Here is a 57056-nt window from a genome sequence, read left to right on the forward strand (position 1 = left end):
AGTTCACGCCCAGCATGTAGGTGCGGCCCCACTCGATGTACTCCAGCGGGCGGTCCTTGCTGCCGGCGTAGGTGCGGTACGGCTCGTTGGTCAGGTTGCTGCCCTGCAGAAGCACGGTCAGGCCACGCAGGGCGCTGCTGTCGCTGAAGGTGTAGCTGACCTGCGCATCGGTCACGTTCTCGCCAACCACGTAGCGCAGGCTGCGGTTGCCGTTGAAGTTGCCGATCTCGCCGATGAAGTCCGACCGGCGGCGCTGGCTGACGCGTGCTTCAAAACCGCTGCGCTCGTAGTAGGCGGTGAAGTTGTACACGCGCTTGGACAGGCCCGGCAGGCTGATCGGGTCACTGCCCACGCTGGAGGCGCTCTCCGGATCCAGGATGGTGATGTCGCTCTTGTTGAAGGTCGCGCTGGCCTGCACGCCGAAGCCACGCAGGCTGTCGGTCAGCATCTCCAGCGGGAACGATGCGGTCAGCTCCAGGCCCTTCAGCGTGCCGCCCTTGCCGTTCTGCGGCGCGGAGAAGGTGCCGGTGGTCAGCACCGGCGCGGTCATGCCCGGCGGCGGCACGTAGCTGCCCAGCAGCGCGGTGAAGTCGTAGTTGTCCACCGACTGGGTATAGACGTAGCTCTTCAGGTCCTTGTAGAAGATCGCGGCCGCCACATAGGCCTTCTCGCCGAAGTACTTCTCATAGGACAGGTCCAGCGCGGTGGCGCGCCACGGATCCAGCAGCGGATTGCCGCCGCTGCCGCCGGGGCGGCCGGTGCCGGTGTCCACGCCGAACTCCAGGCCGGCGCGCATCTGGTCCACACGTGGGCGTGCGACCTGCTTGGCGACGGCGAAGCGCAGCGTCTGCTGGTGCGGGAACAGGAAGGCCAGGTTCAGGCTCGGCAGCCAATCGTTGTAGGTGCGGCCGTTCGAGTACGGCTGCACGTTGTTGCCGGCCGACTGCGAGCTGTCCCAGTAGCGCGAATCCGAACTCTGGTCGGTGTGCTGCATCTGCACGCCGATGTTGCCGCGCACGCCGACGTCGCCGATGTCGGCGTTGATGTTCAGGCGCGCCCAGGCGGTGGTGATCTTCTCCTGCACCGTCCACGACTTGGGAATCAGGTAGTCCAGGTTGTCGACCGGGTTGAAGGTCATGTAGCGGCCGACCGCGGCCGGGACGTTCCAGGCCGGGATGGTGCCGAGGCCGGCGAAGCCGAGGTTGACCGGGCGATACTGCAGGTCCGAGGCGATGTTGGCATCGCCCTGCGCACCCAGCAGGATGTTGCCTTCGGACTGGGTCTTCACCTTGCGGCGGTCGGCGTAGTTCACGCCGATGTCGATGTCCGGCGCCCACGACGCGATGGCATCGGGCAGCGCGATGGTGGCGGCCAGCTTGCCACCCTTCAGGCGGTCTTCCACCTGCGGCACCTTGCCGTAGCCGGAGCCGTAGATGGTGTTGGTCAGGAACAGCGCATCGGGATTGGAGTAGTTCAGGCCCGGGCTGATCTGCGAGAAGCCGTTCTGGCGGATCGACACGCCGACCGTATCCAGCTGTGGCATCGGGGTCAGCTGCAGGTTGTTTTCCAGGTTCAGCTCATCGCGCGTGGCCTTGGAGTAGTTCAGGTCGGCGACCAGCTTGACGCCGCTGAAGTTGAACTCGTTGTTCCAGCCGAACGCATCGATCTTGTCCTTGCGCTTGTTGTACATGCCGCGCACCAGCGGGTACACGCCGCTGGCGGTGCCGCCGGTGAACGAACCATTGGCGTTGACCTGCGGGTTGCTGACCAGCAGGCCCGGGGTGTAGTTGCCGTTGTAGTTGCTGAGGTTCAGCTCGAACTGGTTGGCGGTGTCGATCTGCTCGGCTTCGGTGTGGAATGCATCGAAGGTGCTGGTCCAGCTGTTGTTCGGCCGGAACTGGATAGTGGCCATCACGCCGTCGCGCTTGTTGTTGCCGGTGCGGCGCAGCGCCTTGATGCCATCGGAGAAATAGGTGCCTGCACCCACGCCCGGGCGGTCGCCCTTGTCGGTGTGCTCGGTGGTCCACGGCTCGTACAGGCCGACCTGGTTCTCCTGGATCGGCATGTCGCTGTGCGCATAGCCGATGGCGATGCCCAGGGTCTTGTCCAGGAACTGGTCGATGTAGCTGGCGCTGAAGCGGTTGCCGTATGGATCGACGTTGGCGGCGCGGCCCAGCGAGCTCTTCTGGTAGCGGCCACTGACCGCGATCACGCGCTCGCCGAAGCTGAGCGGGCGCGCGGTCTGCATGTCGATGGTGCCCGACAGGCCCTGGCCGACCAGCGCCGCATCCGGGGTCTTGTACACGGTCACGCCGTTGACCAGTTCGGACGGGTACTGGTCGAACTCGACGCCGCGGTTGTCGCCGGTGCTGACCACTTCGCGGCCATTGAGCAGGGTGGTGGCGAAATCCGGCGACAGGCCGCGCACGCTGATCACTTGCGCACGGCCCGCCACGCGCTGCGCGGCCAGGCCGGGCAGGCGCGAGATGGACTCGGCGATGCTGACGTCGGGCAGCTTGCCGATGTCTTCGGCGGAGATCGCTTCGACCACCGAGGTGGCGTCCTGCTTGACCGCGATCGCGCTCTCGATGCCGCGGCGGATGCCGGTGACCTGCACCGTATCGAGGTTGGTGGCGGCGGTGCCGGCCGGCGTGGTGGTGTTCTGCGTGGACTGTGCCGACGCCAGTGTCGGCGCCAGGACAACGGCCAGCGCGATGCTCAGCGCGCTGCGCTTGTGGTTCAACATTTTCCCCTCCCAGGCAATGTTGCAGATCGATTTGTGAGCGTTCCGGCGGGGCCGTGAACGTGCGACGCGGTGGCCGCTGTCGTCGCCGCTATGGTAGGCAGCGCATTCTTCGCGGGAATCACCCTGCATACGTATTCAATGGCGTTTGCAGGGATGTAATCGCTTTCAGACTCCCGCCACGGTAGCGCCGGGCCATGCCCGGCGAGCGTCACGCGGGGGCGTTCATCAATCCGATGGCGTGAAGCGAATGGCCTGCCCACCGCCCGGTGCCAGCACCAGCGTCAGTGCATCGGCACTGGTCACCTCGCGGGTTTCGCGTGCGAACGCGAATGGATTGCTGCGGAAATCCGCGCCCTCGCCATCGCGGTAGATCTCGGCGCGGTAGCGCACGCCAGGTTCCAGGAAGCCCAGCGATACCGGCAGCACGCGTCCGTGTTCATCCGTGATGCTGCCGAGGAACCAGTCGCGGCTGTTGCGGTCGCGGCGCACGATCGTCACGTAGTCGCCGACTTCGCCATCGAGCACGCGGCTCTGCTCCCAGTCCACCGCCACGTCCTCGATGAAACGGAACGCCTCGCGATGCTGCAGGTAGTGTTCGGGCAGGTCCGCGGCCATCTGGATCGGGCTGTACAGCACCACGTACAGGGCAAGCTGGCGGGCCAGCGTGCTGGGAATGGCCTGGCCGTGGCGGCCCTTCAGGCTGAGGATGCCGGGGGTGTAATCCATCGGCCCGGCCAGCATGCGGGTGAACACCAGATTGACCTCATGCTCCGGCGGGTTCGGCGGCTGGCCCCAAGCGTTGTACTCCATGCCGCGTGCGCCTTCGCGCGAGATCCAGTTGGGATAGGTGCGGCGCAGGCCGGTGTCCTTGATCGGCTCATGCGGGTTCACCGACAGGTGTCGGCGCGCGGCTTCCTCCACCACCTTCAGATGGTGGCGGGCCATGAACTGCCCGTCATGCCACTCGCGCCACAGTGGGCCCCCCGTCGAATTGCGGCGGTCGACCTGGCCGTCGTCACAGACGTAGCCGGTCTTGAACTGGTCTACGCCCAGCCGTGCATACAGGTCCAGCGCGGCGCCCAGCTGGTCCTCGTAGTGCTCGATGGCGCAGCCGGTTTCATGGTGGCCGATCAGGTGTACGCCCTTCTTCAGGCCATATGCCGACAGCGCTTCAATGTCGAAATCGGGCGTGGCCCGGGTGAAATCGAAGTCATAACCATTGCCCACCCACATGCCGTCCCAGCCCGGGTTCCAACCCTCCACCAGCACGCCACGGAAGCCGTGCGCAGCGGCAAAGTCGATCAACTTCTTCGTCTTTGCGGTGGTGGCCGCGTGCTTCGGCCCGGTCGCCCAGCTCTGGTTGTCCAGGTGCATCGACCACCACACGCCCAGGTACTTGGCTGGCTTCACCCAGCTCACATCGCCCAGCGCGTTGGGTTCGTTGAGGTTGAGGATCAGGTCCGATTCGACCAGGCCACCGGCACGGTCGGCGATCTGCAGCGTGCGCCACGGCGTGGCGAAGGGCAGGGCGCGGCGTACCTTCCAGCCTTCGGCCGAGGGCGAGAGCTGCGCGCGCAGGCGCTGGCCCTCGGTGCGGCGCAGCCACATGCCGGCGTAGTCCACCAGCGCCGCTTCGTGGATCGCCACGTGCAGGCCATCGCGGCTGCGCAGGGTCATCGGCGTATGCGCCAGCGGCATCTCGCGCAGCGGCGTGCGCTGGTAGAGGTATTCGTAGTGGATCGGTTCACCCGCGGGGATCCACCAGGCGGTGGATTCAGGCGCGATGGCGAACTCGGTCAGCTCGTCATCGATGATCGCCTCGCGCAGGTTCGGTTGCTCAGGGAACACATACCGGAAGCCAAGGCCATCATCGTAGACGCGGAACACCACATCCAGCCGCCGCCTGCTGCCGGTGGTTTCAGCCAGCTGCACGGTCAGCTCGTTGAAGTGGTTGCGGGTGAGCCGGCGCTCGCCCCACGGCTGCTCCCAGGTGTCATCGACGCTGCGCCGCTGCTGGCCAAGCAGGGCGAAATCGCGGTCCAGGCGACCGTCGCGCAGGGCAAAGCCGAGCTTCGAATCCTCCACCACGGGTTCGCCGAAACGCTCGACGCGGTAGCGGGCGGTGCCGCCGTCCAGCACGAGGCTGACCTTGAGCACCTTGCCGGGTGATTCGACGCTGGCCACCTGCGGCGCGGCCTGCGCCAGCGTGGCCACGCCCAACAGGGCCAGGCCGAACATGTGCGCGAACAGCGCGCGTACAACCGTGTGTGACATCGGCAATTCCCCTCCCAAGGCGCCGTTGGCAGACCCGGACCATAAGCCAGCGCAGCAGCCGCGCTACCGCGTGGTGCCATGAATACGTATGCAGCTGGACGCAGCCGACAGCCCCGCGTCTACCATGGGGCCAAGGCACCTTGAGGGAGGGGCCGCGCCCGCCCGCCGGCAACGACGGTGCGGACCTACAACGCGTGCAGAGAGGGAGGGAGGCCGACGGGCGCAAGCCGGTCCGCCGCTTCGATGCTGAAGATCATTTGCCTGACCGCTGCCCTGGGGGCAGCGCTGGGATCGACCGCGCAGGCGGCCGACCTGCAATTCGACGGCCGCCATGCGCGCGCCGAAGCCGCTGCCAAGGGTAGCTTCGTGCTGCATGCGCCGAAGGGCGCAGTGCAGATCGCAGCCGCACCGATGCGCAGCCAGACCGGCAGCGTGATGTTCGACGCGTTGTTCGCGCTGGCCCAGCAGGAGATGGACCAGGACCGCGTGGACGCGATCCGCGATCCCGCGTTCGACGAAGGCCGACCGGTGCCGTGCGAGTGCTTCCAGACCGGCGCGCGCTGGCCCTATGTGTGGACCCGCGATGTCAGCTTCGCCGCCGATCTGGCGCTGGCGCGGCTGGACCCGCAACGCACCCGGCAGTCGCTGCAGTTCAAGCTGTCGGCGGCGCGCGACGGGCACAGGCCCGGCCTGTTCGTGGCGCAGGACACCGGTTCCGGCGGCAGCTGGCCGATCAGCAGCGATCGCGTGGTGTGGTTCCTGGCCGCGCGCCACCTGCTGGATGATCCGGCGTTTGCCGACCAGGTCTGGCAGGCGCTGCAGGGCACGCTGGCGCAGGACCGCACGATGGTGTTCGACGCGCAGATGGGCCTGTACCGTGGCGAAACCTCGTTCCTGGACTGGCGCGAGCAGACCTATCCGGACTGGACCCGCGAGGACGTGCGCTTCATCGGCGATTCCTACGCACTGTCCACCAACGTGCTGCACTACCAGGCACTGCGCCTGGCCGAACGCCTGGCCGGCCAGCGCGGCGATGCCCGCGTGGCCGACTACAAGGCGTGGGCCGATGCGTTGGCACGGCAGATCGATGCGCGCTTCTGGCGCGAGGATATCGGCCAGTACATGAGCTACATCGGCGAAGCCGCGCACCCGGTGCCGTACGCCAAGGTCGATCTGCTTGGCCTGTCGCTGGGCATCCTCGCCGAGGTGCTGCCGCCCGAGCGCGCGCGGCGTGCGCTGGCGGCGTATCCGATGGGCCCGGCCGGCAGCCCGGTGGTGTGGCCGCAGGAGGCGCAGCAGCCGATCTACCACAACCGCGCGATCTGGCCGTTCGTCAGTGCCTATTCGCTGCGCGCGGCGCGCCAGCTGGACGATGCACCGCGCATCGCCGCCGAGATCCGCTCGCTGATGCAGGGCGCCGCGCTGGCCGGTTCCAACATGGAAAACTACGAGCTGGTCAGCCAGGCGGTGCATGTTGATGAGGGCGTGCTGAGCGGCCCGGTGGTCAACTCCGAACGCCAGCTGTGGTCGGTGGCCGGCTATCTGTCGATGGTGGTTGAAGGCGTATTCGGCGTGCAGGACGATGGCCGCGTGCAGCCCAAGCTGCCGGCCGTGCTGGTGCCCGAACTGTTCGGCAAGCAACGCCGCATCTCCCTGGAGGCCAACGGCAAGCGTTATGTGCTGGAGCGGCCGAAGCAGCTGGGCGATGGATTGCTGGTAGCGGGCAAGGTGACGACGCGTGGTGCCACCACCACCGTGCAGCTGGTCCCCGCCGCATCGGCACCGCGCAGCGTGGCGATGACGGCCGACGCCAATGCGCGCGCACCGGCCACGCCGGCCGCACCGCAGGCGCGGCGCAAGGGCAGGGGCTGGAACGTCGAGGTCGCTGCCGACCAGGTGCTGTGGCAGGACGGTCGCGCGCTCACCGCCAGCAATGGCCTGGCACGCATCGGTGACGATGGCCTGCAGCATTGCCTGAGCCTGACCCGACGCGATGGTGCATTGGAATCGCTGCACAGCCCGATGGTCTGCGTCGGTCCGCAGCAGCGACTGAAGGGTGCCGAGCGCTGGCAGTTCACCTCGGCCAGGGCCGGGCAGGTGCGCCTGCGCCTGCAGTACAGCAACCCGAATGGGCCGATCAACACCGGCGTTACCCCTGCGGTGAAGCAGCTCGTGCTGCAGTGCCCGGGCCAGCCGTTGCAGCGGCGTACGGTCACCTTGCCACACAGCGTGGCCGTTCAGGATTCGACCTCGGCCACGTTCGCCGTACCCAGGGGCCGCTGCACGGCCACGCTTGAAGACGGGTTCAACATGAGCGCGCTGCAGCACTTCGCGCACTACACCGGTAGCAAAGGCGGGCGCGAGGGCGTGCTGAACCAGGCCCAGGTGCAGGCACTAACGGTGGCGCCCGTTGCAGCCGCAGAGGTCGCACGATGAATCGCCCGGCCAAGCCGCAGCTGTCGTTCTGGCAGATCTGGAACATGTGTTTCGGCTTCCTCGGCATCCAGTTCGGATTCGCCCTGCAGAACGCCAATGCCAGCCGCATTTTCGAGACGCTGGGCGCGGATATCGACGCGGTGCCAGGGCTGTGGATTGCCGCGCCGCTGACCGGCCTGCTGGTGCAGCCGGTAATCGGCTACCTGTCCGACCGCACCTGGACGCGCTGGGGGCGCCGTCGTCCGTACTTCATGATCGGTGCGGTGTTGACCACGCTGGCGCTGCTGGTGATGCCGAACTCGCCGACGCTGTGGATCGCGGCCGGCACGCTGTGGGTACTGGATGCCTCGATCAACGTATCGATGGAGCCGTTCCGTGCCTTCGTCGGTGACCAGCTGGCGCCAAGCCAGCGTCCGGCCGGCTATGCCATGCAGAGCTTCTTCATCGGCGTGGGTGCCATCGTCGCCAGCTTCCTGCCGTTCATCCTGGCCCACTTCGGCGTTGCCAACACCGCGTCCGCCGGGGAAGTGCCCGACACTGTGCGCTATGCGTTCTATTTCGGCGCGGTGGTGCTGCTGGCGGCGATCACCTGGACGGTGGTCAGCACCCGCGAATATTCACCGGCGGAGCTGGCCGGGTTCGATGATGCCGAGCCACCGGAACATCACGCGGCGGCCGCGATCAACGGCCCGGCTTCATGGACGCGGGTGACCCTGTGGCTTGGGCTGGGTGTGTTGTTGGCGCTGCTGATCGCCTGGCGGCAAGGCGACCGGATGCTGTACGTGCTGGCCGGCCTGTGCGCCGGCTACGGCCTGCTGCTGGCGGCCGCGCGCGCGCTGCCGGCCACGCATATGCTGGCCGCCATCGTCGGCGACCTGCGCGCGATGCCGGTCACCATGCGCCGCCTGGCGTGGGTGCAGTTCTTCTCGTGGTTCGCGCTGTTCGCCATGTGGATCTACACCACCGCTGCGGTGGCCGGTACCCACTTCGGTTCGACCGTTCCACAGTCGGCCGCCTACAACGAAGGTGCCAACTGGGTGGGCGTACTGTTTGGCGCCTACAACGGCTTCGCTGCGGTGGCGGCGGTGCTGATTCCGCCGATGGTGCGTGCGATCGGCCTGCGCTGGAGCCACCTGGTCAACCTGTGGCTGGGCGGTGCCGGCCTGGTCTCGCTGATGTTCATCCGCGACCCGCACTGGCTGCTGCTGTCGATGGTGGGTGTGGGCTTTGCCTGGGCCTCGATCCTGTCGTTGCCGTATGCACTGCTGTCCGACAGCGTGCCGGCGTCGAAGATGGGTGTGTACATGGGCATCTTCAATTTCTTCATCGTGATCCCGCAGCTGGTCGCGGCCAGCGCGCTCGGCTTTGCGCTGCGCGCGTGGCTGGGCGGCCAGCCGATGCATGTGCTGGTACTGGGCGGCTGCAGCCTGTTCGTCGCCGGCCTGTGCGTGCTGCGGGTTCCGTCCCGTCCGGAGGTAGTGTGATGCGTGCTGCGTTGGCTGTTGCTGTTTCCCTTGCCCTGTTCGCCGGCCAGGCCGCGGCCGCGCCGCGCCCGGACTACGTCGGCACCACCGAGCCGTTCGCCAGCGATGCGGTGTATTTCGTGGTCACCGACCGCTTCGTCAACGGTGATCCGTCCAACGACCATCGCGACCAGGGCGGCACGCATCGCACCTTCGATATTCCGGTGCCGTGCCCGGACAAGGTGGACGGCAACATCGGCTACCTCGGTGGTGATTTCCGCGGTGTGCTCGACAACGCGCAGTACATCCGCAACCTCGGTTTCGGCGCGGTATGGATCACGCCGATCGTCGACAACCCGGACGAGGCCTTTACCGGCAGCAAGCCGATCAGCTGTACCAGCACGCTGACCGACCGCGGCAAGACCGGCTACCACGGGTACTGGGGCATCAACTTCTACAAACTTGATGAGCACCTGCCCAGCAACGACCTGGATTTCGCCGGGTTGACCAAGGGCCTGCACGGTGCTGGCTTGAAGGTGGTGCTGGACATCGTGGGCAACCACGGTTCGCCGGCCTGGACCATGCCGACGCGACAGCCGCAGTTCGGCCAGATCTTCGACAAGGACGGAAAACTGATCGCCGACCACCAGAACCTGCCGCCGCAGAAACTGGATCCGAAGCACAACCCGCTGCACGCGTTCTACAACAACATTGGACCGGTCGACAGCAAGGATGGCTCAATCTTCGACGGCAACCTGGCTGAGCTGTCCGACTTCAACCAGGACAATCCGGCGGTGATGGACTACCTGGTCGGTGCCTACCTGCAATGGACCGCGCAGGGCGTGGACGCGTTGCGCATCGACACCATCGGCTGGCTGCCGCACCCGTGGTGGCATGAATTCGTCAAGCGCATCCGCGCCGAGCATCCGGGCATGTTCATGTTCGGCGAAGCATTCGACTACGATGCCGCGCGCATCGCCGAGCACACCTGGCCCGCCAACGCGAACGTGAGCGTGCTCGATTTCCCGTTGCGCGGCGCGCTGGAGCAGACCTTCGGCACCGCCAACAAGGGCTTCGAGACCCTGGCTGAGCCGCTGCACCTGAGCGGCGGACCGTATGCCAATCCGTACGAGCTGATGAGCTTCTACGACAACCACGACATGCCGCGCCTGCAGGCCAGCGACAACGGCTTCATCGATGCGCACAACTGGCTGTTCACCGCGCGCGGCATTCCGGTGGTCTATTACGGTTCGGAAACCGGCTTCATGCGCGGCCGCGCCGAGCATGCCGGCAACCGGGCCTACTTTGGCCAAACGCGCGTGGACGCCGCGCCGCAGAGCCCGATCTTCGCGCCGCTGCAGCGCATTGCCAAGCTGCGCGAGGCCACCCCGGCCCTGCAGCGCGGCCTGCAGGTGAACGAACGCCTGCAGGGCGATGAGGCGGTGTTCTTCCGCGTGCTGCAGCATGGCGAGGTGGCACAGACCGCGCTGGTGCTGCTGAACAAGGGCGACCAGGCCAGGACGCTCACCGTGGCGCGTTACGTCCAGTCCGGCCGCTGGCGCGATGCACTGGACGGCGGTTCGTTGCAGGTGGATGCCTCCCTGAAAGCCGAAGTGCCCGCACACGGCGTGAAGGTGTATGTGCTGGATGCCGCCGTGCAGCAGCCGGCGCTGCAGGCCGAGCTGGACAAGGCGATGACCGACCAGAAGGCTCGGGACCAGCGTCTGGGACGGTGAGGGCGCCGCCGGGCATGGCCCGGCGCTACCGCTTTGGTGGGTGCCAACCTCGGTTGGCACGCTCTTCGAGCAGTCGAGCAGGCTCGACCCTACAATAGGCCCCCCCTCACGCCCTGCCGTACCGCCATGACCGACCTCGCCCCGCAGACCCCGATCGAAACCCTGCTGAAGGCGGCGATGGACGGGGCGGTGCCGATCCGCGCCTTCATGGAGGCCTTCGTCGCCTCCGAGGTGGTGCTGCTGACCGGCAGCCTGGTGACCCCCGATGGCAGCGGCTTCGACCCGCTGCTGTTCGACAAGCAGGGCACCCTGCACGTGGCCGTGTTCACCGATCCGTCGCGGGTGGGCATCTACAGCCAGCAGGCCGAACACCAGATCCGCTGGCGGATGCTGGACGTGCTGCGCCGCGTGCCAGGTGGCTACGGCGTGGTGATCAACCCGGGCACCCAGCTGGGTTTCGAGATCTCGCCCAGCGGCGTCGGCGAGATCCTCAAGGACTTCGCCCAGGGTTGATTGTCATGTAGAGCCGAGCCCATGCTCGGCTGCCGTTCGCGCAATGCCGGATCAGTCGAGCACGGCGCGACTCTACAGAAGGCTTCCCTTCGAGCGCCGTCCGTGATCCTCTTGGGCAATATCGGGATCAAGGCATTGCCATGCAATTCAGGGTATTACCCGCCGACGCACCGGAACGGCAGCAATTGGCCCAGTGGTACCACGCGGAATGGGGCCAGGACGCCGGCCTGACACTGGAAGAGGAACTGCAGCGGCTCAATCCGCCACAGGACGCCGAAGGTTTCCCGCACCTGATCGCCGTATTCGATGACGGTCAGGTGGTTGGCGCAGTCCAGCTCAAGCGGCGGGAAATGCAGGCGTTCCCACAGTACGAACATTGGCTGGGCAGCGTGTTCGTGGCCGACAGCCATCGCGGGCGTGGGCTGGCTGGCGCGTTGGTGGAGCAAGCAGCGACGCAGGCGGTGCGGATGGGGGTTTCCGATCTCTACCTGCAGACTGAGGCCCTGGACGGTGGGCTGTATGCGCGGCTGGGCTGGGCACCGCTGCAGGTAGCCGATAGCTGCAGCTATCGCGTGCTGGTGATGGTGCGTTCACTGTAAGAGACGTGCCCTGGAAGAGAAGTTTCCTGGTGCTCCGTCCAGTCAGTGAACCGGATGTGCACTTTGAAAGAGCGCGGGAGCGCAGGCTGGTGGCTGGCGACATCGGGCATCGGATGCTCAATCCGCAGCCAGGTTGCCTGCCACCAGGACAGCGTTGTGTCGTACATCGTCGCGCTCGACGTATCGCAGGAGGTCCTGGGCGAGAACGCGTTGGCTGATTGCTGCCAAACGCGCATTCTCCGCATCCGATTTACCCTGGGACTGGGCAGAGAGCAAAAGCATGTTGACGATGTGGGATGAAACTCTGGACTGCAGTTCAGCCTGGGATCGTTCTTGGCCATCCTCGTCGAACAGCAGGTGGATGGACAACGCGAGATCATCACTGTACTGGCGCTTCAGGCTGGGGAGACCAAGGGTGATGTGAAATGCCCCAAGAAGTGAGAAGGCGACGGCGACCAAGGAATGCGTTCCCAGTTGCAACCATATCTTCATGACGTATCTCCTAGCGGGGGCGGATCCATTCGCAGCGATCCAGCCTTCCGCTTACCGATCCGCATCGATAATAGCCGCCATTGAAGTTGTAGCGGATCTCGCGAGGCCAATCACCCTTGTCGACATCAATATCAATCTGTCCCCCATTCTTGATGGTGTCTGATTCAGGTAATGCCTGGCCGAAAATATCCTTGGCCGTACCTTTGATCAGTCGAGCCGCCCCTCTTGCCATTGGATTGATCTGCCAGCAAGCGGTGTCGCCGTTGTCCATCAGCAGGCAGCCGCCAACGCCTCTCCCGAAGAAATGCTCGAGTGATCGGAAAAGTGAGCCAAGGAGGTTTCCATTGATCTGCCCGTGTTGCCAGGCCGGATTGCTTGCCGTGTGCGCGATTCGGATCGCATCATCTACTGCTGGAATGAATTGGTTTGCGACATGCAGGCTGGAGAAGTACCCGCTGTCATTTGCAGGCTTTATGAACACCCATTCTTTCGACATGCGGACAACCGCTTCAAGCTGAAGTCGCTCGCCTTCTGCCAAATCTTGTGAACTGCTGTCGAAGTCGCCTTGCCCATCCCGGGTCTGCACCGGTTGGCTCGGTAGGCGCCAGCCTGGAACGTTGATGTCAGCAGCGATTCCCAATTCGCCCAGGGAAGGAGCTGGGTGGAGCCTTCTGGGAACCTCGCCAGGAGGAATGTAATTGACGGTGACGTAAAGCGCTTGGGCGGTGTGGGGGTTGACCACGAGGTAGACCTCCCAGCCACGACGGAATCCATGTGCCATTTCGCCAGCGGATTCGTATTGCCAGGATTGAGTGCAATTGCCACAGGTGACTACCTGGACTGCGTGCGCCTTGAACGTGGAAAGCGCGGAGCCTGCCAGAATCAAGCTAGCTGCAGAGATCATTTTCACAACGTGACTCCTTGGACGAACGGGTGCACCTGCTGCGGGTACACCTTCCTGATCCACGGCGTTCCCACTGATTCACCTTGCGCTTCGTGGCGATTGCCGCGTATCGGTATCCGCCGTGCGGTTCGTCGGAGATCCGAGGATCTTGATGTAGGGCATCCAATCTGGCCCCGATGGGACCATCTGCTGCATCCAAGGACCGTCGGCGTTATCCTGCAAGCGGGCTCCATGCTTCTGGTGGTTGATAACGTGACCATGGCCGCACCCTCCCATTCCCGCTCGGCGCTGATCTTCCTGATCGCGGCGATCGTTGCCGCGCTGGTGTCCATTCCGGTGCTGCGCGCGGTGGGCATGGTGCAGTGGCCGGTGTTCGTCATCGCCTGGCTGATCAACCTGGGCGCGGCTTGGCATCTGGCCCAGTGGGCGCGCCAGCAGGGGCGCTCGCGCCGGGCGTTCGGGGTACCGGCAGCGCTAGGTACGGTCGCCTCGATCGTGGTGTATGTGCTGCTGGCGTTGCTGGGGCCCAGGGCTGCGCTGCGCTGAGCGTTCGCGGCTTTCGTCGGCAGCGTGCCGAGCATGGCCCGGCACTACAGTGGAGCGGGGTAGTAGAGCAGGGCAGAGCCGGCTTCCAGCGCTTCCTCGTAGAAGGGAGCAAAGCCGCGGTAGGTATCGGTGTTGAGTACATCGACCTGCAGGCGGCCGCAGCGTAGATCCCGGATTTCATCGAAGCAGAAACGGAAGCACTCGGCCAACGCGAGGTCGAATGCATGGTGTTCACCGTCCTGCAGCAGGAACAGCATTGCCTGGTGGTGTGCACCGACGCTGGGCGCGTTCCACTCGAATTCGGCCTTGCCAGTGTATCGGCCAGTGAAACCGTAGATCATGACTGGCACGGCAGCTCTCCACAGAATCCATGTGCCCGCAGCAGCTCCGCCAGCGATGATGCCGGCCACGCTACCGGCACCACCACATACCTCATATCGTTACCTTGCGCCGGTTGTCATCGCTCACGCGGTCGATCAGCTTGTTGTACGGGTCGAAGCCCGCTTCATCCGGCTTTTCGTCCACCGTTATCGTGATCTTGGGCTCCGCACTGGTGATGTGGTGGCGCTGCAGGTACAGCACTCTCTGGTCGCGTTCCTTGCCTGAAGGCCCGTTGGCGAACACGCCGATCTCGATCCAGTCATCCATCTTCCCGTCGCTTTCCTGGCCCTTGCCATCGGCATACTGCTTGCTGGCATGCAGGTCCAGGGTCACGTCGTAACGACCGTCATCGCGCTTGCGGGCGCTGGCGGCCATCACGCGGTTGTCGTAGAAGCTGATCTTCTCGAACAGGTCAGTGACCAGCTGCTGGCGGTCGGCCGGGGTCTCGGCACGGATGTAGCTCAGCAGTTCGCGTGAGGTGGTGTACGGCGGCTGCTGGTAGCCCTTGTCCTGCAGGAAGCGCTTCAACGCGCGGTTCAGGGCCACTTCGCCGATCTCTTCACGCAGCCGGTAGAACACCAGCGAACCCTTCTGGTAGTGGATGTACTGCTGGTTTTCCACGCGCTCCAGCGGCTGTTCCTCGATGGCCTCGCCGCCGCGGCCGGACAGGTAACCGTCCAGTTCGCGCTTGAGGAACTGACGCATGTGCTGGCGGCCGTACTCCTGCTCCATCACCATCAGTGCCGAATACTGCGACAACGATTCGGACAGCACCGTGGCGCCCTGCACGTTGGCACCGATCACCTGGTGCGCCCACCATTGGTGTGCGATTTCGTGCGCGGTCACGTAGAACACGTAGTCCACCTTGTCCGGGTCACGCAGGTCGGCGATGAAACCGATGGCTTCGGAGTAGGGGATGGTGTTGGCGAACGACTGCGCGAAGCGGGCATAAGCCGGGAACTCGATGATGCGCACCTGGCGATGCTGGTACGGGGTGAAGATCGCCTCGTAGTAGGCCAGCGATTTCTGCACCGCTTCGATCATCCGCTCCACGTTGTAGCCGTGCGCCGGGTCGAAGTAGACCTCGATCGGTATGTCCTTGTACTTTGCCTTGCGCACCTCCCAGCGCGCCGACAGATAGGCGTAGAAGTTCAGCATCGGTCGATCCATGGCATAGTTGAAGCAGCGCCGGCCATTGACCGTGCTCTCATGCTGCAGATAGCCCGGGGCCAGCGCCACCTGGTCCGGTGCCGTGCAGATCGTGGTGCGGAAGTCGAGCCAGTCGGCATCGTTGGCTATGTACGTGTTGGCACGCGCGGCTTCGTCTTCCAGCTTGGGCATGCGCCGCGGCTCACCCAGGTCGCGCTTGCGCCGCTCGTTGCGGTCGGTGATCTCCGCGCCCTCGTTGTAGCCGAACGACGGCAACACGCGGCTGTTGAAGAACGTGCCGTTGTCCACGATGTTGCTCGGCGCCTGGCCGGCGGTGATGCCATTGGGCTTCTGCACCACCCGGAAATGGACACGGCGGCTTTCGCCCGGTTGCAGAGGCTTGTCCAGCCGATAGATGCGATACCCCAGGTCCTTGGCATGGAAGGCCATCGTCTGTCCGCCAAGATCGGCGGCTACCAGCTGTTTGTCATCGCCCATCGAGACATGCAGTTCCGGGATCGGCTGCGCGTGGAGATTGCGGATCGTCCAGTTCGCATCGATCACCATCGACTGCGATTCGGGGGACAGGTCCACGCGGTTGTCCACCGCCACGATGCGGGGCTGCGGCAGGTTGCGGTACTTCGACAGCTCGCGCTCGTAGCGGGCCTGCAGATCCAGCTGCTGGTCCGGAGAAAGGAACTCGTTGCGGATGTTGGTGCTCCAGTACAGCCAGCCCCCCACGCCGACGAACGCCAATGCGGCGACTCCGGCGAAGACCCCGGTCGGGCCGCGCAGGCGGCGGCCGGCCAGGGCCAGGCGCTGGCGCAGGCCCTGGCTGACACCCCGTACCCAGAAGGCCGACGCCAAGCACATCAGCGTCAGCAGGAACAACGCCCAGTAGCCCTGGAACGCCAGTTGCCCGGTCAGGAAGTGGCCGTAGCCGTTCATGTCCGAATAGGGCGCGTTGGGCCAGCTGCCGAAGTTGTACAGGTTCTGCGTGTAGTCGAGCAGGCCGAGCACGCCCTGGCCGATCATCACCACGATCAGCAATGCGTATCCGACGAACTTGTTGTTGGTGAGCACCTGCAGCACCAGCGCCAGGCCCCCCATCAGGATGTAGACCACCGAATCCAGCGCGAGGCTGCGCAGGTACAGCAGCGGCTCCAGATGCGTGTAGCCCTTGGCCAGCTGCACGCCCATCGCGGCCAGCGCGCCGGCGGCCTGGAAGCAGATGATCACGGCCAGCAGTGCGGTGAACTTGGCCAGCAGAGGCACCCAGTTCGGCACCGGCATGGCATCGGTCACTTCATTGATGCGCGCACTGCGTTCCTTCCAGACCAGCTCACCGGCGAAGAACAGCACGATGATCACCAGCAGCCAGCTGAAGGCCCCCTGCAGGCCCATGATCATCTGCGAGGTGACCGGCCAGATCGAGGTGCCGTACAGGGTCTGCCGGAACAGCGCGCTGGGCAGGAAGTTGGCCAGGCCCAGTACCAGCAGCACGATGAACGGCACGCTGCGCAGGACACCGCGTGTATCGAAGCGGACCTGGCGCAGGAACTGCTGCCACGCCGTGCTGGCAGTGAACGCCGGTATCACGCGCGGCAGTGTCGCGCGGGTGGTACGGACCACGCTGGCATCGGCAGCCGGTTGCGCCTGCCTGCGGCCCCAGCGCCGACGGCCACTGCCGCTGCGTTCGGTGCGGAACAGCGCGAAGGTGGCGGCAAACAGCGCGGCAGCCACGCCCAACCACAGGGCGCGATTGGCCAGCAGGTAGCCGGCCAGCTCGGGAACCCCGCTGTTGCGTTCGGCGGTAGACCAGTAGCGGATGGTACGGCCGAGTGCGCGCATGCCCAGCGGTTCGCTCAGCACCGCGATCCACGTATTGTCGATGTCGCGCAGCAGGGCCGCGCTGGCGCCGTACAGGACCAGGTAGGCCACCAGGCCGATGTAGACCCAGAGGATCGAGCGCGTCAGCGCTGCCAGCAGCGACAGCAGCGCGGTGGTGAACAACAGGTTCGGAATGACGATGACTGCGAACGTCCACGCATAGCCCTGCCAGCTGATCGGGCCCATGCGCTCGGGATCGACCCACGGCATGAACGGCGCCAGCCACAGGCCGAATGCGATCAGGATGTAGATCAGCAGCCCGGCCGCCAGGGCGGCAGCGATGCGCCCGGCCAGGTAATCGCGGCGCTTCACCGGGCTGGCGAAGATCAGTTCGGCAGTGCCGAGTTCGAAGTCACGCAACAGCGCGTTGCTGACGAACAGGGCGGTGACCAGCATGCCGAGCAGGGTGAAGATGCCCAGCATCTGTGCGATCACGGTGGGCGCGTTGCTGTGCACGTTGCCGGTGCCGCCACCGATCTGCACGGCGTCGCTGGACGCGGCGGCAAAGGCAAGCAGGGCGAACAGCCCGGCCAGCAGCCACAGCAGCGGGGATCGCAGCTGCTCGCGCAGCTCGAAGCGGAAGAAGTTGAGGATCATGGCGTGCTCCGCTCAGGCTGCGACGCGGCTACGGGCCTGAAGGCGCAGGCGCTGGAAGTACACGTCCTCGAGGTCGGGAGCCACGGCCGCGAAGCCGTCGCCAGGGTCGTTGGCGCTGTGCACGTGGATCACCGGGCGGCCACCGACCAGGCGGGTGGACAGCACCACGTAGCGTGCCTCATGGTCGGCCAGTTCCGAAGGATCAACCTGCTTGCGCCAGACCTGCTGCTGCAGGGCGTCGATGGCATCGGCCGGGCGCCCGGTCAGCAGCACCTGGCCTTTGTTCATGATCGCCATCGTCGGGCACAGATCGGTCACGTCCTCGACGATGTGGGTGGAGAGGATCACCGCCACGTTCTCGCCGATCGCCGCCAACAGGTTGAGGAAGCGGTTGCGCTCTTCCGGGTCGAGGCCGGCGGTGGGTTCATCGACGATCACCAACCGCGGGTCACCCAGCAGCGCCTGGGCAATGCCGAAGCGCTGGCGCATGCCGCCGGAGTAGGTGCCCAGCTTGCGCTTGCGCGCGTCCCACAGGTTCACCTGCTGCAGCAGCCCATCGACCACCTCGCGGCGCTGCGCGCGCTGCGTCAGGCCCTTGAGCACCGCGAAATGCTCCAGCAGGTCCAGCGCGCTGACTTTCGGGTACACGCCGAAATCCTGCGGCAGGTAACCCAGCCGGCGGCGCACCGCATCCTTGTCGCGCAGCACGTCGATCGGCGCCTCGCCTGGAATGCTGAGCGTCGCCGTGCCGCTGTCGGCTTCCTGCAGGGTGGACAGCGTGCGCATCAGCGACGACTTGCCGGCGCCGTTGGGGCCGAGCAGGCCGAACATGCCCCGCGGGATGTCCAGGTTGACGTTGTTGAGGGCATGCACGCCGTTGGCGTACGTCTTGGACAGCGAATCGATCTTCAGCATGCGACGTACACCTTTCCATGGGCGATGTCTGCGCGTTATCCGCGCATCCGCCGCCGTGCGCATCCGCCGTTGGTCATGGGGGAAGAATTCCGCCGTCGCACGTTGAGGCGTGGCGGAAGGCCTGGTGGCGCTTACCGGCGCAGCGACGATTCCCGCACCACCAGCTTCACCGGGATGCTCTGGCTCTGCACCGGCTGCCGGCCGATCAACGCCAGCAGGCGCTCCACCAGCAGCTGGCCGGCCTGCTTGGTGTCCTGCTGGACCGTGGTCAGCGCCGGGGACACCGAGGCCGCCAGCGGGATGTCGTCGAAGCCGGTCACCGCCACGTCCTGCGGCACCCGTAGCCCGGCCTCGCGCAGGGCGCGCATCGCACCGATGGCGATCAGGTCGCTGGCGGCGCAGATCGCATCGATCGGTTCACCGCGTGCCAGCAGCGCCTGGCAGGCTTCCTGGCCCGACGCCTCGGTGGTGATCGCATCGTGCTGCAGTGCCGGTTCGGCGGCCAGGCCGTGGTCCTCCAGGGCCGCGACGTGGCCGCGGTAGCGTTCCTGGAATTCGGGGTAATGGCTGGAGGCATGGCCGAGGAAGGCGATGCGGCGGCAGCCCTGCTGCAGCAGGTGGGTGGTGATGTCATGCCCGCCCTGGAAGTTGTCGCTGCCGATCGACACGCCGGGCTGGCCGGGCAGGGCAGCGCCCCAGCGCACGAAGTGCGTGCCCTGTTCGACCAGCCGCTGCAGGCGGTCGCGCGATTCGTGGTAGTCGCCGTAGCCGAGCAGGATGATGCCGTCGGCCTTGTTGCTGTCCTCGTAATCGGCCTGCCAGTCGGTGGACAGTTGCTGGAACGAGACCAGCAGGTCCTGCCCATGCAGCGCGCAGGCGCGGGTGATCGAGCCCAGCATCGAATGGAAGAACGGATTGATCAGCGAATCGTCGTTGGTCGGGTCTTCGAAGAACAGCAGGGCCAGCGTGCCGGCGTTGCGCAGGCGCAGGCTGGAGGCGTTCTTGTCGACCTTGTAGTTCAGCTCGCGGGCGATGCGCAGGATGCGCTCGCGGGTCTCGGCGTTGACCATCGGGCTGCCGCGCAGGGCCCGCGACACGGTTGGCTGGGAGACCCCGGCCAGGTGGGCGATGTCGAGGGAGGTGGCTTTGCCTTTGATCGTCATGGGAACGCGGGAGGGGACAGGGGGAAGGGTGCCCGGGCATGATGCCATGGGGTGGCTGCCGGCCGTCCTGGCCGTCACTGCTTGTGGCCACGGTCGCGGTCGTGCGACGGTCAACACCATAGCCTGATGGAGCCAAGCGGTGACCTTTCGCCTGTCCCCGGGTGTCCCCGACGATTTCGAGGCGCGGATCCGCATCCTTGCGCCAGAGGAGGGTGGGCGTCGCAGCCCGGCCCGGAACGGTATCCGCTGGGACTTTGCCTACGCCGATGACGCCGGGGCGCCAGAGCTGTTCATGATCTGGCCCGACTTCCGTCACGCCGAGGGCGACAGCTGGGCGACCGAGCTGCCGCTGCCGGTGGGCGAGCCCCTGTTGGCCGGCCTGACCGTGGTCAATGAGGTGCTCAGGGCGGGGCTGTACCGGGAGCGTATCCGGCCCGGCGTGCGCTTCCACTGCCATGAAGGGCCCAGGGTGGTGGCGGTGGGGGAGGTCACACGGGTCACCGGCTTGCTGCTGGATCGCCCCCTGCTTCGTTGAGGTCGGTTCCGACCCGGATCGGCCGGATTCCCGACGGGCCGGGGGCGAAGGGAATGGTAAGATGCCTCGTTCCGATATCCCCCCCATTCGCAACCGCGGGAGGTCCAGCGTATCGGCACCCCGTCGGGTGTGCTATCACTGGTCCAGCCCCGGACAACGGAAGAATCCATCTATGGCGCGCGGCATCAACAAAGTCATCCTGGTCGGCAATCTCGGCAACGACCCGGACGTGAAGTACACCCAGAGCGGCATGGCGATCACCCGCATCAGCCTGGCCACCACCAGCGTCCGCAAGGACAAGGATGGCAACCAGCAGGAGCGCACCGAATGGCACCGCGTGGTGTTCTTCGGCAAGCTCGGCGAGATCGCCGGCGAGTACCTGCGCAAGGGCAGCTCGGTCTACGTCGAAGGCAGCCTGCGCTACGACAAGTACACCGGCCAGGACGGCGTGGAGAAGTACTCCACCGACATCATCGCCGATGAAATGCAGATGCTGGGCGGCCGCGGTGAAGGCGGTGGCGGTGGCGGCAACTACGGCGGCGATCGTCCGCAGCGCCAGCAGGCGCCGCGCCAGGAGTACGGCGGCGGCGGTGGCCAGCGCGGCGGCCAGGGCGGTGGCTATGGCAACCAGGGCGGCAACCAGGGCGGCGGTTACGGCAACCAGGGCGGCAACCAGCGCCCGCAGCCGCAGCAGGCGCCGCCGATGGACGACTTCGCTGACGACGATATTCCGTTCTAGAGAACACTCGCCTGCAGCAGAAAAGAAAGCCCCGCTCATGCGGGGCTTTTCTTTGTCCGCGATTGCTACGGAGTTGTGCCCCGCAGCATTGAATTTTCGTGCACCGCAACTTGCAAGCATCCAATTTCCTCCCCTATGGTGCAATCGATTGCATTGCTGTGGATCGTTGCGTTTGATACCGGTTGGGAGGCCGGAAGGTGGATGTCCATCCATTCGATCAGACCGGCTCCTTCGAGGGGGCTCACGCGGCGCGATGCGCTGCGCATGGCGGTTGCTGGAGGCGTAGCTCTGGGTACTGCGGGAGCGTTGCCTGCATTCGCCACCACTGCACCGCTGAAGGGCAACCTGAAGCAGGCCGTGGCCCGCTGGACCTTCCCGCAACTGTCAGTTGCCCAGCTCTGCGCGACGGTGAAGGACATCGGCTTTGCCGCGATCGACCTGGTCGGCCCCGAAGACTGGCCCACGCTGATGGCCCATGGCGTCTACAGCTCGATGTGCAACGGCGCGGAGCTGGGCCTTACCAAGGGCTTTGCCGGCCGTGAGTTCCATGACCAGCTGGTAGAGCGCTACACGCGGCACATCGATCTGGTGGCCGATGCCGGTTACCGGAATCTCATCTGCTTCTCCGGCAACCGCAACGGTATGGACCCGCATGACGGCATGGCCAATGCCGAGGCTGGCCTCAAGCGCATCCTCGGGCATGCCGAGAAGCGCGGTGTGGTGCTGGTGATGGAGCTGCTCAACTCCAAGGTCGATCACCGCGACTACCTGTGCGACCACTCGGCCTGGGGCGTGGAACTGTGCCAACGGCTCGGCTCGGACAACTTCGGCCTGCTGTACGACATCTACCACATGCAGATCATGGAGGGCGACATCATCGCCACCATCGGCAAGCATCACGCCTGCTTCAAGCACTACCACACCGCAGGCGTGCCTGGCCGGCATGAGATCGGAGACCAGCAGGAGCTGAACTATGCAGCGATCTGCCGCGCGATCCGCGACACCGGTTTCAAGGGGTATCTGGCGCAGGAGTTCACGCCTGCCGCGCCCGATCCCGTTGCCTCATTGCGCGAGGCGATCCGCCTCTGCGACGTCTGAAACGATATCCACCCAGGTGAGAGACCCATGGCAGATAATCACTACGACGCCATTGTTGTTGGCTCGGGAATCAGTGGCGGCTGGGCAGCGAAGGAGCTGACCGAGAAGGGCCTGAAGGTCCTGATGCTGGAACGCGGGCGCAACATCGAGCACGTCAAGGACTACGTCAACGCGATGAAGGAGGCGTGGGATTTCCCGCACCGCAACCGGCCAACGCAGGCAATGAAGGCCGCGTTCCCGGTGCTGATGCGCGACTACGGGCTGGCTGAGAACCTGGAAGGGATGTGGGCCAACGAGCAGGACTCGCCCTACATCGAGACCAAGCGCTTCGACTGGTTCCGTGGCTACCACGTCGGTGGTCGTTCCTTGATGTGGGGGCGGCAGAGCTATCGCTTCTCCGATCTGGATTTCGAGGCCAACCTCAAGGACGGCATCGCCACCGATTGGCCAATCCGCTATGCCGACATCGCGCCGTGGTACGACCATGTAGAGAGGTTCGCCGGCATTGCCGGCACGCGCGAAGGACTGGACGTGTTGCCGGACGGCGAATTCCTGCCGCCGATTCCCTTGAACATCGTCGAGAAGGATGTGGCCGCGCGGATCAAGAAGGCCTTCGGCGGAACACGGCACATGATCCACTCGCGCACTGCCAACATCACCCAGCCGATGCCCGAGCAGGGCCGCGTGAACTGCCAGTACCGCAACAAGTGCATCCTGGGCTGTCCCTTCGGTGCCTATTTCTCGACCCAGTCGGCGACGCTGCCGGCGGCGATGAAGACCGGCAACCTGACCTTGCGGCCGTTCTCGATCGTCAAGGAAGTGCTCTACGACAAGGACCGCAAGCGTGCGCGCGGCGTGGAGGTCATCGACGCCGAAACAGGCCAGACCTACCAGTACACGGCCAAGGTCATCTTCCTCAATGCATCGTCCTTCAACTCGACCTGGCTGCTGATGAATTCGGCGACCGACGTCTGGGACGGGGGGCTGGGCTCTTCGTCGGGTGAGCTCGGGCACAACGTGATGGACCACCATTTCGGTGCGGGCGCCTCGGGCCGGGTCGAGGGCTACGAAGACAAGTACTACTTCGGTCGTCGTCCCTGCGGTTTCTACATTCCGCGGTTCCGCAACGTGGCCGCCGACAAGCGCGGCTACCTGCGCGGGTTCGGTTACCAGGGCGGTGCCAGCCGCACCGGCTGGTCGCGCGAGATCGCCGAGCTGAACATCGGTGCCGACCTGAAGGAGGCGCTGACCGTGCCGGGCGACTGGCGCATCGGCATGACCGGGTTCGGTGAAATGCTGCCGCACCACGACAATGCGATCCGCCTGGACCGCAACCGCAAGGACAAGTGGGGGCTGCCGGTGCTGGCGATGGATGTGTCCATGCGTGCCAACGAACTGGCGATGCGCAAGGACATGGCCGCCGATGCCGCCGAGATGCTGGAGGCGGCCGGGGTCAAGGACGTGAAGATGCACGACAACGACTATGCCCCGGGCAAGGGCATCCATGAGATGGGGACCGCGCGCATGGGACGTGATCGGAAGAGCTCGGTGTTGAATGCACACAACCAGGTCTGGGATGCGCCCAATGTCTATGTGACCGACGGTGCCTGCATGACTTCCAGCGCCTGCGTGAATCCCTCGCTGACGTACATGGCGTTGACCGCGCGTGCCGCCGACCATGCGGTGCGCGAACTGAAAGCGGGGAACCTCTGATGGATCGCCGCGAACTGCTGAAGATGATCGTCGCCGCCACCGGTGCGGCCATGGTTGGCCTGCCGGCGCTGGTGCAAGGGCAGGCGCCGGCCGCGGGGGCGATGCCCGCGTTCACCGATGCCGATATCGGCACGCTGGACGAGATCGCCGAGACCATCCTGCCGCGGACCCGGACGCCAGGCGCGAAGGATGCCGGTGCCGGCCTGTTCATGGCGACGTTCGTCAGCGACTGCTACACCGCCCGTGAGCAGGCGATATTCCGCGCTGGCCTGGCCGACATCGACAAGCGTGCCGGTGGCCGCTTCGTGTCGCTCACGCCGGAAGCGCGCACCGGGTTGCTGCGTACACTGGATGCCGAAGCCAAGGCGCGCAATGCAGACGTGATCGAAACCGGAACGCCCGAAGAGGGCGAAGCGATGCCGCATTACTTCACGATGATCAAGCAGCTGGCCATCTTCGGCTTCTTCACCTCCAAGGTCGGTGCGACCGGGGTGCTGCAATACGTCGCCGTGCCAGGGCGCTACGACGGCGACCTTGCCTACGTTCCCGGTACGCCTGCATGGGGGACCAGCTGATGGGCGACACCCGGATGATCCGCGCTCTGCTGGGCACCGCCGGCCTGCTTGCCGCTGCGACGGCATTCGCACAGGACGGTGCCGATGCTGCGCGTGACCCGAAGAAGACCGAGGTGTGGACGCCGGTGCCTGCGGTGGTGGCCACGCCACCGGGCAAGGCGCCGTCGGACGCCATCGTGCTGTTCGATGGCAAGGATGTTTCGGCCTGGGAGGCGGAGCAGGGAGGGCGTGTACCCTGGAAGGTTGCCGATGGCGCCATGACCGTCGTTCCGGGCAGCAAGGGCATCCGCACCAGGCAACGCTTCTGCGATATCCAGCTGCATGTCGAATGGCGTACCCCCACCGAGACGAAAGGCTTCGACGGCCAGAACCGGGGCAACAGCGGCATCTTCCTGCAGGAACTGTATGAGTTGCAGGTGCTCGACAGCTACAACAACCCGACGTATGCCAACGGCCAGGCGGGTTCGATCTACAAGCAGGCGATGCCGTTGGTGAACGCCTCGCGCGCACCGGGGCAGTGGCAGGCCTACGACATCATCTGGAAGGGACCGCGCTTCTCTCCGGGCGGTGGGCTGCTCTCGCCGGCGCGCATCACGGTGCTGCACAACGGTGTTCTGGTGCAGGACGATACGGCTGTGGCGGGCAGGACTGAGTACATCGGTCCTCCCTCCTACTCACCGCACGGATGTGCGCCGCTCTACCTGCAGGAGCATGACTCCAGGGTCAGCTACCGCAACATCTGGGTGCGCGAACTGTAGCGGCACGCGGCCGGCGTGGTCGCCGGCCGCCTACTTCGCCAGATAGCTGGCGAGGTCGTCGATCTCCTGCTGCGACAGCTGGGCAAAGGGCGGCATCAACCCGCCGCCCTTCCTGATTCTGTCCTTGACCTGGGCGGGCTGAAGCCGCTTGCCGACGTCGGTAAGCGCCGGGAAGGTCGGCGGTACGCCGGCGCGTTCCGCACCGTGGCAGGCAGTGCAGTGCTGGGCGTAGAGTTTCGCGCCAGCGGCGGGATCGTCCTTGGCCCAGGCTGCGGCTGCATGGCTCACGCCGCCCAGGGCTACGGCCACTGCCAGGATCATTTTCATGGGGAACTCCTTCATGCGTCAGTGCCGTGCACGGGCGGGCACGTTGGGCAGGTGTTCACGCAGGTAGTCCGCGCCGGCCTGGATGACCTTGGCCGGATCGCGTGGCTGGTCGTGTTCGACGATGTACCACTGCACGCCAGCGGTGGCGGCGGCCGGCAGGATCGCGTTCCAGTCCAGCACGCCCTGGCCGACCGCAGCGAAACCACCTTCGTCTTCGGCCTGGCCCTTGGGTGCATTGTCCTTGGCGTGTACCGCAAAAACGTGACCGCGGAACTTGCCAAGCGTCACCGCCGGGTCCAGTCCCGCTCGCGCGACCCAGGCCAGGTCCAGTTCGGTCTTCAGATCGGGTCCGGCCGCTGCGAACAGCAGCTCCAGCCCGGTCTGACCGTCGAAGTCGGCCAGCTCGAAATCGTGGTTGTGATAGGCCAGCTGCATGCCCTTGACGCGCACCTGTCTGGCGATCCGGCCCAGCTCCTGGCCCAATGCGGTCCAGCCGGCGGCATCGCGCGGACGGTCCTTCTGGTCCAGGTAGGGCACCACCAGTGTGGTGTTGCCGATCGAGCGGTTGAAGGCCACCACGCCATCGAGGTTGTCGCGCAGCTCGGCCAGCTGCACGTGCGACGAAACCGCCCTGATCGAGTACCGGTCCAGCAGTCGCTTCAGTTCCGGAGCGCTGACGTTCTGCGTTCCGACGGTCTCCACCGCGCGCACGCCCGCGTCGTGGACGATTTTCAGCTGCTGGTCGAGCGAGCCTGCATTGCGCAGGGTGTACATCTGCACCGCGATCGGCTTCTGCGTGGTGGCCGCTTCGTCTGCGAAGGCGGGCAGGGCAGCGAGCAGCAGGATGAGACCTGCACTTCTACGGAAAAGAGCTTTCATCAACAGTTCCTCCCGGGATTCAACCGATGGCGGTCCAGGCGCGTGACCTGGCCGATGCAATGACGCGATCGACGATCCGCGCCGAGCGCAGGCCGTCTTCGAAGGTGGGCAGGCCTTCGAAGCGCTCGCCGTCAACGGCACGATAGGTGTCGGCGACGAACGCTTCGAAGCAGTGGCCGTAGCCCTGGGCATGCCCCGCTGGCAGCGGCGACAACCGGCGCTGTTCGGCACTGCCGGCACCCGGGCCGCGCACGAAGATTTCCTCGCGCTGCTCGGGCCGGCCGATCCACAGCCGCTCGGCATCCTCCTGGTTGAACGCCACGCTCGCATTGGCGCCATCGATCTCGAACCAGAGCCGGTTGTGGCGTCCGGCCGAGACCTGGCTGACCGTCAATGACGCCAGCGTGCCGGCGCCGGTCCTGAACATCGCTGCGGCCACGTCCTCGCTCTCGACCGCCTGCCTTGCGCCGCCTGTCGCCGGCGTGCTGAAGCTCTGGCCAGTGGTGGCGCTGCGCTCGGCGATGACCGTGGCGAACGCCGCGCTCGCTTCGGTGAAGCGTTCGCCACTGACCCATTCCACCAGGTCACACCAGTGCGAGCCGATGTCGGCGAACACGCGCGACGCGCCGCCCAGCGCCGGGTCAACCCGCCAGTTGTTGCTGGCCGGGTCCAGCAGCCAGTCCTGCAGGTAGCTGCCATGGATCAGGTGCAACGGCCCAAGTTCACCCTGCGCGATGCGTGCACGCGCCTCGCGGACCACCGGGTGGTAGCGGTAGACGAAGGGGACGGTGGCAACCAATCCGGTCGAGGCAGCCAGCGCCGCGAGCGCCCGTGCATCGTCCAGCGTCGTCGCCAACGGTTTCTCGCAGATCACGTGCTTGCCGGCTTCCAGCGCGGCCTGCGCCATCGCGCGGTGCAGGTGGTTGGGCGTGCAGATGTGCACGACCTGTACCTGGGGGTCAGCGACGACGTCATTGATATCGCGATAGGCGCGCGGGACATTCCACGCGTGTGCCACCTCGCTCGCGCGCTGTGGCGACGAGGCCAGTACGCCGCGTACCGCGGCGCCCGCCAGCAGTGCCGCGCGGCGATGCACCGCGCCGATCATGCCGGTACCAACGATTGCGATTCCAAGGTGGGGCATCGGCCGGTCTCCTCAGGGTGTGTACGGCGCTGCAGCAGCTGCCGGGCGGTCGCGGAACAACAGCAGGAAGGCGATCAGCACCACCAGTGCAACACCGGCCGGGAACAACCAGATCTGTTGCCAGTCCGGGCCTGCTGCGGTGGTGAAGTGCTCCACAACGGCACCGGACAGGAAGGTGCCGATCAGCATGCCCACGCCGTAGGTGGCCAGGGTGATGAAGCCCTGTGCGCTGCTGCGCGCGGCGGGGCCGGCATGGGCGTCGGTGTAGATCTGGCCGGTGACGAAGAAGAAGTCATAGCAGATGCCGTGCAGCACGATGCCGATCACCAGCAGCGGGAAACCGCCACCGGCATCGCCGAAGGCGAACAGGGCGTAGCGCACCACCCAGGCGGCCATGCCGACCGCCAGCATGGTCTTCACCCCCAGCCGCACGAACAGGAAGGGCATGGCCAGCATCAGCAGCACTTCGGACACCTGGCCCAGCGACTGCAGGCCGGCGGCGCCCTGCACGCCCAGGTCGTTGAGATACGGATTGGTGAAGTTGTAGTAGAACGACAGCGGAATGCAGATGGCGATGGAAGCCAGGAAGAACACCAGGTAGGCACGCGATTTCAGCAGCCGCAACGAATCCAGCCCCAGGATCTGTCCCAGCCCGGCCTCGCGCTGCTGCGCCAGTGGTGGCGTGTGCGGCAGGGTGAACGCATACAGGCCCAGCACCAGCGATGCCGCAGCCGCCATCCGGAACGTCAGTTCAAGCCGATGCGCCTGTTCCCAGCCCAGCCAGCCGATCAGCACGCCTGCGACGATCCAGCCGACGCTGCCGGCCACGCGTACCAGCGGGAACTGCTTCTCCGGCGATTGCATGTGCCGCATCGCCACGCTGTTGGCCAGGGCCAGCGTCGGCATGAACAGCAGCATGTAGCCCATGACGCACGCGGAAAACACGCTGAAACTGGTGGCGGTGGAAGCCAGCCACATCAGCACCGCGCCAGCCAGGTGCAGTACTGCCAGGATGCGCTGCGCCGCGAAATAGCGGTCCGCGATCAGGCCGACCAGGAAGGGTGCGACGATGGCGCCGATGGACTGGCTGAGGAACGCGGTTGCCACTTGGCTCGCGCTGGCCTGCAAGGGGCCCTGCACAAGGTACGTCCCCAGGGTGACGAACCACGCCCCCCAGATGAAGAACTGCAGAAACATCATCGCGCCCAGGCGCGACATCGCGTGCGTCATGGCTTGCCCTCCCGGGGCGGAAATGGTTCAGATTCCCAGCATGCGGTGAAGTGATTCCAGATCCGTGCCGCTCCCGGCAAAATCGTCGAAGGCGCGTTCGGTTACATGGATGATGTGATCGCGGATGAAGGCGGCGCCCTCGCGTGCACCGTCTTCCGGGTGCTTCAGGCAGCACTCCCATTCCAGTACCGCCCAGCCCGGGAAGTCGTACTGCGCGAATCTGGAGAAGATCGCCTTGAAGTCGATCTGGCCATCACCGAGTGAACGGAACCGGCCCGGGCGATCGATCCAGTCCTGGTAGCCGCCATACACGCCGCTGCGCGCGCTGGGCCGGTACTCCGCGTCCTTCACGTGGAAGACGCCGATGCGCGCGTGGTAGCGATCGATGAAACCGAGGTAGTCCATCTGCTGCAGCAGCAGGTGGCTGGGGTCGTACAGGATCTTCGCGCGCGGGTGGTGATCGACCACGTCAAGGAAGCGCTCGAAGGTTGCGCCATCGTGCAGGTCCTCGCCCGGGTGGAGCTCGAAGCACAGGTCCACGCCACAGGTGTCGAAGACATCCAGGATCGGTCGCCAGCGGCGGCCGAGTTCGGCGAAGGCTTCTTCCACCAGGCCCGGCGGGCGCTGCGGCCACGGATAGAAATAGGGCCAGGCCAGTGCGCCGGAGAAGGTGGCATGCGCGGCCAGCCCCAGGCGCTGGCTGGCCTGAGCCGCCAGCCGCAGCTGCTCCACCGCCCACGCCTGGCGCGCCGGCGGGTTGCCGCGCACGTTCGCCGGTGCGAATCCGTCGAACAGGCTGTCGTAGGCAGGATGGACCGCGACCAGCTGCCCCTGCAGATGGGTAGACAATTCGGTGATCTGAAGGCCGTAACCGGCCAGCATGCCGGCAATATCGTCGCAGTACGCCTGGCTGCGTGCCGCCTCGGCCAGATCGAACAGGCGGGGTGCGGAGGTGGGAACTTGTACGCCAGAATAGCCCAGGCCCGCGGCCCATCCGGCCAGCGTGTCCAGCCGATCAAAAGGAGCTGTGTCGCCGATGAACTGCGCCAGGAACAGCGCTGGACCCTTGAGCGTCTTCAACGTGATTCGCCCTCGATGCAATCGATTGCATTATCCTAGCAGGGGCGCACGCAGGACCTGTTGTGCACTGCACAGCGGACGGGAGAACTAACGCCATGGCCACCATCTACGACATCGCAAAGCACGTCGGCGTCTCCGCCGGCACGGTGTCGCGGGCACTGTCCCGGCCGGACAAGGTCCTGCCGGCCACCCGTGCGCGCATCGAGCAGGCGGCCGCCGCGCTGGGCTATGTGCCCAACACGGTGGCGCGCACGCTCAAGACCCACCGCAGCGGCAAGATCCTGGTCACCGTCCCGGACATTGCCAATCCGTTCTTCGCCCAGATCCTGCAGGGCGCGGAGGACGCAGCGCAGGCGGTCGGCTACGCGGTCCTGCTGGGGGATACCCAGCATCAACCGGACCGCGAGGAGCGCTACGCGCAGATGCTCCGGCGCAACGAGGCCGACGGCATGATCGTGCTGGGGCATCGCCTGCCACCTACGGCGCGTGACATCGTTGAGCAACGCGGTTCCGCCGCACCGGTGGTCAACGGCTGTGAATTCGATCCCGCACTGGGGATTCCCAGCGTCCACATCGACAATGCCGCCGCCGCGCGCACGGTGATGGAACACCTGTATGGACTGGGACACGAACGGATCGCGGTGGTGGGAGGCCCCCCCGACAATCCGCTGCACCAGCAACGGATGGAAGGGGTCCGGGCGGCGGGCAAGGCGCGCGGGCGCCTGCGCCAGCTGAACATCATGCCGGGTGACTTTTCGGTGGAGTCCGGCCATGCAGCTGCGATGTCGATGTTGGCCGTCGCGCCGGTGCCGACTGCGGTCTTCTGTTTCAGCGACCAGATGGCGCTGGGCACTCTCGCTGCCTGCCGGGAGCTGGGCATCCGCGTGCCGGAGGACCTGTCCATCGTCGGCTTTGACGACCTGGCCTCCTCGCGCTACCTCACGCCGCCGCTGACGACGATCAGGCAGCCGATGCGGCAGATTGGCGAGCGCGCGGTCAACCTGCTGCTCGCCATCATCGAACAGGTCGATGTGCCGCTGCAGCAGACGCTGGAGTTCAGCTTCATGCTGCGCGGTTCCACGGCGGCCCCCAGGGGCGGGTGAAAACCGCGCCACGGGGCGCCGCCTTGATCCCGAATTGACGCGAACCTGTCAGACTCACCGGCAGCCAGCCCGGCAAGGGCCGTAGCAGCAGGTGCGATCGCGCAGGAGGGGGCAATGCCATTCTTCACCGATTCGGCGGAAGGCGCGGTCGAAGGCATTGGCGCGGCACGTCGCATCGGCTGGATGCGTTTTGTCGGCAATGGACTGGGGGCGATCCCCATCGCGTCGATCATCCTCGAACGGCAGAATGGCGGATGGGCGTGGGTCCTGCTGCTGCTCAACGCGCTGGCGTGGCCCGCGCTGGCGCTGCTGCTGACCCGGCGCTCCCGCCAGCCGGCGCGCGTCCAGTTCCGCTGCATGGTGGCCGATTCCCTGTTCGGCGGCGGCTGGATCGCATTCATGGCGCTCAGTGCCGTGCCCAGCGCGCTGTTTGCCGCGCTGCTGGTGGCCGACAAGATCGCAGCCGGTGGCGTGCGCCTGGCGACGCGCGCCACGTTGGCGCTGCTGCTGGGCTTCGCACTCACCTGGTGGGCGCTCGGCTTCCCAATCCAGCCGGTGACCTCGCAACGCACGATCATGCTGAGCATCCCGTTCCTGTTCGTGTATGGCATCGGGCTGAGCATTCTCAGCTGGCAGCTGGCCCGTCGGGTGAAATCGCAGAACCGCCAGTTGAAGCGGCTGAGCCGGATGGACCCGCTGGTGGAGCTGGCCAACCGCGGCTTTCTGATCGTCCGCGCGCAGCAGGCACTGGACAAGGCGCAGGGTCAGGGTGGTTTCGCCTGCCTGCTGATGCTTGATGTGGATGACTTCAAGCGCATCAATGACTCGCATGGTCATCGTGCCGGGGACGAAGTGCTGCGCCATATCGCGTCCACCTTGCGCGCCTTCGCCCGGCCCGGTGATACCCCTGCGCGGCTGGGAGGCGACGAGTTCGTGGTGCTGCTGCACGACTGTGCGCCCATCGATGCGATGCAGGTGGCCGAGCGGGTCCGCCTGCACCTGCTGGAAGCAGCACGGCAGGCAACACCGGGCATCGAGTTCAGCGTCAGCATCGGCATCGCGGCAACGCCGCGCGGTGGCAGCGTCGAGGACTGGCTGGCACTGGCCGACCGTGCGCTCTACCACGCCAAGCGCCAGGGCAAGAACAACGCCAGCTATGGCGAATAGTGGGCCGGGGGCGGTGGGCATACCGCAGAACGAGGGCGTAGCGCTCGTCCATGCTGTACCCGGAATCATCGCCACCAATCCTCTACCATGGGCCACCCCGCCCGGACGCACCGCCCATGCAAGACGCCCTCGTTGCACAGCCCAAGCCCCCCGTTGCGCGGATCGCGGCGTGGTTGATGATGCTGCTGGGCATGTGGCTGGCGTTGAAGCTGGGCCTGGTGGTGACCCTGCTGTCGGGGCTGCTGGTGTTCCAGCTGACCCACGTGCTGGCCTCCACCGTGGAAGGCAAGCTGCCGCCGGGACGAGCGCGGGCGATCGCGGTGATCGTATTGTCGGCCATCATCATCAGCGCGCTGGTATTGGCCGGCATCGGCGTGGCCTCGTTCTTCCGCAATGAGACCGGCGGCCCGGACGCGCTGCTGGCGCGCCTGATGGAGATCCTCAATACCTCGCGGCACCAGGTGCCGGCGCTGCTGCAACCCTACATTCCCGAAGACATGCCGGCGCTGCGCGCGGCGCTGAACGACTGGGCCGCCGAGCACCAGCGCCAGCTGGGCGTGGCCGGTACCTCGGTGGTGCAGGTGGGCGTGCGCGTGCTGATCGGCATGGTGCTGGGGGCGATGATCGCGCTGTACGACGAATTTCCCGTGCCCAAGATGGGGCCGTTGGCGCAGGAGCTGATCGGGCGCACCAGCCGCCTGGCCACCGCATTCCGCCAGGTGGTGTTCGCACAGGTGAAGATCTCGCTGCTCAACACCGTGTTCACCGCGATCTTCCTGCTGGGCGTGCTGCCGCTGTTCGGTGTGCACCTGCCGCTGTCCAAGACCCTGGTGTTGATTACCTTCGTCGCCGGCCTGCTGCCGGTGGTGGGCAACATCATTTCCAACACGATCATCACCATCGTTGCGCTGTCTGTCTCGTTCTACGTGGCAGTGGCGGCGCTGCTGTACCTGATCGTGATCCACAAGTTGGAGTACTTCCTCAATGCGCGCATCGTCGGCGGTGAAATCCAGGCCCGCGCCTGGGAGCTGCTGCTGGCCATGCTGGTGATGGAGGCGGCGTTCGGCCTGCCCGGCCTGGTGGCGGCGCCGGTGTTCTATGCCTACGTGAAGCGCGAACTGGTCGACCAGCGCTGGATCTGACCCGGCGAAACCTGTCGCATCTGATCGGCTGGCGTCGGGGCGCCGGCATTGTCGGCGCGTTCGCGCGCGCTGCGCTATATCGCCCGTCGCGGATCGGGCGGCACTGGCTTGGCGCCGCCGGAGCCGGTCGCTACAGTGAGCCGCACTTCAGGGGAATTCTGCATGGCCGGCAAGGTATCGCCCATCAGGTTGCGGACCTGGGTCTGGATCCTGGCTGGGCTGTTTGTCGTGTGCACGTTGCCGTTGATGGCCATCGCCCTGGTCCAGGGAACACTGCGCTACACCGACGCCGAAGGCAACCTGGCCAGCCTGCGGCAGCTGCGGCAGACCTTCGATCTTGCCAACCTGGCTTCGGCCGAGCGAGGCCCGGCCAACAGCCTGCTGGGGGCTGACCCGGCCGATGCCGCCGAACAGGCACGGCTGGCTGCGCAGCTGGCGGCCGCGCGCAAGCGGGTCGACACCGCCCTGCTGCAGCTGGACACCGTGTTCAAGGATGACCCGGGCGTGTACGACGAGCATTGCCTGCTGGCCAGCGCGCAGCGTCGCCTGAAGTCGGCGCGGGCTGCGGTCGATCATGTCGCGGCGCAACCGCATGACGCACGCCGTGTGGAGGAGGTGGAGCGTGCGATCAGCGGCATGTTCGCGGTGGTTGATCGCCTGCATCTGCTGACCTCGGCGCAGATCAACGCGCTGGTCAGTGCCGACCGTGAGGCGGCGATTCCGGCAATGCAGGGCCAGCTGTTGTTCGATCTTCGCGAGCATGGTGGCCGCCTGGCCTCGAACGTGATGGCGCCGGTGGCGGTACCGGGGCGTGGCGCGAGGAACAGGTGCGCGCTGCGCTGCAGACCGAGGGCCGCCTGCTGGAGCTGTGGCGGTTGGCGAGCAGCCACGAGTCGGTGTTCCGCAGCGACCCGGAATTGTCCTGGCACTGGGACATGGCGCGGCGGCAGCTCTTCGGTGAGTCACTGCCGATGATCGAGCAGCTGATCGAGGATGGCCGCCGTGGCGTGCCGCCGTCGTGGACCGCCGCCGCGTTCACCAATCGCTACGTGCCGACCCTGCAGTCACTGGAGGCGCTGCGCGATGGCTACCTGAGCGTGTCCATCGCCCGCTTCGAACGTAGTCGCAACCGTGAGGCCATGCGCCTGGCCGTGCTGGTGGCGACCGCGCTGGGCACGCTGGTGGTGCTGGGCATGGCCCTGCGCATTGCCCACCTGCAGATCCTGCAGCCACTGCTGCAGGCGCAGCAGCAGGTGATCCAGCTTGCCTCGGATACCCCCGGTCCGGAGGAGAATGTCACCCACCCGCTGGCCGAGATGCAGCGCCTGTTCGATGCCATCGAAGTGCTGCGCGAGAAATCGCGCGAGCGTTCGACGTTGACCAGCGAGCTGCGCCAGCTGGCCGGTACCGACCAACTGACCGGGCTGTTGAATCGGCGCGCGCTGGATGAGGTGGTGCAGCGGAGACATGCGGGGGGCGAGGCAAGCGCCGTGGTGATCCTGCTGGACGTGGATCGCTTCAAGGCCATCAACGATGGCCATGGCCATGAAGCCGGCGACGAAGTGCTGGTGCAGGTGGCGCAGTTGCTGCGACACCACCTGCGGCGCAGCGACAACATTGCCCGCTATGGTGGCGAGGAGTTCCTGGTGCTGCTGGCCGACGGTGATCTGGCCGGCGGGCGCCAGCTGGCTGAATCATTGCGATTGGCGCTTCAGCAGATGGACATCGCGCTGGCCGGGGGCATCGTGCTGCGCGTGACCGCCAGTTTCGGGGTGGCCAGGGGCGGCACCGATGCGCTGGGCTGGCGCAGCCTGCTGCGTGCCGCCGATGCGGCCATGTACCAGGCCAAGGCACAGGGGCGTGACCGGGTACGGGTGGCGGGGGACGGTCGCATCACGCGCTGATGGCACGCGTCAGCCAATGCGTGCATGCACCCGTCGCAGCGTCTGCAGGATCGCCCGACGCGCGATGGGGCGTGCAGCTGCTGCAAGCGCAGGTGGTGTGGTGAGCAGCGCGTCACGCACGCGCCACGCGCCCTATCTCGTTTTCTGTGAAGAAGTCGCCATGGACCTTCCACGCTTCGGTCACCGCTCTGCGCAGACGCTGGGATTCCACTTGATGAAGGACGACACCATGACCCAGCTCACCCTGCCCGAACTGGCCAGGAAGATGGCCGACATCGATTTCACCATGCTGCAGACCCGCGCCGGCGGAGAAATTGCCGGTCGTCCGATGAGCAACAACGGTGACGTGGACTACGACGGTGACAGCTGGTTCTTCACCACGGAAGACACCGACATGGTGCACGAGATTGAGGCTGACCCCGCCGTTGCGCTGGGTTTTTCCGGCAGCAAGTCGCTGCTGGGCAAGCCGCCGTTGTTCGTGCACGTGCAGGGAAGGGCGGCGCTGGTGCGCGATCGCGCTGTGATGCGCGAGCACTGGGTGAAGGATCTTGAGCGCTGGTTCGAGCAGGGCGTGGATACACCGGGGCTGGTGCTGATTCACGTGCGCGCCAGCCGCATCCACTATTGGGATGGCGAGGACCAGGGCGAAATGGCCGTCTGACCCGGCAGCGGGAGGCTGGCGGCCATCGCGGCCATTGCGCGGCGCGCCAGGCCTTTGCCATCCTCCCCGCTGTTTTCCGTAGCGTGGAATCCCGATGCGTCCTGCGTTCTTCTGGCTGGCTTTGGCCCTGCTGCCCACACTGGTGGTGGCGCAACCCGCGCGTGCGCCCAAGGCCAAGGCCCCGGCGCAGGATCCCTTCAGCGAGCTGTTCGATACCGCCTGCATGCAGCACATCGGGGCCCCGGCGCGGTTGCAGTCGCTGATGGAATCCAATGGGCTGTCGCCGCTGCAGCCGGCCGAAGCCGCCACGCTGTTGCAGGGGCAATCGGGCGTGGCGTGGATGGTGCCGCTGGTCAGTGGCCGCTATGCGGTGAGCTGGGCTGACGATGGAACGTGTACGGTCTACGCCGAGAAGGCCGACGCGGCGGTGGTGCAGAAGGGGTTTGCCCGGTTGGTGCAGGCCGCACCGAAGCCGTTGCAGGTACGGTCGCTGCCAGGGCGTGGGCCACTGTCGGCCGATCAGGTGGCCATCCAGTACGGCTGGGCTACGCCGGGGCAGGGCAAACTGCAGGTGCGCTTCCGCCTGGTCACGCGGCAGGCGGCCGAAGCCGGGGTGCAGGCCATGGCCTCGGCCGCCCCTGGCGAAGCGATGCAGGCACAGGGCGCACCTGGGCCCTGACAGGGGCGACGCTCGCGATTCAGCCTTCCACGCGGCATGTGATATATCGTTTATCGATAAATCCACCCCGGGGCGGCGAGGCCACCCCAATGCCGGAGGCCGCTTGACCGCTCGTCCCGCCCGCGCCAGACCCGCGCGAGGCTTGTTCACCCTGGCCCTGGCGGCCGTACAGGCCGTCAGGGCGATGTGCTGGCTGGGCATCCTGGCCGCGCTGCTGGCCGTGCCGCTGGTCGCCCACGACCGCCGCTGGCTGCTCGACAGCGTGCATGACGCTGCGGCTGTCGCCGCGCATGGCAATGACCTGTTCCTGCATTTCTGCCTGGGCCTGGGCGCGATCGTCGCGCTGCTGGTGCTGTGCCTGATGTTCCTGCGCCACCTGCTGCGGCTGCTGAAGTCGGCGGCGCGCGAGCGGCCGTTCACCCACGCCAACGCACAGCGCCTGCAGCGCATGGCCTGGCTGATGCTGGCGATGGAGCTGCTGTCGATCCTGATCGGCGCCTACGCGGCCTGGATGGGCCCGGATTTCACCTGGATGGAGGTCGGCGGTGGCATGTCGATCACTGGCTTGGTGGCCGTGCTGATGCTGTTCGTGCTGGCGCGCGTCTTCGCCGTGGGTGCAGCGATGCGCGATGACCTCGACGGTGTCATCTGATGGCAATCGTCATTACCCTGGACCGCATGCTGCAGGAAAGGGGCATGACCCTGTCCGAGCTGGCCGGGCGCATCGACATCACCCTGGCCAACCTGTCGATCCTGAAGACCGGCAAGGCGCGCGCCATCCGCTTTTCCACCCTTGATGCGATCTGCCGCGAGCTGCAGTGCACGCCCGGTGACCTGCTCGGGCACGACCCGGCGCAGGCACAGGACGCTGACTGAGCGGTCGCTCTTTTCCCTTGCATACTGACGAAACGGACCTGAAATGGAATGGTTGGCTGACCCCTCGATCTGGATGGGCCTTGCAACCCTGGTCGTGCTGGAGATCGTTCTCGGCATCGACAACCTGGTGTTCATCGCGATCCTTGCCGACAAGCTACCGCCGCACCAGCGCGACCGCGCGCGGGTGATCGGCCTGGCGCTGGCCTTGCTGATGCGGCTGGTGCTGTTGGCCGCACTGGCCTGGATCATGAAACTGACCGAGCCGCTGCTGACGCTGTTCGACCACAGCTTCTCCGGGCGTGACCTGATCCTGTTGGGCGGTGGCCTGTTCCTGCTGTTCAAGGGCACCATGGAGCTGCACGAACGGCTGGAAGGCCGCGAACACCACGAGGATGGCAAGAAGGTCTACGCCAGCTTCGCAATGGTGGTGGCACAGATCGTGGTGCTCGACGCGGTGTTCTCGCTGGACTCGGTGATCACCGCGGTGGGCATGGTCGACAACCTGGGCGTGATGTATGCCGCCGTGACCATCGCGATGGCGCTGATGCTGTTGGCCAGCAAGCCGCTGACGCGCTTCGTCAACAAGCATCCCACGGTGGTGGTGCTGTGCCTGGGCTTCCTGCTGATGATCGGTTTCAGCCTGGTGGCCGAAGGACTGGGCTACAAGATCCCCAAGGGCTACCTGTACGCGGCGATCGCCTTCTCGATCCTGGTCGAGGCGTTCAACCAGTGGGTGCGTTTCAACCGCGAGCGCAACGAGCGCCGCCTGCCGTTCCGCCAGCGCACCGCCGATGCCGTGCTGCGCATGCTGGGCGCGCGCCCGGCCAATGGTCACGACGATGAAGGGGGGGACGGGCAGGTGGACGCTGAAGAGCGCTTGCAGCCGGCCGAACACGAGATGATCCGCAGCGTGCTGGGCCTGGCCGATCGCCCGGTGTCGAGCGTGATGACGGTGCGTGCCGACGTGCAGTGGATCGACCTGGCGCGTGGGCAGGAGGATGTGGTGGCACGCCTGGTGGCGTCGCCGCACACCCGCCTGCTGGTGGGTGAGGGTGACTTGGACAGCCTGCGTGGCGTGGTGCAGAGCCGCGACCTGCTGGCCGACCTGCTGCAGGGGAGGCCGCTGCAGTTGGAGGGCAACCTGCGCGAGCCGCAGTACGTGCTGTCCAGTGCCAGCGCGCTGCAGGCGCTGGAACTGATCCGCCAGCACCCGGTGCCGTTGGCGGTGGCGGTGGACGAGTACGGCAGCGTGGAAGGCCTGGTGACCGCCAACGACCTGCTGGCGGCCATTGCCGGTGACCTGGTCGATACCCAGGACGAGCGCTATGGCGTGGTCGCGCAGGGCGAGGACCAATGGGAGGCCGACGGTGCGCTGACTCTGGACGACCTGCAGCGGCTGGCCGGCGTATCGCTGCCGCGCAGTGCCGACTACATGACCATCTCCGGGCTGGTGCTGGAGCAGTTGGGTCGGCTGCCGGACATCGGCGATGTGCTGGAGGTGGCCGGCGTGCGCATCACTGTGCTTGCGATGGAGAAGCGCCGCATTGCCCGCCTGCGGTTGGAGCGTCTGGGGCATCCGTAGCGTCGAGCCATGCTTGACGGCTTCCTGAGTAGCCGAGCATGGGCTCGGCGCTACACAACGCCGCGCGCAGCCGTCACCATGGCGGCCCCCACTTTCCCTCCCGGATGGTTGCAGTGCTGAGTACGATCGGTTTGTTGATGGGCCTGTATGTGGCCTGGCGCCTGTTCTGGCCGCTGCGCATGCCCCCCTGGCAGAAGGTCGTACTGTCGCTGCTGCTGGTGGGCGTAGCCGTGCAGCTGCGTATCGTGGCGACCTTCTGGGGCACGATGGCGTCGCCGGAAATTCCGAAAATGGCGATCGCCGCGCTGGCTACCGGCTCCACGGCGGTGTTGCTGTTGGCGTTGCTGATGCTGGCGATGGATGCGGGCCTGCTCGCGTCCCGCCTGCTGCGCTGGCCACGTGCGGTAGCCGCATTGCGCACGCGGCGCTTGCGGCCGGCGGCCGGCGTGCTGGCGCTGCTGGTCAGTGGTTATGGTGTCAGCCAGGGCATGGCGGTGCCTCATGCCCGGCAGATCGAGGTGAGCATTGCCGGGCTGCCAGCGGCGTTCGACGGCTATCGCGTGCTGCAGCTGACCGACATCCATGCCAGCCGTCTGCTGACCGGCGACTGGGTGCGTAGAGTGGTGGCCGAGAGCAACGCGCTGAAGCCGGACCTGATCGTGATCACCGGCGATCTGATCGATGGCAGCGTCGAGGCCCGTCGCGACGACGCGCGTCCGTTGGCCGATCTGCAGGCGCCGGACGGCGTCATTGCCATCACCGGCAACCACGAGTACTACGCGCAGTACCAGGCATGGATGCAGGCGTTCCGCGCGCTGCACATGCAGGTGCTGGAGAACAGCCACCTGCAGGTGCGACGCGGTGATGCGGCGCTGACCATCGCTGGTGTCACCGACCCGGTGGCGGCGCGTTATGGCCTGCCGCTGCCGGATCTGGACGCCGCCTTGGCCGGCGCCGATCCCACCGCGCCCGTGATCCTGCTCGATCACCGCCCGCGTAATGCACGCTCGGCAGCAGCGCGCGGCGTCAAACTGCAGCTGTCCGGGCATACCCACGGCGGGCAGATCATCGGCATGGACCAATTGGTGAAGCGGGCCAATGGTGGCTTCGTCTCCGGCCGCTACGACGTGGATGGGATGACCCTGTACGTGAGCAATGGCGCTGGCCTGTGGGCCGGATTCCCCGCGCGCATCGGGGTGTCCTCGGAAATCACCCTGATCACGCTGCGCCGCGCCCCGTGACCTGAAGTGGGGCATATCCCTTTCCGCAGGGAATTCGCTGCCTATCGTGCTGGGATCCCTCTGTAGAGCCGAGCCCATGCTCGGCTGAGCCAGGGGCAGCCGAGCATGGGCTCGGCTCTACAGGTAACCGCCTCCTCAAGAACTCCGCAGCGGTGGCCGCGCATGCGCATTGCGCCGCAGCGACTGCGCCCGCTTGGCGATCGCACGCACCACGACAGCGGTGAAGAGCAACGCGGAGGGTGCCGCGTACCAGAAGTTGCCGGGCACGCGCTTGAAGTACGAATAGGTGAACACTGCGGCGATGATCCACATGCCGGTCACGTGCAGGCGACGCCACACGGTGGGGCCCATGCGGCGGGCGATGCCACGATGCGAGGTGATGGCCAGGGCGAGGATGGCTACATAGCCGATCGTGCCCGGCAGGTTGGCCAGGGCCGAGCGTGCCGGCCAGAACGCGGGGTTGAGGATGCCGAAGGCGGTGATCGCCACCGCATGCAGCAGGTGCGAGAACGCGAATGACAGGCCGATGATGCGCCGCTCGCGCAACATGTGCTGGGTGAACGGGCCGGGCAGCAGGCTGGCGAACGACGATGCGGTGAACGCTGCCAGGAACAGCAGGAACGATGTGCGGGCAGTGACCCGGATCGCGGCTCGGCTGCCTTCGGCTGCATCGGGATACAGGGCGAAGGCCGCCAGCGCGACGGCGATCAGGACCACAGCCATGGTCACGAAAAGGCGCCAGCCGTGCAGGAAAGAAGTGTTGGAAGCAGCCATGATCAAACCTCGAATCAGACAGGGGTAGTGCCGGCCGCTGGCCGGCAGTCGCAGAACCCGGCCAGCGTGACCAGCACGCCGGCCGCGCATAGTTCGCCCAGCAAGGGCGTGGCCACCACGCGCAGTTCGTCGGCGGCCACGCCATGCGCATCGGCCAGTGCGTTCAGCGCGTCATCCACGTGGGTACCGTCATCAGCGAAGGCCGACAGCAGCGCATACGCCAGTGGTGCCAGTTCCTCGACCTGCAGCTGGTAGTCCGCCAGGCGGCGCAGCAGCAGAAGCGTCGGCTCGCTGGCGGCGGCATCGTCCAGCGCGGCGTCCTCATGCACCGGCCACCGGTAGCCCAGTACCCGCACCAGCGGCGACAGCGCCAGCACATCGCTGCCCGCCGGCATGGACTGCAATGAATGCCCGGCATCACGTGCCTCGATGTGCAGCGTCTGCTGCGTGCTTTCGTAATGCGCCAGTTCCGCTGCCCAGCCCGGCAGCGCCAGCGTGTCCTGCCCCGCCAGCCAGGCCGCGAACTCGCCCGCGATCCGTGGGAACAACGGCGTGCGGCAGGCGTGCCTCGCGTAGTAGTGCTCGACGGTGTTGCGCCAGCAGGCATCGCCCAGCTGCGACTTCAGCCGCGGCAGGCTGCCCGCCAGCAGGCTGTCCAGACTGTCAATGCACAGGCGGCGGTAGACCGCCATCCGCCGCGCCTCGATGCCATCGGGTGCGGTCTTTGCAGGGTCGCGCACATGATCGGCCCAGCGCCGTTGCACGATGGCCAGCGACTCAGCCATGGGCCACCTCCTGCCAACGTGCCTCAACCTGCGCCTGGCGGATCTGCCCGACCTCGGCCAGCAATTCGGCAAGCGGGGGGAAGTTGAAGTCGCGTTCGAGCAGCGTGGGGCGCACGCCCACCCGCATGTAGGCCTCGCGCAACAGCGCCCAGACCACGCCTTTCACCGGCGCCCCATGGGTATCGATCTTGAAGCCGTCGTCTTCATCGAAGTGGCCCGCTACGTGCAGCGAGGCGACACGGTGGGACGGCACGCGAGCCAGGAATTCGAAGGCGTCGTAACCGTTGTTGCAGGCATTGACGAAGACGTTGTTGACGTCCAGCAGGAGGTCGCAGTCGGCTTCGGCGAGCACGGCGTTGATGAAGTCGATCTCGCTCATGTCCGCGCCGGCAACGGCGTAGTAGGAAATGTTCTCCACGGCGATGCGTCGGCCCAGCATGTCCTGCACCTGGGCGATACGGCCGGCGACATGGTGAACGGCCTCGGCGGTGAACGGCAGTGGCAGCAGGTCGTAGACATGGCCACCGGCGGCGCAGTAGCTCAGGTGTTCGCTGTACAGCTGTACCTGGTGCAGGTCGAGGAAGGCACGGGTCTGTGCCAGCAGGGTGCGGTCCAGCGGATCAGGACCGCCCAGCGACAGCGACAGGCCGTGGCAGGTCAAGGGGTGGCGCTCGCTGAGTTGGCGCAGCGCGGCGCCGTGTGCACCGCCGACGCCGATCCAGTTGTCGGGGGAAACTTCGAGGAAGTCGATGGCACTGGCCGGCATTGCCAGCAGTTCATCGATCAGTCCACGACGCAGGCCAAGACCGGCGGCATTGGAGGGCAGGGGCAGGGACATGGCGGATGCTCCAGAAGGAGGGCGCCGCCCTGGAGGCGGCGCCGGGTGAACGTCGATCAATCGGCAACGCGGGAGAACAGGCCCTTCGGCATCGGCTTGCCGTTGGCGGTGTAGACGCTGCGCAGGTAGTCGTGCGCTTCCTGCTCGCTGATGTAACCGTCGTGGTCGGTGTCGATGCGGTCGAACTCGGCGGCACGCTTGGCGGCCACAGCGTTGAATTCGGCACGCGAGACCTTGCCGTCGTGGTCGCGATCAGTGCGGGCAAACGAGGCGTCGCCGCACTTGCCTTCGCCACACTGGCCCTCGGCCACCTTGGCCTTGCCGGCGGGCTTGCTGGAGGCGGTCTTGTTGGCCCCGCACTTGCCTTCACCGCACTTGCCTTCGGCGGCGGCGCTCATGGCCACCGCGCTGATCGCCAGCGGCTGGATCGCCGCGGCCTGGCCGGCCAGCAGCAGGCCACCGGCCAGGGCGATGCCGATGGCACCGATGCGCGGCAGGCGAGAGGAAGAGGTGTTCTTGGTCGAGATGGACATGGTGGTGACTCCTTGGGAAAGCACGCGGGGCGTGCGGGATGGACGCCGCCGAAGAGGCGACGGAAAGCGAAACGCGCGGGAACAGGGGAGTCGGCTCAGGCGGCGCGGCGACAGCGCAGCAGATGGCCCAGCAGCAGCACACCGCCGAGCAGGGCACCGCCGAAGCCGATGCCGGGCAACAGCGCGGCAACCGGCAGCAGCAGGGCGATCAGGCTGACGCCCCAACCCAGGCCGTCATTGCCTGCCGTGGCACGGCCGGGGCCGGCCAGCAGCCGGTCCACGCTGAGTGCGCCACCGCCGTTGAGGATCAGTGGCAGCAGCATGGCCAGGAACAGCAACGGCAGCTTGAAGTTGCCGTAGCCCTGGTCCGTGATCGCATAGCCCTGCCAGAGTTCACCCAGGCCGTTCCATTGGTCGGGCCAGTGCACGGCGGCGATGGCAACGATGGTGAGTACCCAGAACACGTAGGCCACCGAGCGCGTGGCCAGGCCGAGCAGCAGCATCACTGCACCCACCAGTTCCAGCCACGTGGCCAGCTGCCAGTTCAGCGACGCGGGCAGTGTGGAGAACGGGAACGGGAAGCGGCCTTCCAAGTCGGCGAACCAGTTCTGGCCGCCCAGCTTCTCGCGGCCGGATTCAAAGAACTCCCAGGCCAGCAGGGTGCGCAGCGCCAACGGCGAGAGCCAGCGGCCGACGGCGTCCAGGCGGGGCGTATACACGGAAGAAGCGGTGCTGATCATGGTGGTGTCCTGCGGGCCAGTGGTCGATGGAAGCCATTCCAGGCGGCGCAGGTATCGGCAACGTGTGCCGTTGCCCGGGGTTTTGTCAGCGACTGTGGCCGCGGCCGGGGTTTCGTACAGTCAGATACAAAGACGATGCGCTGATGCGCATCGGGGCGTTGCGCGCCCGCGTGCGGGCAGCGATATCCACCCGAAAGCGCCCGGCCAGGACCGGCGCGCGAATGTATCCCACTGTAGAAACCCGCCTGCGCCCTACAGTCCGGTACAACTCCGCGCTGCGGAGAAACAGCGCCGATACACCGGCAGGCGGAAATGGCCACTCCCAACTCCGGAGTGCCCCCCATGATCCGTACCTGCTTGCTGGCCGCCGCTCTCGCCCTCGCCGCCGCCCCTGCCTTCGCTGCCCAGGCCGATACCGTTGCACCACCCACCGTCATCCTGGTGCACGGCGCCTTTGCCGATGGCTCCAGCTGGAGCAAGGTCATCAGCACCCTGCATGACTGGAAGCTGCCGACGGTGGCAGTACAGAATCCGCTCACCTCGTTGGCCGACGATGTTGCCGCCACCCGTCGCGCGATTGCCGCCGCGCCCGGCAAGGTGGTACTGGTCGGCCACAGCTGGGGTGGCACGGTCATCACCGAAGCAGGAAATGACCCGAAGGTGCAGGCGCTGGTGTACGTGGCCGCGTTCGCACCGGATGCAGGACAGTCTTCGGCGCAACAGGGCGAGGGTTTCCCAGTTGGCCCGGGCCTGGCCCGACTGCAGGAAAGGGATGGCTACCTGACGTTGCCGGCTGATGCCGTCGCCCAGGACTTCGCGCCGGACGTGATGAAAAAGTCGGCCGCACTGCTGTACAGCACGCAGGTCCCGTTGAAGGCCAGTGCGCTTGGCGAGCGGGTGAGCGTTGCGGCGTGGCGCAGCAAGCCGAGCTGGTACGTGCTCAGCCGCGATGACCGCATGTTGTCGCCGCAGCTGCAGGCCGCCACCGCCAAGCGCATCGGTGCACAGCTGCAATCGATCGGCAGCAGCCATGTGTCGCTGCTTTCGCATCCGGCGCAGGTGGCCGACAGCATCCTGGAAGCGGCGGGAGTGAAGCCGGCCGAATTGCCGCTGGCCGAGCAGGGGGGCTGAACGATGGCCGCCCTGCGTGTGTATGCGCTGCCGTTGCTGCTGAGCCTGCTGGGTGGGGCTGCGCTACTGATGGCCTGGCCCAGCCCGGAGGCCGACGCGCAGCCGGCACAGGCCGTTCCCGCCGCCGGGTTCGACGGTGGCGGGCCCTGGCACAACAGCCCACCGCTCACACTGAAGCAGTTGCGGGGGCAGGTGGTGCTGGTCGAGTTCTGGACCTACACCTGCAGCAACTGCCTCAACGTGGCGCCGTATGTTCACCGGTGGCATGCACGCTACGCGCCGCAGGGTCTGAGGGTGATCGGCGTGCATACGCCGGAGTTTGCCCATGAAGGGCTGCCCGGCAACGTGCGCAAGGCCATCGCACGGTTGGACATCACCTGGCCGGTGGTGCAGGACAACCAATACCGGATCTGGAACGCCTGGCGCAACCGCTTCTGGCCCGCACTGTACCTGCTCGACCGGCAGGGGCGGGTGGTCTACCGCCATTACGGCGAGGGCGAACACGCACGTACCGAAAGCGAGATCCAGCGCCTGCTGGCCAGCCCCTGAGCCGCGCTACCATGGCCGCGCAGCGCGGCCCTGACCTCCATCTTCATCGAGAACGCAATGAACCATGTACCGCACATCCTGGTCGTCGACGATGACAGCGAGATCCGCCAGATGCTGGCCGACTACCTCCAGCGCAACGGCCTGCGCGTGAGCCAGGCCGACGGTGGCCGGGCCATGCGGGCGCTGATGGATACCCATGCCGTGGATCTGGTGGTGCTGGACGTGATGATGCCGGGCGAGGACGGACTGAGCCTGTGCCGCAACCTGCGCGCCGGCAAGCATCGGGCGGTACCGGTGGTGCTGCTGACCGCGCGCGACGACGAGACCGACCGCATCATCGGCCTTGAAATGGGCGCCGACGACTACGTGACCAAGCCCTTTTCTTCGCGCGAGCTACTGGCACGCATCAATGCGGTGATCCGTCGCACGCAGATGCTGCCGCCGAACCTGCAGGTAAGCGAAGCCGGCCGCCAGTTGGCCTTCGGCGAGTGGCGCCTGGATACCACCGTCCGCCACCTGCTGGATGCACAGGGCACCGCGTATCCGCTCAGCGGCGCCGAGTTCCGCCTGTTGCGCGTGTTCCTCGATCACGCCAATCGGGTGCTCAGCCGCGACCAGCTGCTCAGCCTCACCCAGGGCCGTGATGCCGAACTGTTTGATCGCTCGATCGACCTGCCGGTCAGCCGCGTGCGCCAGCGCCTGGGTGATGACGCGCGCGAGCCGACCTACATCAAGACCGTGCGCAGCGAAGGGTATGTGTTCAGCCTGCCGGTGCAATTGCTGGGGCCGGACGAATGAACACCGCCGCACGTCGTCCACGCTGGCCGCGCACGCTGTCGGCGCGTCTGCTGCTGGTGCTGCTGGGCGGACTGGCCCTGGCCCACGCACTGTCCTTCGGCCTGCTGTTCTTCGAACGCTACCAGTCCACCCGCAGCATGATGCTGCGCAACCTCGACGAGGATGTGGCAGTGAGCGTCGCGCTGCTGGAAAATTTGCCTGCGGAGCAGCGTGAGGCCTGGGTGCCGCGGCTGGAGCGGCGCACCTACCGCTATCTGCTGCGCCCGGCCGCGGCCGGACCAGGGCTGCAGACCGATCGTGCACGCCAGGTCACGGCGATCATCGACGACAGCCTGCAGCACCGCTATCCGTTGCAGGCGCGCCAGGTGGCTCGCCTGCCGGAGCGGTTCGAGGTGGAACTGCGCCTGCACGACGGCACACCCTTGACCATTGAAGTCACCCCGTCGGGCCTGCCGCTGGCACGTTGGCTGCCCGCCGTGCTGCTGCTGCAGCTGGCGCTGCTGCTGGTGTGCGCGTGGCTGGCGGTGCGTCTGGCCCTGCGCCCGCTGCAGCAGTTGTCGCATGCGGTGGAGCATCTGCAGCCGGGCAAGGACGGGCCTGCATTGCCTGAAGATGGCCCTGCGGAAGTAGGCGGCGCAGCAGCCGCACTCAATGCCCTGCAGGCACGCATTCGTGGCCATGTCAGTGAACGCCTGCAGATCCTGGCCGCGATCTCGCATGACCTGCAGACCCCCATCACGCGCATGAAGCTTCGGGTGGAGACCCTGCCTGAAGACAGCACCCAGCAGCGCCTGCTGGCCGACCTCGATCACCTTGGGCAGCTGGTGCGTGAGGGCGTGGCCTATGCGCGCAGCAGCCACGTTGCCGCTGGCGCGCCGGTGTCGATGGACCTGGGCGCGTTCCTCGCCAGTGTGGTCGGCGACTACGAGGACATGGGCAAGCCGGTCACTGGCGGTGCGCCCGCTGGACTGGTCGTGCAGACCTGGCCGCAGCCGCTGCGCCGCGTGGTCGGCAATCTGGTCGACAACGCATTGCGCTACGCCGGCGCCGCCGAGATCGAGGCGGGCCGCGATACGGCCGGAAGGGTGTGGATCAGCATTTCCGACCGTGGCCCCGGCATTCCCGAGGACCAGCTGCAGGCAGTGCTGGCACCGTTCCACCGGCTGGAGAGCTCGCGCAACCGCGATACCGGAGGGACCGGTCTGGGACTGGCCATCGCGGTGCAGCTGGCGCAGTCGCTGGGTGGTTCGCTGAGGTTGCACAACCGCGAGGGTGGCGGGCTGCGGGCGGAACTGCAGCTGCCGGGCTGAGTTGCCCGGCCTTGTGTTCCAGCAAGGATGCTTCTGCTTCGGCCCTGGCGGTGAGCGCTTCACCGGTCATGAAACCCAGTGCATCCACGCAGTCGACAGCCGATGACCGGCATTTCACCCCGTCCATGCCACGCTGCGCGGAACCTGCCCAACCGGGACCGAGGCTGTTGAAGGCGAACACGCAATGACTGCGGCGCGGCAGCGCTCGATGTGGGTGGCGGGCCTGTCCACGGTGGTGGAGTGGTACGACTTCACCCTGTACCTGTACTTCGCCACGGTGCTGTCGCGGGTGTTCTTCGGCGGTGGCGAGCAGGCGTTGCTGGTGACCTTGGCTGGCTTCGCGGTGTCCTACCTGATGCGTCCGCTGGGCGCGCTGTGCTTCGGCCACCTGGGCGACCGCCTGGGCCGGCGCTGGATGCTGCTGGCTTCGATGGCGTTGATGGCAGCGGCGATGCTGGCCACTGCACTGCTGCCGACAGCGGCCACGGCCGGTACGACGGCCGGCGTGCTGCTGCTGATCCTGCGCTGCGTGATGGCGTTTTCGGTGGGCGGTGAGTACACCGGGGTGGTGGCGTACCTGTTGGAAAGCGCACCGGCGCGACGACGTGGCCTGGTGACCTCGCTGGCCTCGGCCGCCAGCGAAGTGGGCGCCCTGCTGGCGGTAGCGATCTCTGCACTTACCGTCGCGCTGCTGCCCACACCGCAGCTGGACAGCTGGGGCTGGCGGATTCCGTTCTTCGTTGGGGCTGCGCTCGCGCTGGTGATCCTGGTTGCGCGTTCGGGCATGCACGAGTCGCCGGAGTTCGAGCGCCAGCGGCGCGAGGGCAGCATCCCGGCCACGCCACTTCGGCACGTGCTGCGCCACCACCCGCTGGCGGTGGCGCGCACCTTTGCGATCTCCGCCTTGGGCTCGATCACCTACTACGTGGGCATCACCTATGTACCGGCGTTCCTGCACGCACGGGGGCATGATGAAGGCGATGCGCTGTGGTTGTCGACGATCGCGGCGGTGGCGGTCATTGCGATCACGCCGCTGTGCGGCGCGTTGTCCGACCGCTTCGGACGACGGCCGATGCTGTTGGGTTTGACCGTGCTGGCAGCGCTGCTGCCGCTGTCCCTGTTTGCGTGGATGGCGCAGGCGACCGCACTGGGCATCGCGCTGGCGGCGGTAGTGCTGGCCTGCGTGGCCGGTGGCATCAGCGCGGTTGCGGCGCCGGCCACGGCCGAGCAGTTCCCCGGCGAAGGCAGGGTCAGCGGGCTGGCACTGGGGGTAACCATGGCCACTGCATTCTTCGGTGGCGCAACGCCGTGGCTGGCGCAATGGTGGGTGGAGCGCAGCGGCTGGGCAGCGGCGCCGGGCGCGATGATCGCGTTGGTGGCGGTGCTGGTGCTGCCGGTGCTGTGGACCCTGCCCGAGACGGTCCCGGGCAGGGCCAGGCGCTAGCGGGTCAGACCTTCAGGGTCTGCTCGATGTCGGCCAGCACCGCGGCCGCATCCACGCCGATGGCAATCGACTGCACCACGTGGCCGTCCCACACGCTCGGGCCGAAGGCCAGGCCTTCCGGCTTGGGAATGGTCATGCCGCGGGCAACGCCGTCGGTGGCCACGCGCACGCTGGCGCGCTCGAACTGGAACAGCTCCGGGCGGGTCAGCGCGATGCAGGCGCAGCAGTCGTGCACGACCATGCCCTTGTGGCCGGCCTGCAGGTAGAAGTCGACGTAGTCCTGTGACAGTGCACGGACCAGCTCGGCGTCGGCACCGCCGATGGCGGCCAGCGTGTCCAGGCCGTCACGGTCCATTTCCACGCGGGTGGTGACGTCTAGGCCGATGGCGGTCACCGGCCAGCTGGCGGTGAACACCACGTCGGCCGCTTCGGCATCGCCCCAGATATTGGCCTCCGCAGCCGGGGTGATGTTGCCGTTGACGTGGAAGGCGCCACCCATGATCACCACGCCGCGTACCAGGCCGGCGATATCCGGCGCCTGCTGCAGGGCCAGCGCGAGGTTGGTCATGCGGCCGACCGCGACCAGGGTCACTTCGCCCGGATGGGCGCGGACCAGGTCGATGATCAGCTGGTGGGCGGGGCGGGTGTCGGCGGCCACGTCCAGTTCGGCCGGCACCGGGTAGTTGCCCAGTCCGTTGTGGCCATGGATGTGGACCGGCCAGGCTTCCGGGGTGGCTTCCGGCTGCAGCGGGCTACCGGCGCCGCGCGCGACCGGGGCGGCAAAGCCCCAGGCCTGCTTCAGGTACAGCGCGTTGTGCGTGGTTGAGTCCACCGAGGCATTGCCGAAGGTGGTGGTGACGCCGATCAGATCGATCTGGGCGTGCTTGTGCAGGTACAGCAGGGCCAAGGCGTCGTCGACGCCCGGGTCGGTATCGAAAATGACTTTCAGCATGTTCTTGTTCTTCTTCTTCCGTGTGGTGCGAGGGGCGCCGGCGGCCTGGAAGCAGGCCGGCGCGCCCCACATTGTCCCATCTTCATGACAGGCAGGGCCATTGCCGGGGCAGCAGGCCATAATGCCCCCAATCCGAGCACGGAGTCGCCGAATGCTGATCGCCGCCCTTCTGCTGGTCCTGCTGGTGCTGGGCCTGAACGCCGTGGCTACCGTGGTGATCGCCAAGCGTGATGGCCTGTCGACGGGCGGCCGGACGGTGCAGCTGCTGATGGTCTGGCTGCTTCCCCTGGTCGGGGCCATCGTGTGCCTGGCGGTGGCCACGGCCGACGGCTCCGGGATCCGGGGCGACAACAGTCCCGGCAGTGGCTACGATCATCCGGGCGGCCATTCCGGCGACAACTACAGCCATCACAGCCACAGCAGCTTCGACTGCAGCAGCGACGGTGGCAGCGGTGACGGCGGCAGCTGCGGCGATTGAGGTCCCTGCAGCGTCGAGCCATGCTCGACTGCCCTTCGCTCCAAAGCCGCGACGCCTGATCGAAAAGCAGTCGAGCATGGCTCGACGCTACAAGGTGCCGGGCACAGCCGGCCACCCCTGCCTGCCTCAGAACTTCCAGCGCAGGCTGGCCGACACGAAGCGCGGCTCGCCGTAGTTGTTGTAGTCCAGGTTCGCCCAGTAGCTCTTGTCCAGCGCGTTGCGCACGCTCAGCGTCGCCGTCCAGTTGTCGCTGATGCGGTAGTTGGCGTTGAACTGCACCAGCATGTAGGCCGGCTGGTTCACCGTGACCGTGCCGCCCAGCGGGTAGGCGATGTTGTTGCCCTGCACCTTGCTCTGCCACTGCAGGCCGCCGCCAACGCTCAGGCGTTCCAGCGTGCCGCGCAGCTGCAGTTGGGTGTTGAGCTGCAACAGATCCTTCGGCGGATTGGCGTACAGCAGGTCAGTGGCCGCGCGGGTGACCTTGACGTGGGTGTAGCCGGCATTGACCGTCCAGCCCGGCAGGATCTCGCCGTTGACGTCCATCTCCCAGCCGCGCGCCTTGGTGCCGTTGACGCCGATGTAGGCCGAGGTGCCATCGCTGAGCGAACCCTCCGGCACGCCCATGTCGCGCACCGCGTAGTTGTCCTGCTTGGCCTCGAACACCGCCGCATTGGCGGTCAGGCGGCCATCGAACCACTGCGTCTTGATGCCCGCTTCCAGGTTGGAGCCCTGTACCGGCGCCAGCAGGTTCTCGTTGCGGTCCTTGTAGTTCTGTGGATTGAAGATCTCGGTGTAGCTGGCATAGGCCGACACGTTCGGGGTGATCTCGTAGACCAGGCCCACGTACGGAGTGACTTCATCGCTCACCTTGTACGCACCGCTGGTGCCGGTATAGGCACCGGCAGCGTTGTACGAGCGGCTGAGCGTTTCCCACCGGCTCAGGCGTGCACCGGCGATCAGCGACAGCGGATCGGCCAGGTGCACGCGGGTAGCCAGATAGACGCCGCTCTGCGTGGTCTTCGCTACACGGCGTGCGCCGGTGCGGGTGTAGGTCACCTCGGAAATGTCGCCGTTCCAGGAGTACACGTTGGGAATGTAGTAGCAGCGCTCACGCCCGCAGGTGGCCCAGTCGCCCGGGAAGTTCAGCGCGACGGTGTTCGTGGTCCCTTCCAGATCCGACCACTGGGCGCCGACCGTGAGGTCGTGGTCGCGGCCGAACAGCGGGAAGCTGCCGGTCAGGTAAGCATCGACATTGCGGCGGGTGTCTTTCGAATCACCGGCGGCGGCACGCAGGTAGATGCCCGATCCGGTCACCGGGTCCGGGTTGCCGGTGCCGTACAGGCGCACGTTCTGCACGTTGCCGCGGGTGTAGGCCGTGTTGATCTTCAACAGCCAGTTGTCGCCGAAACGCTGTTCCAGGTTGGCGAAGGCGGTGTTGCTCTCGCGCTTCCAGTAGCTCCATTTCGGCGACAGGTTGGTCGAGCGCGGCAGGTGCGCGAAATTGCCCTGGCTGTCGAAGAACGGCACGGTGCCCCAGGTCGAGCCGGTCGGGTTGTTGTCCTGGGTCTGGTAGCCGAGGGTGAGCGTGGTGCTGTCGCTGACGTCGCCTTCCAGTACCGCCATGCCGGCCATCTTGTTCTCGTCGTAGCGGTCGTAGTACAGGCCACGATCGGTATAGGCGGCGACCACGCGGCTGCGGAAGCGGCCGTCATCGGTCAGCGGCGCAGTCACGTCCGCTTCCATGCGGCGATAGTCCCAGCTGCCCGCGCTGACCGCGAACGAGGCATCGAATTCCTCGCCCGGACGCTTGCGCAGCAGGTTGACCGTGGCCGACGGCACGCCAGCGCCACTGAGCAGGCCGTTGGCACCGCGGATCACTTCGATGCGGTCGTAGAAGGCGGTGTCGTATTCCTGGTTGGTGGACCCGCTGTAGGTGGGGATGCCGTCGACCTGGAAGTCGGTGATGGCGAAGCCGCGCGCGTAGTACAGCGGGCGCTGCGTGTCATAGAAGGACACGCTGACGCCGGTCACGTTGCGCATCACGTCATTGATGCTGAACAGCGATTCGTCCTGCAGGCGCTGCAGGCTGATCGCAGTGGCCGACTGCGGGGTTTCCTGCAGGGTGATCGGCAGGCGCGTGGTGCTGGCCGGCGGAGCGGACTGCTCGGCTCGCACGCTGACCCGGTCCAGGGTCTTGGCATCGGCTGAGCCGTCGGCGGCAGCAAACGCGCTGGGCGCCGCCAGCAGGGTCAACGACGAAAGCAGGGCAGCCGGCAGCAGCGCGCGGCGGGGCAGGCGGTTACGCAGGGTCAAGGACATGGTGGGCTCGATGCTTGGAAGCGGGGAAGGGTGGCGACAGTCGTCCAGTACCCGGGGCGGCGGCTTCGGGCACATCAGGTCCATCTGGGAGGGCGCGGTCACTGCGCAGGGCGCAAATGTAAATAATTCTTAACAACATTACAATTCGTATCAGTGCGCATGGGCGTCCAGGCGCCGGGCACGGCCGTCTGTAGAGCCGAGCCCATGCTCGGCTGCTTTTGGCTGGAGCCGAGCATGCGCTCGGCTCTACACCAGGGAGCCGCCCAAAAACGAACGGCCACCCGAAGGTGGCCGTCCGTCTGCATCGAAAGGAACGTGCGGGCTTACAGCGCCTGCAGTTCCTCATTGGCGTTGCGCTTTTCCTTGGCCTGCGCAGGCGCCGTGGCCGCAGCGGGCGATGCCGCGTTCGCATCCACCGGCACCTCCAGATACGGCAGGTGCAGGGTCTGGCTGGTCAGCGTGCGGATCTCGTTGACCAGCGCCGCACTGTCGTTGAGCTTGCGCCCATACGACGGCACGATCTCGCGCAGGCGGGTTTCCCAGCCGGCCTTCATCTGCTCCGGGAAGGCCTTGGCCATCAGGTCCAGCATGATCGGCGGCGAGGTCGACGCACCCGGCGACGCGCCGAGCAGGGCGGCAAGGGTGTGGTCCTTGTCGGTCACGATCTCGGTGCCGAACTGCAGCACCGCGCCCTTCAGCGGATCACGCTTGATGATCTGCACGCGCTGGCCGGCGGTGATCAACTTCCAGTCACCCGGCTTGGCATTGGGGAAGTACTTGACCAGCTCGGCCTGGCGGTCCGCATCGTTCAGGCGCGCCTGGCCCATCAGGTACTGCACCAGGTCCAGGTTGTCCTTGCCCACTTCCAGCATCGGGCCGACGTTGTTGTGGGTGACCGAGGAATACAGGTCCCACCACGAGCCGTGCTTGAGGAACTTGGTGCTGTACAGCGCGAACGGCCCGAACAGCACCACCGGCTTGCCGTCCAGCTTGCGCGCATCCAGGTGCGGCACCGACATCGGCGGCGAACCGGTCTCGGCCATGCCGTAGGCCTTCACGCCATGGCGCGAGGTCACGTCCTGGCCCTGGAAGGCGAGGAACTGGCCACCGACCGGGAAGCCGGCATAGTCCTTCGACTCCGGAATGCCCGACATCTGCAGCAGCTTGAGCGCGGCGCCACCGGCACCGATGAACACGAAGCGGGCGTGGGTGGTGGTCTCGGTGCCGGCCTTGAGATCCTTCACCGTCACGTTCCAGCTCTTGTCGGCGTTCTGCCGCAGCGCGGTCACTTCATGGTTCAGGTGCAGGCTGAAGTTCGGGCTGCGTTGCAGGCCGGCGGTCAGCTGGCGGGTGATCACGCCGAAATTGACGTCGGTGCCCAGCGGCATCCAGGTCGCGGCAACCTTCTGCTTCGGGTCACGGCCTTCCATCAGCAGCGGGGCCCACTGCTTGATCTGGGCCGGATCCTCGGAGTACTGCATGCCGTAGAACAGCGGATTCTTCACCAGGGCCTGCTGGCGCTTGTGCAGGTAGGCGATGTTGTCATCGCCCCAGACGAAGCTCATGTGCGGGGTCGGGTTGATGAAGTCGCTGGGCTGGCTCAGCCGGCCTTCCTTCACCTGGTGCGACCAGAACTGGCGCGAGACTTCGAACGACTCGGCGATGCCGACCGCGCGCTTGGTCTCGATGCTGCCATCGGGCAGCTCCGGGGTGTAGTTCAGTTCGGCGAAGGCCGAATGGCCGGTGCCGGCGTTGTTCCAGCCATCGGAGCTTTCACCGGCGACGCCATCGAGGCGTTCGTAGACCTGGATGTTCCAGTCCGGCTGCAGTTCCTGCAGGTAGGTGGCCAGGGTGATGCTCATGATGCCGGCGCCGACCAGCACAACGTCGACGGGCTTGTCGTTGCTGGCGGCGGGCACCGAGCGCTGGGTCAGCGGCCAGTACAGGAACAGCGCGGCGGCCAGCAACAGCAGCACGAGCAGGGCGAGAAGAGCCTTGCCAAATTTCTTCATGGGGGCGGGATCGTTTGGCGGAGGGGAAGGGGTCAGGATGCGCGTGGGGCAGGGAAAGGGCGTGAAGAAACAACGCCTTGCAGCATCCAAGTGCGATTCTAACCGGAACTGGTCCGTTTTTGATGCAACGCAGCATCCGGCGTTTCGCGCCATCCTCACCCGGTAGCACCGGGTGATACCGGCGAACGAAGCCTTGCCAGTGTCAGGCCATCCCTGGCGACAGCTTCACTCAGACCAGCTCAAGAATCTCGTCACCGGCCTCATCAATCTCGCCGGTCGGGCGCCAGCCCAGGCGCCGGTAGAAGCCATGCGAGCGCGAGCGTGGGTCGGCCGAACAGGCCAGGAACAGGCGTTGGTGGCCGGCATCGCGGGTCAGGCTGACCACGTCCTGCAGCAGCTGGCGACCGATGCCGCGGCCTTCATACTCGGGCAGCAGGGCCAGCACCAGCACCTCGCCGCTGTCGCGGTCGGCGAAGCAGTAGCCGGCCATGCGCTCGCCCTCCCAAGCGACGCGGCCGATCGAATCGCCCTGGGCGATGCCGGCCGCCCAGCTGTCCTCGGTGATGCCCAGCTCTGCCAACTGCGCGGCGCTGAAGGCGTTTTCGCGGGTGCGCCCGCGCAGGTCGATGCAGGCGGCGGCATCTTCGGGGCGCGCATCGCGCACGGCTATCGGCATACCGGACATCCTTGTAGTGATTGGCCCGCCAGTATCCGCATCACGCATGGACCCGGTGTGGAGGGTTGATGGAGATTGGATGGAGCAAAAAGGGGACGGAGGGGATCAAGTTGTCTTTGTCCGATGTGTCGCTTGGGCCTTATACGACTTAATCCCCTCCGTCCCCTTTTCAGCGCTTGCGCCGGATCAGCGCCGAGGAGGCATCCAGTACCGCGCGGGTGAGCAGGGCCATGGTCTGCACGTCACCCTTCCAGTGCTGCCAGTACAGCGGCACGTCTTCCCACGCGCGCTGGCGCACGTAGACCAGTCGCCCGGCGTCCAGATGCCGCTTGACCAAGGGCAGGGGGTTCATGGTCCAGCCCATGCCGCCCAGGTTGGCCTGCACGAAGGCGCGGGTGGACGGAATCCACCAGGTCGGCGCGGTGCTGGGCAGGTCGTCGCCCGCCATGCGCCGGGCGAAGCGCGACTGCATTTCGTCCTTGCGGTTGAATACCAGCACCGGGGCCTGCGCCAGCGCCTGCGCGGTTACGCCCTTGGCGAAATGGCGCTCGCGGAACTCGGGGGTACAGGTCGCCGCGTAGCGGATGCTGCCCAGCGCGTGGATCTGGCAGCCCTGCACCGGCTCATCCAGGGTGGTCACCGCGCCCAGCACCGTGCCCTGGCGCAGCAGTTCGACGGTGTGGTCCTGGTCTTCCACGCGCAGGTCCAGGGTGGTGCCGGTGCTCTGCGCGAACTGCGAGGCGGCCTGCGGGAACCAGGTCTCCAGGCTGTCGTGGTTCACCGCCACCGGGATGCTTGCCTGGGGCAGGTCCTCGTCGGCCAGGCCCATACGGTGCAGGGCATCGTGTTCGAGCAGGGCGGTCTGTTCAGCCAGCTGCACCAGCACTTGGCCCTCGGCGGTGGCGGTGGCTGGAGTGCCGCGCTTGACCAGCAGGCGGCCGACCCGGTCCTCCAGTGCCTTGACCCGCTGCGAGATGGCCGAGGGCGTGACATTCAGCGACTGCGCGGCGCGGTCGAAGCTGCCTTCGCGGATCACCGCGGCCAGGGCGCGCAGCTGGGCATGATCGATACGCATCGAATTAAGCTCCGCTAATGTTGGTTTAGGAAGTTTAGCTCGTCTTTTTCATGTTGCGGCGCGACAATGGCGCCCGTTCCGGTGCTGTCCGCCTTCGCGAGGCACCGTCCCCCCAAGCAAGTTAAGGCAGTGAATCCCATGTTCTCGGTCATCTCCGCCAGCGCCGGCCTCGGTGCCTGGTTCTCTGGTGCAGCTACCGGCATCGGCCTGTTCGCCGTGGTCGGCGCCCAGAGCGCCTTCATCCTGCGCCAGGGCATCCTGCGCAAGCACATCGTGCCGGTGGTCGCCACCTGCGCGGCCATCGATGCCATCTTCATCTTCGCCAGCGTGGCCGGCCTGCGCACGCTCACCTCGGCGCTGCCGTGGCTGACCAGCGCCGTGCTGTGGACCGGTGTCGCGTTCCTG

The 57056-nt window shown here is 66.4% G+C and carries 52 protein-coding genes and 1 pseudogene (1 of these 53 running past the window's edge); 29 read left to right on the forward strand and 24 right to left on the reverse strand.

Annotated elements, in window-relative coordinates; translation table 11 throughout:
- Together N5C25_RS08345 and N5C25_RS08350 are read right to left on the reverse strand one after the other, a co-directional pair.
- Positions 1-2746 (reverse strand): TonB-dependent receptor (locus N5C25_RS08345; protein ID WP_279936768.1); only part of this gene is annotated, 2746 nt, incomplete at its 3' end.
- A 225-nt stretch (positions 2747-2971) separates the two neighbouring features.
- Entirely contained in the window at positions 2972-5026 is a 2055-nt protein-coding gene (locus N5C25_RS08350) for a glycoside hydrolase family 97 protein (RefSeq protein ID WP_262214133.1), read from the reverse strand.
- Between the two features lie 237 nt (positions 5027-5263).
- Between N5C25_RS08350 and N5C25_RS08355 the strand changes: the two genes are divergently transcribed.
- From N5C25_RS08355 to N5C25_RS08375, 5 genes are all read left to right on the forward strand, one after another.
- The gene (locus tag N5C25_RS08355; protein WP_279936769.1) at positions 5264-7456 is read left to right on the forward strand and encodes a Six-hairpin glycosidase-like protein; all 2193 of its coding nucleotides are present in this window, start codon (positions 5264-5266) and stop codon (positions 7454-7456) included.
- Positions 7453-8940 carry an MFS transporter gene (locus N5C25_RS08360; RefSeq protein ID WP_279936770.1) on the forward strand — a complete coding sequence of 496 codons (1488 nt, stop codon included), beginning with the start codon at positions 7453-7455 and terminating at the stop codon, positions 8938-8940. The genes N5C25_RS08355 and N5C25_RS08360 overlap by 4 nt, the downstream gene beginning before the upstream one ends.
- The gene (locus N5C25_RS08365) at positions 8940-10655 is read left to right on the forward strand and encodes an alpha-amylase family glycosyl hydrolase (protein ID WP_251102640.1); all 1716 of its coding nucleotides are present in this window, start codon (positions 8940-8942) and stop codon (positions 10653-10655) included. The genes N5C25_RS08360 and N5C25_RS08365 overlap by 1 nt, the downstream gene beginning before the upstream one ends.
- A 126-nt stretch (positions 10656-10781) precedes the next feature.
- Positions 10782-11168, forward strand: coding sequence for an SseB family protein (locus N5C25_RS08370; protein ID WP_058980773.1), 387 nt, complete (start codon positions 10782-10784; stop codon positions 11166-11168).
- A 140-nt stretch (positions 11169-11308) separates the two neighbouring features.
- The gene (locus N5C25_RS08375) at positions 11309-11767 is read left to right on the forward strand and encodes a GNAT family N-acetyltransferase (protein ID WP_058980774.1); all 459 of its coding nucleotides are present in this window, start codon (positions 11309-11311) and stop codon (positions 11765-11767) included.
- Between the two features lie 117 nt (positions 11768-11884).
- Here the strand turns inward: N5C25_RS08375 and N5C25_RS08380 are convergent, their stop codons facing one another.
- Entirely contained in the window at positions 11885-12259 is a 375-nt protein-coding gene (locus N5C25_RS08380; RefSeq protein WP_279936772.1) for a hypothetical protein, read from the reverse strand.
- Between the two features lie 10 nt (positions 12260-12269).
- A complete protein-coding gene (locus N5C25_RS08385; RefSeq protein ID WP_279936773.1) occupies positions 12270-13169 on the reverse strand; it encodes a hypothetical protein in 900 nt (299 codons plus the stop codon).
- Between the two features lie 252 nt (positions 13170-13421).
- Between N5C25_RS08385 and N5C25_RS08390 the strand changes: the two genes are divergently transcribed.
- Entirely contained in the window at positions 13422-13709 is a 288-nt protein-coding gene (locus N5C25_RS08390) for a hypothetical protein (RefSeq protein WP_279936774.1), read from the forward strand.
- A 44-nt stretch (positions 13710-13753) separates the two neighbouring features.
- Here the strand turns inward: N5C25_RS08390 and N5C25_RS08395 are convergent, their stop codons facing one another.
- The 4 genes from N5C25_RS08395 to N5C25_RS08410 all read right to left on the reverse strand — a co-directional run bounded on the left by N5C25_RS08395 (position 13754) and on the right by N5C25_RS08410 (position 19804).
- Positions 13754-14059: a hypothetical protein gene (locus N5C25_RS08395; RefSeq protein ID WP_279936775.1), complete on the reverse strand. Its 306-nt coding sequence runs from the start codon at positions 14057-14059 to the stop codon at positions 13754-13756.
- Positions 14060-14141: 82 nt separating this feature from the next.
- On the reverse strand, positions 14142-17726 hold the full coding sequence (locus N5C25_RS08400; protein ID WP_279936776.1) for an ABC transporter permease subunit: 3585 nt from the start codon (positions 17724-17726) through the stop codon (positions 14142-14144).
- 12 nt (positions 17727-17738) lie between these two features.
- The gene (locus tag N5C25_RS08405) at positions 17739-18641 is read right to left on the reverse strand and encodes an ABC transporter ATP-binding protein (RefSeq protein WP_019659375.1); all 903 of its coding nucleotides are present in this window, start codon (positions 18639-18641) and stop codon (positions 17739-17741) included.
- A gap of 131 nt (positions 18642-18772) precedes the next feature.
- Positions 18773-19804, reverse strand: a complete 1032-nt coding sequence (locus N5C25_RS08410; protein ID WP_279936777.1) for a LacI family DNA-binding transcriptional regulator — start codon at positions 19802-19804, stop codon at positions 18773-18775.
- Between the two features lie 139 nt (positions 19805-19943).
- Between N5C25_RS08410 and N5C25_RS08415 the strand changes: the two genes are divergently transcribed.
- The 6 genes from N5C25_RS08415 (at position 19944) to N5C25_RS08440 (ending at position 25222) form a co-directional block, all read left to right on the forward strand.
- Positions 19944-20339 (forward strand): hypothetical protein, encoded by a 396-nt coding sequence (locus tag N5C25_RS08415; RefSeq protein WP_279936778.1) that lies wholly within the window; start codon positions 19944-19946, stop codon positions 20337-20339.
- Positions 20340-20511: 172 nt separating this feature from the next.
- Entirely contained in the window at positions 20512-21078 is a 567-nt protein-coding gene (locus N5C25_RS08420; RefSeq protein ID WP_251102646.1) for a single-stranded DNA-binding protein, read from the forward strand.
- Positions 21079-21279: 201 nt separating this feature from the next.
- Positions 21280-22176 (forward strand): TIM barrel protein, encoded by an 897-nt coding sequence (locus tag N5C25_RS08425; RefSeq protein ID WP_279936779.1) that lies wholly within the window; start codon positions 21280-21282, stop codon positions 22174-22176.
- 27 nt (positions 22177-22203) lie between these two features.
- Positions 22204-23889, forward strand: a complete 1686-nt coding sequence (locus tag N5C25_RS08430; protein WP_021203062.1) for a GMC family oxidoreductase — start codon at positions 22204-22206, stop codon at positions 23887-23889.
- Positions 23889-24464: a gluconate 2-dehydrogenase subunit 3 family protein gene (locus tag N5C25_RS08435; RefSeq protein ID WP_279936780.1), complete on the forward strand. Its 576-nt coding sequence runs from the start codon at positions 23889-23891 to the stop codon at positions 24462-24464. The genes N5C25_RS08430 and N5C25_RS08435 overlap by 1 nt, the downstream gene beginning before the upstream one ends.
- Positions 24449-25222: a DUF1080 domain-containing protein gene (locus N5C25_RS08440; protein ID WP_111101842.1), complete on the forward strand. Its 774-nt coding sequence runs from the start codon at positions 24449-24451 to the stop codon at positions 25220-25222. The genes N5C25_RS08435 and N5C25_RS08440 overlap by 16 nt, the downstream gene beginning before the upstream one ends.
- Positions 25223-25252: 30 nt before the next feature.
- Here N5C25_RS08440 and N5C25_RS08445 read toward each other — a convergent pair whose 3' ends face one another.
- From N5C25_RS08445 to N5C25_RS08465, 5 genes are read right to left on the reverse strand one after another with little or no spacing between them, the layout of a single operon-like run.
- Complete coding sequence (locus tag N5C25_RS08445) at positions 25253-25549, reverse strand: cytochrome c (RefSeq protein WP_279936781.1); 297 nt, start codon at positions 25547-25549, stop codon at positions 25253-25255.
- Positions 25550-25567: 18 nt separating this feature from the next.
- A complete protein-coding gene (locus N5C25_RS08450; protein WP_279936782.1) occupies positions 25568-26428 on the reverse strand; it encodes a sugar phosphate isomerase/epimerase in 861 nt (286 codons plus the stop codon).
- Positions 26429-26447: 19 nt separating this feature from the next.
- Positions 26448-27572 carry a Gfo/Idh/MocA family oxidoreductase gene (locus N5C25_RS08455; protein WP_155029107.1) on the reverse strand — a complete coding sequence of 375 codons (1125 nt, stop codon included), beginning with the start codon at positions 27570-27572 and terminating at the stop codon, positions 26448-26450.
- A gap of 12 nt (positions 27573-27584) precedes the next feature.
- Positions 27585-28802 carry a nucleoside permease gene (locus tag N5C25_RS08460; RefSeq protein ID WP_134730415.1) on the reverse strand — a complete coding sequence of 406 codons (1218 nt, stop codon included), beginning with the start codon at positions 28800-28802 and terminating at the stop codon, positions 27585-27587.
- A 27-nt stretch (positions 28803-28829) separates the two neighbouring features.
- Positions 28830-29882, reverse strand: coding sequence for a sugar phosphate isomerase/epimerase family protein (locus tag N5C25_RS08465; protein ID WP_021203068.1), 1053 nt, complete (start codon positions 29880-29882; stop codon positions 28830-28832).
- Between the two features lie 95 nt (positions 29883-29977).
- Between N5C25_RS08465 and N5C25_RS08470 the strand changes: the two genes are divergently transcribed.
- The 3 genes from N5C25_RS08470 (at position 29978) to N5C25_RS08480 (ending at position 33294) form a co-directional block, all read left to right on the forward strand.
- Positions 29978-30985, forward strand: coding sequence for a LacI family DNA-binding transcriptional regulator (locus tag N5C25_RS08470; protein WP_058980811.1), 1008 nt, complete (start codon positions 29978-29980; stop codon positions 30983-30985).
- A gap of 114 nt (positions 30986-31099) precedes the next feature.
- Entirely contained in the window at positions 31100-32152 is a 1053-nt protein-coding gene (locus tag N5C25_RS08475; protein ID WP_279936783.1) for a sensor domain-containing diguanylate cyclase, read from the forward strand.
- 116 nt (positions 32153-32268) lie between these two features.
- Positions 32269-33294, forward strand: coding sequence for an AI-2E family transporter (locus tag N5C25_RS08480; protein ID WP_279936784.1), 1026 nt, complete (start codon positions 32269-32271; stop codon positions 33292-33294).
- Between the two features lie 74 nt (positions 33295-33368).
- On the opposite strand, the gene N5C25_RS08485 is transcribed toward N5C25_RS08480, so the two are convergent.
- A complete protein-coding gene (locus tag N5C25_RS08485; protein ID WP_279936805.1) occupies positions 33369-33548 on the reverse strand; it encodes a hypothetical protein in 180 nt (59 codons plus the stop codon).
- Between N5C25_RS08485 and N5C25_RS08490 the strand changes: the two are divergent.
- The 7 genes and pseudogenes from N5C25_RS08490 (at position 33484) to N5C25_RS08520 (ending at position 40237) form a co-directional block, all read left to right on the forward strand.
- A pseudogene (locus N5C25_RS08490) lies at positions 33484-35198 on the forward strand (GGDEF domain-containing protein). The gene N5C25_RS08485 and the pseudogene N5C25_RS08490 overlap by 65 nt on opposite strands.
- Positions 35199-35427: 229 nt before the next feature.
- On the forward strand, positions 35428-35859 hold the full coding sequence (locus tag N5C25_RS08495) for a pyridoxamine 5'-phosphate oxidase family protein (RefSeq protein ID WP_026346954.1): 432 nt from the start codon (positions 35428-35430) through the stop codon (positions 35857-35859).
- A gap of 94 nt (positions 35860-35953) precedes the next feature.
- The gene (locus N5C25_RS08500; protein ID WP_279936785.1) at positions 35954-36538 is read left to right on the forward strand and encodes a hypothetical protein; all 585 of its coding nucleotides are present in this window, start codon (positions 35954-35956) and stop codon (positions 36536-36538) included.
- 184 nt (positions 36539-36722) lie between these two features.
- Positions 36723-37190, forward strand: coding sequence for a DUF2975 domain-containing protein (locus tag N5C25_RS08505; RefSeq protein ID WP_026346953.1), 468 nt, complete (start codon positions 36723-36725; stop codon positions 37188-37190).
- Positions 37190-37414 carry a helix-turn-helix transcriptional regulator gene (locus tag N5C25_RS08510; protein ID WP_005408494.1) on the forward strand — a complete coding sequence of 75 codons (225 nt, stop codon included), beginning with the start codon at positions 37190-37192 and terminating at the stop codon, positions 37412-37414. The genes N5C25_RS08505 and N5C25_RS08510 overlap by 1 nt, the downstream gene beginning before the upstream one ends.
- Before the next feature lie 43 nt (positions 37415-37457).
- On the forward strand, positions 37458-38996 hold the full coding sequence (locus tag N5C25_RS08515) for a TerC family protein (protein ID WP_279936786.1): 1539 nt from the start codon (positions 37458-37460) through the stop codon (positions 38994-38996).
- 104 nt (positions 38997-39100) lie between these two features.
- Positions 39101-40237, forward strand: coding sequence for a metallophosphoesterase (locus N5C25_RS08520; protein WP_279936787.1), 1137 nt, complete (start codon positions 39101-39103; stop codon positions 40235-40237).
- Positions 40238-40372: 135 nt separating this feature from the next.
- Here the strand turns inward: N5C25_RS08520 and N5C25_RS08525 are convergent, their stop codons facing one another.
- From N5C25_RS08525 to N5C25_RS08545, 5 genes are all read right to left on the reverse strand, one after another.
- On the reverse strand, positions 40373-41011 hold the full coding sequence (locus N5C25_RS08525) for a ferric reductase-like transmembrane domain-containing protein (protein ID WP_279936788.1): 639 nt from the start codon (positions 41009-41011) through the stop codon (positions 40373-40375).
- Between the two features lie 14 nt (positions 41012-41025).
- The gene (locus N5C25_RS08530) at positions 41026-41796 is read right to left on the reverse strand and encodes a putative DNA-binding domain-containing protein (RefSeq protein WP_279936789.1); all 771 of its coding nucleotides are present in this window, start codon (positions 41794-41796) and stop codon (positions 41026-41028) included.
- On the reverse strand, positions 41789-42634 hold the full coding sequence (locus N5C25_RS08535; RefSeq protein WP_279936790.1) for a DUF692 domain-containing protein: 846 nt from the start codon (positions 42632-42634) through the stop codon (positions 41789-41791). Before N5C25_RS08535 ends, N5C25_RS08530 begins: the two co-directional genes overlap by 8 nt.
- A gap of 56 nt (positions 42635-42690) precedes the next feature.
- Complete coding sequence (locus N5C25_RS08540; protein ID WP_058980829.1) at positions 42691-43167, reverse strand: EF-hand domain-containing protein; 477 nt, start codon at positions 43165-43167, stop codon at positions 42691-42693.
- 95 nt (positions 43168-43262) lie between these two features.
- Positions 43263-43907, reverse strand: a complete 645-nt coding sequence (locus N5C25_RS08545) for a DoxX family protein (RefSeq protein ID WP_019659348.1) — start codon at positions 43905-43907, stop codon at positions 43263-43265.
- 342 nt (positions 43908-44249) lie between these two features.
- Between N5C25_RS08545 and N5C25_RS08550 the strand changes: the two genes are divergently transcribed.
- The 5 genes from N5C25_RS08550 (at position 44250) to N5C25_RS08570 (ending at position 49139) form a co-directional block, all read left to right on the forward strand.
- A complete protein-coding gene (locus N5C25_RS08550) occupies positions 44250-45038 on the forward strand; it encodes an alpha/beta hydrolase (RefSeq protein WP_279936791.1) in 789 nt (262 codons plus the stop codon).
- Positions 45039-45041: 3 nt separating this feature from the next.
- Positions 45042-45587, forward strand: coding sequence for a redoxin family protein (locus N5C25_RS08555; protein WP_279936792.1), 546 nt, complete (start codon positions 45042-45044; stop codon positions 45585-45587).
- Between the two features lie 57 nt (positions 45588-45644).
- Positions 45645-46385, forward strand: coding sequence for a response regulator (locus N5C25_RS08560; protein WP_279936793.1), 741 nt, complete (start codon positions 45645-45647; stop codon positions 46383-46385).
- A complete protein-coding gene (locus tag N5C25_RS08565) occupies positions 46382-47695 on the forward strand; it encodes a HAMP domain-containing sensor histidine kinase (RefSeq protein WP_279936794.1) in 1314 nt (437 codons plus the stop codon). Before N5C25_RS08560 ends, N5C25_RS08565 begins: the two co-directional genes overlap by 4 nt.
- Positions 47696-47879: 184 nt before the next feature.
- The gene (locus N5C25_RS08570; RefSeq protein ID WP_111098253.1) at positions 47880-49139 is read left to right on the forward strand and encodes an MFS transporter; all 1260 of its coding nucleotides are present in this window, start codon (positions 47880-47882) and stop codon (positions 49137-49139) included.
- Positions 49140-49143: 4 nt separating this feature from the next.
- On the opposite strand, the gene N5C25_RS08575 is transcribed toward N5C25_RS08570, so the two are convergent.
- Complete coding sequence (locus N5C25_RS08575; RefSeq protein ID WP_279936795.1) at positions 49144-50091, reverse strand: nucleoside hydrolase; 948 nt, start codon at positions 50089-50091, stop codon at positions 49144-49146.
- A 151-nt stretch (positions 50092-50242) separates the two neighbouring features.
- Here N5C25_RS08575 and N5C25_RS08580 point away from each other — a divergent pair, with 151 nt between their 5' ends.
- On the forward strand, positions 50243-50569 hold the full coding sequence (locus tag N5C25_RS08580) for a hypothetical protein (protein WP_279936796.1): 327 nt from the start codon (positions 50243-50245) through the stop codon (positions 50567-50569).
- Between the two features lie 126 nt (positions 50570-50695).
- On the opposite strand, the gene N5C25_RS08585 is transcribed toward N5C25_RS08580, so the two are convergent.
- From N5C25_RS08585 to N5C25_RS08600, 4 genes are all read right to left on the reverse strand, one after another.
- Entirely contained in the window at positions 50696-52888 is a 2193-nt protein-coding gene (locus tag N5C25_RS08585) for a TonB-dependent siderophore receptor (RefSeq protein ID WP_279936797.1), read from the reverse strand.
- A 323-nt stretch (positions 52889-53211) separates the two neighbouring features.
- On the reverse strand, positions 53212-54900 hold the full coding sequence (mqo, locus tag N5C25_RS08590; RefSeq protein ID WP_279936798.1) for a malate dehydrogenase (quinone): 1689 nt from the start codon (positions 54898-54900) through the stop codon (positions 53212-53214).
- Positions 54901-55129: 229 nt separating this feature from the next.
- Positions 55130-55576 carry a GNAT family N-acetyltransferase gene (locus N5C25_RS08595; protein ID WP_005412603.1) on the reverse strand — a complete coding sequence of 149 codons (447 nt, stop codon included), beginning with the start codon at positions 55574-55576 and terminating at the stop codon, positions 55130-55132.
- A gap of 169 nt (positions 55577-55745) precedes the next feature.
- Complete coding sequence (locus N5C25_RS08600; protein WP_006424060.1) at positions 55746-56651, reverse strand: LysR family transcriptional regulator ArgP; 906 nt, start codon at positions 56649-56651, stop codon at positions 55746-55748.
- Between the two features lie 138 nt (positions 56652-56789).
- On the opposite strand from N5C25_RS08600, the gene N5C25_RS08605 reads away from it, so the two are divergent.
- Positions 56790-57056, forward strand: the 5' portion of a protein-coding gene (locus N5C25_RS08605; RefSeq protein WP_279936804.1) for a LysE family transporter. It continues 369 nt past the right edge of the window; the window shows 267 of its 636 coding nt (coding positions 1-267); its start codon is at positions 56790-56792; the stop codon falls past the right edge of the window.

Source organism: Stenotrophomonas sp. GD03958 (assembly GCF_029839005.1).
In the GTDB taxonomy this organism is placed as follows: Bacteria; Pseudomonadota; Gammaproteobacteria; order Xanthomonadales; family Xanthomonadaceae; genus Stenotrophomonas; species Stenotrophomonas hibiscicola.

Bases quoted from the DNA above. Each gene is read 5' to 3' on its own strand.
- N5C25_RS08355 (WP_279936769.1), top strand. From the start codon at position 5,264: ATGCTGAAGATCATTTGCCTGACCGCTGCCCTGGGGGCAGCGCTGGGA.
- N5C25_RS08360 (WP_279936770.1), top strand. From the start codon at position 7,453: ATGAATCGCCCGGCCAAGCCGCAGCTGTCGTTCTGGCAGATCTGGAAC.
- N5C25_RS08365 (WP_251102640.1), top strand. From the start codon at position 8,940: ATGCGTGCTGCGTTGGCTGTTGCTGTTTCCCTTGCCCTGTTCGCCGGC.
- N5C25_RS08370 (WP_058980773.1), top strand. From the start codon at position 10,782: ATGACCGACCTCGCCCCGCAGACCCCGATCGAAACCCTGCTGAAGGCG.
- N5C25_RS08375 (WP_058980774.1), top strand. From the start codon at position 11,309: ATGCAATTCAGGGTATTACCCGCCGACGCACCGGAACGGCAGCAATTG.
- N5C25_RS08380 (WP_279936772.1), bottom strand. From the start codon at position 12,259: ATGAAGATATGGTTGCAACTGGGAACGCATTCCTTGGTCGCCGTCGCC.
- N5C25_RS08390 (WP_279936774.1), top strand. From the start codon at position 13,422: ATGGCCGCACCCTCCCATTCCCGCTCGGCGCTGATCTTCCTGATCGCG.
- N5C25_RS08400 (WP_279936776.1), bottom strand. From the start codon at position 17,726: ATGATCCTCAACTTCTTCCGCTTCGAGCTGCGCGAGCAGCTGCGATCC.
- N5C25_RS08405 (WP_019659375.1), bottom strand. From the start codon at position 18,641: ATGCTGAAGATCGATTCGCTGTCCAAGACGTACGCCAACGGCGTGCAT.
- N5C25_RS08410 (WP_279936777.1), bottom strand. From the start codon at position 19,804: ATGACGATCAAAGGCAAAGCCACCTCCCTCGACATCGCCCACCTGGCC.
- N5C25_RS08420 (WP_251102646.1), top strand. From the start codon at position 20,512: ATGGCGCGCGGCATCAACAAAGTCATCCTGGTCGGCAATCTCGGCAAC.
- N5C25_RS08425 (WP_279936779.1), top strand. From the start codon at position 21,280: ATGTCCATCCATTCGATCAGACCGGCTCCTTCGAGGGGGCTCACGCGG.
- N5C25_RS08430 (WP_021203062.1), top strand. From the start codon at position 22,204: ATGGCAGATAATCACTACGACGCCATTGTTGTTGGCTCGGGAATCAGT.
- N5C25_RS08435 (WP_279936780.1), top strand. From the start codon at position 23,889: ATGGATCGCCGCGAACTGCTGAAGATGATCGTCGCCGCCACCGGTGCG.
- N5C25_RS08440 (WP_111101842.1), top strand. From the start codon at position 24,449: ATGGGGGACCAGCTGATGGGCGACACCCGGATGATCCGCGCTCTGCTG.
- N5C25_RS08445 (WP_279936781.1), bottom strand. From the start codon at position 25,549: ATGAAAATGATCCTGGCAGTGGCCGTAGCCCTGGGCGGCGTGAGCCAT.
- N5C25_RS08450 (WP_279936782.1), bottom strand. From the start codon at position 26,428: ATGAAAGCTCTTTTCCGTAGAAGTGCAGGTCTCATCCTGCTGCTCGCT.
- N5C25_RS08455 (WP_155029107.1), bottom strand. From the start codon at position 27,572: ATGCCCCACCTTGGAATCGCAATCGTTGGTACCGGCATGATCGGCGCG.
- N5C25_RS08460 (WP_134730415.1), bottom strand. From the start codon at position 28,802: ATGACGCACGCGATGTCGCGCCTGGGCGCGATGATGTTTCTGCAGTTC.
- N5C25_RS08470 (WP_058980811.1), top strand. From the start codon at position 29,978: ATGGCCACCATCTACGACATCGCAAAGCACGTCGGCGTCTCCGCCGGC.
- N5C25_RS08475 (WP_279936783.1), top strand. From the start codon at position 31,100: ATGCCATTCTTCACCGATTCGGCGGAAGGCGCGGTCGAAGGCATTGGC.
- N5C25_RS08480 (WP_279936784.1), top strand. From the start codon at position 32,269: ATGCAAGACGCCCTCGTTGCACAGCCCAAGCCCCCCGTTGCGCGGATC.
- N5C25_RS08485 (WP_279936805.1), bottom strand. From the start codon at position 33,548: ATGGCCATCAACGGCAACGTGCACACGACAAACAGCCCAGCCAGGATC.
- N5C25_RS08495 (WP_026346954.1), top strand. From the start codon at position 35,428: ATGACCCAGCTCACCCTGCCCGAACTGGCCAGGAAGATGGCCGACATC.
- N5C25_RS08500 (WP_279936785.1), top strand. From the start codon at position 35,954: ATGCGTCCTGCGTTCTTCTGGCTGGCTTTGGCCCTGCTGCCCACACTG.
- N5C25_RS08505 (WP_026346953.1), top strand. From the start codon at position 36,723: ATGTGCTGGCTGGGCATCCTGGCCGCGCTGCTGGCCGTGCCGCTGGTC.
- N5C25_RS08510 (WP_005408494.1), top strand. From the start codon at position 37,190: ATGGCAATCGTCATTACCCTGGACCGCATGCTGCAGGAAAGGGGCATG.
- N5C25_RS08515 (WP_279936786.1), top strand. From the start codon at position 37,458: ATGGAATGGTTGGCTGACCCCTCGATCTGGATGGGCCTTGCAACCCTG.
- N5C25_RS08520 (WP_279936787.1), top strand. From the start codon at position 39,101: ATGGTTGCAGTGCTGAGTACGATCGGTTTGTTGATGGGCCTGTATGTG.
- N5C25_RS08525 (WP_279936788.1), bottom strand. From the start codon at position 41,011: ATGGCTGCTTCCAACACTTCTTTCCTGCACGGCTGGCGCCTTTTCGTG.
- N5C25_RS08530 (WP_279936789.1), bottom strand. From the start codon at position 41,796: ATGGCTGAGTCGCTGGCCATCGTGCAACGGCGCTGGGCCGATCATGTG.
- N5C25_RS08535 (WP_279936790.1), bottom strand. From the start codon at position 42,634: ATGTCCCTGCCCCTGCCCTCCAATGCCGCCGGTCTTGGCCTGCGTCGT.
- N5C25_RS08540 (WP_058980829.1), bottom strand. From the start codon at position 43,167: ATGTCCATCTCGACCAAGAACACCTCTTCCTCTCGCCTGCCGCGCATC.
- N5C25_RS08545 (WP_019659348.1), bottom strand. From the start codon at position 43,907: ATGATCAGCACCGCTTCTTCCGTGTATACGCCCCGCCTGGACGCCGTC.
- N5C25_RS08550 (WP_279936791.1), top strand. From the start codon at position 44,250: ATGATCCGTACCTGCTTGCTGGCCGCCGCTCTCGCCCTCGCCGCCGCC.
- N5C25_RS08555 (WP_279936792.1), top strand. From the start codon at position 45,042: ATGGCCGCCCTGCGTGTGTATGCGCTGCCGTTGCTGCTGAGCCTGCTG.
- N5C25_RS08560 (WP_279936793.1), top strand. From the start codon at position 45,645: ATGAACCATGTACCGCACATCCTGGTCGTCGACGATGACAGCGAGATC.
- N5C25_RS08565 (WP_279936794.1), top strand. From the start codon at position 46,382: ATGAACACCGCCGCACGTCGTCCACGCTGGCCGCGCACGCTGTCGGCG.
- N5C25_RS08570 (WP_111098253.1), top strand. From the start codon at position 47,880: ATGACTGCGGCGCGGCAGCGCTCGATGTGGGTGGCGGGCCTGTCCACG.
- N5C25_RS08575 (WP_279936795.1), bottom strand. From the start codon at position 50,091: ATGCTGAAAGTCATTTTCGATACCGACCCGGGCGTCGACGACGCCTTG.
- N5C25_RS08580 (WP_279936796.1), top strand. From the start codon at position 50,243: ATGCTGATCGCCGCCCTTCTGCTGGTCCTGCTGGTGCTGGGCCTGAAC.
- N5C25_RS08585 (WP_279936797.1), bottom strand. From the start codon at position 52,888: ATGTCCTTGACCCTGCGTAACCGCCTGCCCCGCCGCGCGCTGCTGCCG.
- mqo (WP_279936798.1), bottom strand. From the start codon at position 54,900: ATGAAGAAATTTGGCAAGGCTCTTCTCGCCCTGCTCGTGCTGCTGTTG.
- N5C25_RS08595 (WP_005412603.1), bottom strand. From the start codon at position 55,576: ATGCCGATAGCCGTGCGCGATGCGCGCCCCGAAGATGCCGCCGCCTGC.
- N5C25_RS08600 (WP_006424060.1), bottom strand. From the start codon at position 56,651: ATGCGTATCGATCATGCCCAGCTGCGCGCCCTGGCCGCGGTGATCCGC.